Annotated in this window: 54 protein-coding genes, 1 pseudogene and 1 CRISPR repeat array (2 of these 56 only partly in view); of the genes and pseudogenes, 33 read left to right on the forward strand and 22 right to left on the reverse strand. The window is 63.8% G+C overall.

Annotated features, from left to right (window positions below; all coding sequences use genetic code 11):
• From cas3g to ACP8LP_RS01520, 9 genes and pseudogenes are all read left to right on the forward strand, one after another.
• A protein-coding gene (gene cas3g, locus ACP8LP_RS01480; protein ID WP_434285262.1) for a type I-G CRISPR-associated helicase/endonuclease Cas3g crosses the window boundary here: on the forward strand, positions 1-1,765 show its 3' portion. It extends 872 nt beyond the left edge of the window; 1,765 of the gene's 2,637 nt are visible here — the last part of the coding sequence; the start codon falls outside the window, past its left edge; the stop codon is at positions 1,763-1,765.
• Between the two features lie 1,023 nt (positions 1,766-2,788).
• Positions 2,789-3,331, forward strand: a pseudogene (gene cas4, locus ACP8LP_RS01485) (CRISPR-associated protein Cas4); the annotation flags it as partial.
• Between the two features lie 72 nt (positions 3,332-3,403).
• Positions 3,404-4,387, forward strand: a complete 984-nt coding sequence (gene cas1, locus ACP8LP_RS01490; RefSeq protein WP_434285449.1) for a CRISPR-associated endonuclease Cas1 — start codon at positions 3,404-3,406, stop codon at positions 4,385-4,387.
• Complete coding sequence (cas2, locus tag ACP8LP_RS01495; RefSeq protein WP_143483455.1) at positions 4,384-4,686, forward strand: CRISPR-associated endonuclease Cas2; 303 nt, start codon at positions 4,384-4,386, stop codon at positions 4,684-4,686. The genes cas1 and cas2 overlap by 4 nt, the downstream gene beginning before the upstream one ends.
• Before the next feature lie 179 nt (positions 4,687-4,865).
• A CRISPR array of direct repeats spans positions 4,866-6,743; the repeat unit is 36 nt; unit sequence GCCTCGGCTTAACTGCCGAGGCAACTTCGTTGAGGC.
• A gap of 155 nt (positions 6,744-6,898) precedes the next feature.
• The gene (folP, locus tag ACP8LP_RS01500; RefSeq protein WP_016666892.1) at positions 6,899-7,747 is read left to right on the forward strand and encodes a dihydropteroate synthase; all 849 of its coding nucleotides are present in this window, start codon (positions 6,899-6,901) and stop codon (positions 7,745-7,747) included.
• A gap of 87 nt (positions 7,748-7,834) precedes the next feature.
• Positions 7,835-8,197, forward strand: a complete 363-nt coding sequence (gene folB / locus ACP8LP_RS01505) for a dihydroneopterin aldolase (protein WP_016666893.1) — start codon at positions 7,835-7,837, stop codon at positions 8,195-8,197.
• Positions 8,194-8,751 carry a 2-amino-4-hydroxy-6-hydroxymethyldihydropteridine diphosphokinase gene (folK, locus tag ACP8LP_RS01510; RefSeq protein ID WP_016666894.1) on the forward strand — a complete coding sequence of 186 codons (558 nt, stop codon included), beginning with the start codon at positions 8,194-8,196 and terminating at the stop codon, positions 8,749-8,751. Before folB ends, folK begins: the two co-directional genes overlap by 4 nt.
• On the forward strand, positions 8,748-9,287 hold the full coding sequence (locus tag ACP8LP_RS01515; protein WP_016666895.1) for a DUF3180 domain-containing protein: 540 nt from the start codon (positions 8,748-8,750) through the stop codon (positions 9,285-9,287). The genes folK and ACP8LP_RS01515 overlap by 4 nt, the downstream gene beginning before the upstream one ends.
• 84 nt (positions 9,288-9,371) lie before the next feature.
• Positions 9,372-10,049: a hypothetical protein gene (locus ACP8LP_RS01520; protein ID WP_016666896.1), complete on the forward strand. Its 678-nt coding sequence runs from the start codon at positions 9,372-9,374 to the stop codon at positions 10,047-10,049.
• Positions 10,050-10,143: 94 nt separating this feature from the next.
• Here the strand turns inward: ACP8LP_RS01520 and ACP8LP_RS01525 are convergent, their stop codons facing one another.
• Positions 10,144-11,262, reverse strand: coding sequence for an NADH-quinone oxidoreductase subunit D-related protein (locus tag ACP8LP_RS01525; protein WP_252906070.1), 1,119 nt, complete (start codon positions 11,260-11,262; stop codon positions 10,144-10,146).
• Positions 11,263-11,462: 200 nt separating this feature from the next.
• Here ACP8LP_RS01525 and ACP8LP_RS01530 point away from each other — a divergent pair, with 200 nt between their 5' ends.
• Together ACP8LP_RS01530 and ACP8LP_RS01535 are read left to right on the forward strand one after the other, a co-directional pair.
• Positions 11,463-11,780: a histone-like nucleoid-structuring protein Lsr2 gene (locus ACP8LP_RS01530; RefSeq protein WP_004810449.1), complete on the forward strand. Its 318-nt coding sequence runs from the start codon at positions 11,463-11,465 to the stop codon at positions 11,778-11,780.
• Between the two features lie 260 nt (positions 11,781-12,040).
• Complete coding sequence (locus tag ACP8LP_RS01535) at positions 12,041-14,575, forward strand: ATP-dependent Clp protease ATP-binding subunit (RefSeq protein ID WP_016666899.1); 2,535 nt, start codon at positions 12,041-12,043, stop codon at positions 14,573-14,575.
• 66 nt (positions 14,576-14,641) lie between these two features.
• Here the strand turns inward: ACP8LP_RS01535 and ACP8LP_RS01540 are convergent, their stop codons facing one another.
• From ACP8LP_RS01540 to ACP8LP_RS01550, 3 genes are read right to left on the reverse strand one after another with little or no spacing between them, the layout of a single operon-like run.
• On the reverse strand, positions 14,642-15,670 hold the full coding sequence (locus tag ACP8LP_RS01540) for a DUF2891 family protein (RefSeq protein WP_016666900.1): 1,029 nt from the start codon (positions 15,668-15,670) through the stop codon (positions 14,642-14,644).
• Entirely contained in the window at positions 15,667-16,653 is a 987-nt protein-coding gene (locus ACP8LP_RS01545) for a DUF979 domain-containing protein (RefSeq protein ID WP_016666901.1), read from the reverse strand. The genes ACP8LP_RS01540 and ACP8LP_RS01545 overlap by 4 nt, the downstream gene beginning before the upstream one ends.
• A complete protein-coding gene (locus ACP8LP_RS01550) occupies positions 16,653-17,414 on the reverse strand; it encodes a DUF969 domain-containing protein (protein ID WP_462581661.1) in 762 nt (253 codons plus the stop codon). The genes ACP8LP_RS01545 and ACP8LP_RS01550 overlap by 1 nt, the downstream gene beginning before the upstream one ends.
• A 128-nt stretch (positions 17,415-17,542) precedes the next feature.
• Here ACP8LP_RS01550 and ACP8LP_RS01555 point away from each other — a divergent pair, with 128 nt between their 5' ends.
• From ACP8LP_RS01555 to ACP8LP_RS01580, 6 genes are all read left to right on the forward strand, one after another.
• Positions 17,543-18,313, forward strand: a complete 771-nt coding sequence (locus ACP8LP_RS01555) for a LamB/YcsF family protein (protein WP_063279239.1) — start codon at positions 17,543-17,545, stop codon at positions 18,311-18,313.
• A complete protein-coding gene (locus ACP8LP_RS01560) occupies positions 18,310-18,930 on the forward strand; it encodes a 5-oxoprolinase subunit B family protein (RefSeq protein ID WP_252908273.1) in 621 nt (206 codons plus the stop codon). Before ACP8LP_RS01555 ends, ACP8LP_RS01560 begins: the two co-directional genes overlap by 4 nt.
• Positions 18,927-19,799 carry a 5-oxoprolinase subunit C family protein gene (locus tag ACP8LP_RS01565; RefSeq protein ID WP_016666905.1) on the forward strand — a complete coding sequence of 291 codons (873 nt, stop codon included), beginning with the start codon at positions 18,927-18,929 and terminating at the stop codon, positions 19,797-19,799. The genes ACP8LP_RS01560 and ACP8LP_RS01565 overlap by 4 nt, the downstream gene beginning before the upstream one ends.
• A gap of 71 nt (positions 19,800-19,870) precedes the next feature.
• A complete protein-coding gene (locus ACP8LP_RS01570; RefSeq protein WP_484483232.1) occupies positions 19,871-21,358 on the forward strand; it encodes a DHA2 family efflux MFS transporter permease subunit in 1,488 nt (495 codons plus the stop codon).
• Between the two features lie 67 nt (positions 21,359-21,425).
• Positions 21,426-22,325 carry a TIGR01777 family oxidoreductase gene (locus ACP8LP_RS01575; RefSeq protein ID WP_202711770.1) on the forward strand — a complete coding sequence of 300 codons (900 nt, stop codon included), beginning with the start codon at positions 21,426-21,428 and terminating at the stop codon, positions 22,323-22,325.
• Positions 22,322-23,224, forward strand: coding sequence for a rhomboid family intramembrane serine protease (locus ACP8LP_RS01580; protein WP_420484765.1), 903 nt, complete (start codon positions 22,322-22,324; stop codon positions 23,222-23,224). The genes ACP8LP_RS01575 and ACP8LP_RS01580 overlap by 4 nt, the downstream gene beginning before the upstream one ends.
• A 1-nt stretch (position 23,225) precedes the next feature.
• Here the strand turns inward: ACP8LP_RS01580 and ACP8LP_RS01585 are convergent, their stop codons facing one another.
• Positions 23,226-23,879 (reverse strand): response regulator, encoded by a 654-nt coding sequence (locus tag ACP8LP_RS01585; RefSeq protein ID WP_016666909.1) that lies wholly within the window; start codon positions 23,877-23,879, stop codon positions 23,226-23,228.
• A gap of 45 nt (positions 23,880-23,924) precedes the next feature.
• Complete coding sequence (locus tag ACP8LP_RS01590; protein WP_484483233.1) at positions 23,925-25,157, reverse strand: sensor histidine kinase; 1,233 nt, start codon at positions 25,155-25,157, stop codon at positions 23,925-23,927.
• Positions 25,158-25,317: 160 nt separating this feature from the next.
• Here ACP8LP_RS01590 and ACP8LP_RS01595 point away from each other — a divergent pair, with 160 nt between their 5' ends.
• On the forward strand, positions 25,318-25,845 hold the full coding sequence (locus tag ACP8LP_RS01595) for an FxLYD domain-containing protein (protein ID WP_016666911.1): 528 nt from the start codon (positions 25,318-25,320) through the stop codon (positions 25,843-25,845).
• Positions 25,846-25,932: 87 nt separating this feature from the next.
• Here ACP8LP_RS01595 and ACP8LP_RS01600 read toward each other — a convergent pair whose 3' ends face one another.
• The 12 genes from ACP8LP_RS01600 to hemE form a co-directional block, all read right to left on the reverse strand.
• Positions 25,933-26,826, reverse strand: a complete 894-nt coding sequence (locus tag ACP8LP_RS01600) for a PRD domain-containing protein (protein WP_484483234.1) — start codon at positions 26,824-26,826, stop codon at positions 25,933-25,935.
• Positions 26,827-26,830: 4 nt separating this feature from the next.
• The gene (locus tag ACP8LP_RS01605) at positions 26,831-27,304 is read right to left on the reverse strand and encodes a PTS sugar transporter subunit IIA (RefSeq protein WP_484483235.1); all 474 of its coding nucleotides are present in this window, start codon (positions 27,302-27,304) and stop codon (positions 26,831-26,833) included.
• An 11-nt stretch (positions 27,305-27,315) separates the two neighbouring features.
• Positions 27,316-28,854, reverse strand: coding sequence for a PTS transporter subunit EIIC (locus tag ACP8LP_RS01610; RefSeq protein ID WP_484483236.1), 1,539 nt, complete (start codon positions 28,852-28,854; stop codon positions 27,316-27,318).
• A 1-nt stretch (position 28,855) separates the two neighbouring features.
• Positions 28,856-29,572 (reverse strand): N-acetylmannosamine-6-phosphate 2-epimerase, encoded by a 717-nt coding sequence (locus ACP8LP_RS01615; protein WP_484483237.1) that lies wholly within the window; start codon positions 29,570-29,572, stop codon positions 28,856-28,858.
• Positions 29,573-29,720: 148 nt separating this feature from the next.
• On the reverse strand, positions 29,721-30,248 hold the full coding sequence (locus tag ACP8LP_RS01620; RefSeq protein WP_484483350.1) for a nucleoside/nucleotide kinase family protein: 528 nt from the start codon (positions 30,246-30,248) through the stop codon (positions 29,721-29,723).
• Between the two features lie 5 nt (positions 30,249-30,253).
• Positions 30,254-31,129 carry an HhH-GPD family protein gene (locus tag ACP8LP_RS01625; protein ID WP_484483238.1) on the reverse strand — a complete coding sequence of 292 codons (876 nt, stop codon included), beginning with the start codon at positions 31,127-31,129 and terminating at the stop codon, positions 30,254-30,256.
• Positions 31,130-31,142: 13 nt separating this feature from the next.
• Positions 31,143-32,450: a glutamate-1-semialdehyde 2,1-aminomutase gene (hemL, locus tag ACP8LP_RS01630; RefSeq protein WP_484483239.1), complete on the reverse strand. Its 1,308-nt coding sequence runs from the start codon at positions 32,448-32,450 to the stop codon at positions 31,143-31,145.
• 48 nt (positions 32,451-32,498) lie between these two features.
• Positions 32,499-33,545 (reverse strand): porphobilinogen synthase, encoded by a 1,047-nt coding sequence (gene hemB, locus ACP8LP_RS01635; RefSeq protein WP_484483240.1) that lies wholly within the window; start codon positions 33,543-33,545, stop codon positions 32,499-32,501.
• Positions 33,546-33,575: 30 nt separating this feature from the next.
• Positions 33,576-34,301 carry a uroporphyrinogen-III synthase gene (locus ACP8LP_RS01640; RefSeq protein ID WP_484483241.1) on the reverse strand — a complete coding sequence of 242 codons (726 nt, stop codon included), beginning with the start codon at positions 34,299-34,301 and terminating at the stop codon, positions 33,576-33,578.
• Positions 34,298-35,302, reverse strand: coding sequence for a hydroxymethylbilane synthase (gene hemC / locus ACP8LP_RS01645; protein ID WP_171048612.1), 1,005 nt, complete (start codon positions 35,300-35,302; stop codon positions 34,298-34,300). The genes ACP8LP_RS01640 and hemC overlap by 4 nt, the downstream gene beginning before the upstream one ends.
• A gap of 44 nt (positions 35,303-35,346) precedes the next feature.
• Positions 35,347-36,777 (reverse strand): protoporphyrinogen/coproporphyrinogen oxidase, encoded by a 1,431-nt coding sequence (locus tag ACP8LP_RS01650; protein ID WP_484483242.1) that lies wholly within the window; start codon positions 36,775-36,777, stop codon positions 35,347-35,349.
• 23 nt (positions 36,778-36,800) lie between these two features.
• Positions 36,801-37,862: a uroporphyrinogen decarboxylase gene (hemE, locus tag ACP8LP_RS01655; protein WP_484483243.1), complete on the reverse strand. Its 1,062-nt coding sequence runs from the start codon at positions 37,860-37,862 to the stop codon at positions 36,801-36,803.
• 129 nt (positions 37,863-37,991) lie between these two features.
• Between hemE and ACP8LP_RS01660 the strand changes: the two genes are divergently transcribed.
• The 3 genes from ACP8LP_RS01660 (at position 37,992) to ACP8LP_RS01670 (ending at position 42,144) form a co-directional block, all read left to right on the forward strand.
• Complete coding sequence (locus tag ACP8LP_RS01660; protein WP_221267714.1) at positions 37,992-39,326, forward strand: glutamyl-tRNA reductase; 1,335 nt, start codon at positions 37,992-37,994, stop codon at positions 39,324-39,326.
• A gap of 50 nt (positions 39,327-39,376) precedes the next feature.
• Positions 39,377-41,428 carry a hydrogen peroxide-dependent heme synthase gene (gene hemQ / locus ACP8LP_RS01665; protein WP_484483351.1) on the forward strand — a complete coding sequence of 684 codons (2,052 nt, stop codon included), beginning with the start codon at positions 39,377-39,379 and terminating at the stop codon, positions 41,426-41,428.
• A 353-nt stretch (positions 41,429-41,781) separates the two neighbouring features.
• Positions 41,782-42,144: a hypothetical protein gene (locus ACP8LP_RS01670; RefSeq protein ID WP_187117062.1), complete on the forward strand. Its 363-nt coding sequence runs from the start codon at positions 41,782-41,784 to the stop codon at positions 42,142-42,144.
• Between the two features lie 72 nt (positions 42,145-42,216).
• Here the strand turns inward: ACP8LP_RS01670 and disA are convergent, their stop codons facing one another.
• From disA to ACP8LP_RS01690, 4 genes are all read right to left on the reverse strand, one after another.
• On the reverse strand, positions 42,217-43,320 hold the full coding sequence (gene disA / locus ACP8LP_RS01675; protein ID WP_016666926.1) for a DNA integrity scanning diadenylate cyclase DisA: 1,104 nt from the start codon (positions 43,318-43,320) through the stop codon (positions 42,217-42,219).
• Between the two features lie 49 nt (positions 43,321-43,369).
• The gene (radA, locus tag ACP8LP_RS01680) at positions 43,370-44,770 is read right to left on the reverse strand and encodes a DNA repair protein RadA (protein WP_484483244.1); all 1,401 of its coding nucleotides are present in this window, start codon (positions 44,768-44,770) and stop codon (positions 43,370-43,372) included.
• Between the two features lie 64 nt (positions 44,771-44,834).
• Positions 44,835-46,481: an NAD-dependent malic enzyme gene (locus ACP8LP_RS01685; protein WP_484483245.1), complete on the reverse strand. Its 1,647-nt coding sequence runs from the start codon at positions 46,479-46,481 to the stop codon at positions 44,835-44,837.
• Positions 46,482-46,544: 63 nt separating this feature from the next.
• On the reverse strand, positions 46,545-47,183 hold the full coding sequence (locus ACP8LP_RS01690; protein WP_016666929.1) for a VOC family protein: 639 nt from the start codon (positions 47,181-47,183) through the stop codon (positions 46,545-46,547).
• A 215-nt stretch (positions 47,184-47,398) separates the two neighbouring features.
• Between ACP8LP_RS01690 and ACP8LP_RS01695 the strand changes: the two genes are divergently transcribed.
• The 12 genes from ACP8LP_RS01695 to resB all read left to right on the forward strand — a co-directional run.
• On the forward strand, positions 47,399-48,229 hold the full coding sequence (locus tag ACP8LP_RS01695) for a sugar phosphate isomerase/epimerase family protein (protein ID WP_334338506.1): 831 nt from the start codon (positions 47,399-47,401) through the stop codon (positions 48,227-48,229).
• Positions 48,230-48,288: 59 nt separating this feature from the next.
• Positions 48,289-49,185, forward strand: coding sequence for a proline dehydrogenase family protein (locus ACP8LP_RS01700; protein WP_334338507.1), 897 nt, complete (start codon positions 48,289-48,291; stop codon positions 49,183-49,185).
• 65 nt (positions 49,186-49,250) lie between these two features.
• Positions 49,251-50,021: a CPBP family intramembrane glutamic endopeptidase gene (locus ACP8LP_RS01705; RefSeq protein ID WP_334338508.1), complete on the forward strand. Its 771-nt coding sequence runs from the start codon at positions 49,251-49,253 to the stop codon at positions 50,019-50,021.
• Between the two features lie 44 nt (positions 50,022-50,065).
• Positions 50,066-51,097 carry an aspartate-semialdehyde dehydrogenase gene (locus ACP8LP_RS01710; RefSeq protein ID WP_016666933.1) on the forward strand — a complete coding sequence of 344 codons (1,032 nt, stop codon included), beginning with the start codon at positions 50,066-50,068 and terminating at the stop codon, positions 51,095-51,097.
• Positions 51,094-51,885, forward strand: coding sequence for a pyrroline-5-carboxylate reductase (proC, locus tag ACP8LP_RS01715; protein ID WP_016666934.1), 792 nt, complete (start codon positions 51,094-51,096; stop codon positions 51,883-51,885). The genes ACP8LP_RS01710 and proC overlap by 4 nt, the downstream gene beginning before the upstream one ends.
• A gap of 134 nt (positions 51,886-52,019) precedes the next feature.
• The gene (locus ACP8LP_RS01720) at positions 52,020-52,121 is read left to right on the forward strand and encodes a 30S ribosomal protein bS22 (protein WP_002550589.1); all 102 of its coding nucleotides are present in this window, start codon (positions 52,020-52,022) and stop codon (positions 52,119-52,121) included.
• 18 nt (positions 52,122-52,139) lie between these two features.
• Positions 52,140-52,484, forward strand: a complete 345-nt coding sequence (locus tag ACP8LP_RS01725; RefSeq protein WP_016666935.1) for a glutaredoxin family protein — start codon at positions 52,140-52,142, stop codon at positions 52,482-52,484.
• A gap of 123 nt (positions 52,485-52,607) precedes the next feature.
• Complete coding sequence (locus ACP8LP_RS01730; RefSeq protein ID WP_016666936.1) at positions 52,608-54,323, forward strand: bifunctional uroporphyrinogen-III C-methyltransferase/uroporphyrinogen-III synthase; 1,716 nt, start codon at positions 52,608-52,610, stop codon at positions 54,321-54,323.
• 77 nt (positions 54,324-54,400) lie between these two features.
• Positions 54,401-55,069, forward strand: coding sequence for a histidine phosphatase family protein (locus ACP8LP_RS01735; RefSeq protein WP_252908281.1), 669 nt, complete (start codon positions 54,401-54,403; stop codon positions 55,067-55,069).
• Positions 55,066-55,635, forward strand: a complete 570-nt coding sequence (locus tag ACP8LP_RS01740) for a TlpA family protein disulfide reductase (protein ID WP_063279226.1) — start codon at positions 55,066-55,068, stop codon at positions 55,633-55,635. The genes ACP8LP_RS01735 and ACP8LP_RS01740 overlap by 4 nt, the downstream gene beginning before the upstream one ends.
• 47 nt (positions 55,636-55,682) lie before the next feature.
• On the forward strand, positions 55,683-56,393 hold the full coding sequence (locus ACP8LP_RS01745) for a cytochrome c biogenesis CcdA family protein (RefSeq protein WP_484483352.1): 711 nt from the start codon (positions 55,683-55,685) through the stop codon (positions 56,391-56,393).
• Positions 56,393-57,671, forward strand: the 5' portion of a protein-coding gene (resB, locus tag ACP8LP_RS01750) for a cytochrome c biogenesis protein ResB (RefSeq protein ID WP_252908282.1). The gene runs 323 nt beyond the window's last position; 1,279 of the gene's 1,602 nt are visible here — the first part of the coding sequence; its start codon is at positions 56,393-56,395; its stop codon lies off the right edge, out of view. The genes ACP8LP_RS01745 and resB overlap by 1 nt, the downstream gene beginning before the upstream one ends.

A 57,671-nucleotide genomic window follows, 5' to 3' on the forward strand; every position in this document is an offset into this window, starting at 1 on the left:
GCAGCTGCACGACGGAACGGTTGGATGCATCGTCAACCGTGTCGACACCGCCATCCAGGTGGCTGACAAGCTCAGTAAGCACTACCACGACGGGGTTGGTTGCTGGGTCGGTCCCATGCGACCGGTGGACGTTCGTGACCTGCAGGAGAAAACCCCCGAACTGCTCGATTCCTCTGAACCCCCGAGGCTGGATGCCCTTGTCGCAACCCAGACAGTGGAGGTGGGCGTCGATCTTGACCTTGCCGGGCTAGTGACGGAACTGGCATCCGGGGATGCCATCGCTCAGCGCGTCGGCCGCGTCAATCGACGCGGAAATCGTGCGGAGGGTCCTGTCACAGTTATCGTCCCGGCCGACGAGAAGGTCAAGGATTACCTGCCGTACCTCGGTGACGACCTTGTCGCCGCCCGGTTATGGTTGCAGACATTGGCCGAGGAATCGGAAGGCCTGTCACCGTGGCAGCTGGTGACTCATCAACCACCGCGAGCCCAAACGCGTCGTCCCATCCCCATGAGGCTGGAGTGGCATGACGTAGAGCGGTTCTCCCACACCTCGGAGATTCCATTCGCTCAGGAAGATCTTGATCTCTGGATTTCCGAGGACCTCGAGGAGAACGAGCCGGAGTGCGGTCTTGCCGTGCGAGATCTCCCTGAATTCGCAGACGATGGAGCCGGTGATGGGATCGCCCTGTCGCTGCTCCAGGCCACGCCACCGCATACTGATGAGGTCTTCCCCACGAAGCTCTCTGTGCTGCGGGCCCACGTGGTGAAGATTCTGAAGGGCTCGTCCCGTACTTCTCGGGTCTTCGTGTGGCGAAGTGACGCTCGACAGGCAGAAGCCGTGTGGACATCGCTGGCGGGGCCCGATGACCTGAGACCAGGCGACATCATCTGCGTGGACAAAGACCACGCTCTGACATGGGAACTCGTGGTAGTGCCGCCCGAGTATGCCAAACGGGAGAGTTTCCCTACAGCATGGGGAGCCGTCGGAGACGTCAAGGTGTTCGCATCGCGTGACCGTGTTGAGGATGTCAGAGTGGCCGACTTGGACCCCGACGATCTTCAAGCTGCGCAGAACCTACTCGGTTGCGGCGGGGAGTGGGACATCACGTTGTCTCCCTCTGACGAAAAGGGCCGCACATCCTGGATCGTTCTAACCCGGGCTGCCAGAGTCCTTGATGATGAAGCGTCACGACAGACGTGGTCACCGTCCGATCGGGTGGCACTGACTCTCCATTCGGAGGCTGTCTCGGATCGCGCCAGGCTCTTTGCCGAAAAGATTGGGCTGTCTGAGGAGATGTGCGAGACCTTGAGCCAGGCTGGGTTGTGGCATGACGCGGGGAAGGCTGATCCGCGGTTCCAGCAGTTGCTGGGAAACGACGGTTCGATGGAACCCGTTGCCAAGAGCACTGGATTGAACTGGCAGAGAACCCGGCAACGACTTGCAGCGTCCCCGTTGCCACGAGGATGGAGACACGAACACAAATCGGCAGCGATGGCGCTGGCCGGCGGTCAGTCGAAGCTCGTCGCGCGCCTTGCCGGCACCACCCATGGAGAAGGCCGGACCTTGCCTGTGTTCGACCTGACACAGGTGTGTACAAACGCGGACCCCGAGGATCTCCAACGCATGTGTGCGGCCCTTTTTGAGGAAGGCGGATGGGACGAGTTGATCGAATCCACGCAGGCTGACGTCGGAGTCTGGACGACCTGTTTTCTGGAGGGCATTCTTCGTGCGGCCGATTGCCAGGTTTCCAAGGAGGGATCATGATTCGCCTAGTCGGAGACATCACTGACGCATCCACTCATTTCGCCCAGGTCGGTTTGGCATCGATTCTCGAGGACGCTGGAGTGGAGAAGGTTCGGTTCTTCTGGGAAGACGGGCCCTCAGCTCGGGCAGTGGTCATGTGGGACGGTGATGCTGATGTCGGTCAGATCGTCAAGGACCACGCGACCAGATGTTGCCAGGAGGATTCCTGGGTCTCGCAGTCCGTGCCAGTACAGGGGGCGAAGAAAGTTACCGGGCTGGGGCTGTTCAGCCCTCGAATCACTCCGCGCAAAACCCAGGAGGAGTCGGCTGACTGGGCGGAGCGGCGCCGGATCGCTCTGGACACGTTGCCTCTGACGCGTGTGGATCGGTCCATGATTGGCGCCTTGGGAGAACCTGCTTATTGGCACAGGACCCTGGTGAGTGGTGACAAGGATCTTGAGCCAGATCGTGGGGCGTCACGGTGGGACATGATGGCAAGAAACCGTGGTGACAACTTTGTTCCTCACGGATTACGCAAGTATGCCGCCGTCGTGGCGGATCGTACGCCGCAGGCCATCGTCGATGGTTTGACGGGTGATGCCTTGGTCGACGAGTCGGACAAAGGCAAACATATGACGCCATTGGGATTCAGGAACCGAAGCCCGATGGACACAGCTACCGCGTGGTGCATGTTGTGGGGTATCTCCGCGACGACTCTCGTGCCCCGGCCAGCTTCAGATACGGCTTCGAAGGGGATGTCGCAGACCTCGGGAGCAGATAACCGGAGCAAGGTGCACCCAACTCGTCTAACTCTTCCAGTATTCCGAACGCCCACATCGATAAGCCGATGGTCCGGCGTGCTGCGGAGCCGAGCGTGGGATTCAGTCGTTGGGATGGACAACATGTCTGCGCTCTCGCCCGTGGTCCTCGCCCAACTCAACGGAATGGGAGTTTTCCATGCCATCCAGTTCGAGACGGAGGTAGCTGTTAGCGCGAGCACACCAGAGCGTTGCCTGAAGGGCGGAGTAGTTGTTGGGATCTCCCATGATTGGTGATGGCCCCCTCCCTATCAGTTTGGTCACGCACAGCGTCTTCTGCCCCAGGAGGACGTGGCTGGAGGCGTCCGGGGAGGTGACAGATACCTACCAGATGCAGTCTGGACTCGACGCCCATCGCGGTGTTGATGATGCTGCGACATCGAGAGATGACGAGCACCGTTCAGTGTCGGTGCATTCGGAAACCCTGGGGGTCATAGGCAGGTGCGATTGCATCCGTGACCTGCCCGACGGAACGCTTAAGGTGATCGAATACAAAGCCAGTCCAGTGCGCCAGACCGCAACTGTCACACCGGCGCAGCGAATTCAATTGGCGTTGCAAGCTATGTGCTTGGAGGAATCGGGATGTTCGGTCTCCGGAGCGTCCGTGTGGTTCACCAATCACCATACGGAAGTGCCGGTTCCAATAAGTCCGGAGCTCCGCGACCAAGCAGCGTGCTGGGTCCGCATCACCCGTCAGATCATTGCGAGCTCGAGACCACCTGACCCGTTGTGCAATGACGTCAGATGCAATCGGTGCTCTCACGCCAGTGTGTGCCTTCCCGACGAGGTCCGAAACACGGCTCCTGCTCGCCGCATTTCAGTGACCAGGAATCGCGGGGTCATGATCCATGCGGCGACTCCGGGCTCGCGAGTGCAGATTCGCCGTTCCCGGGTCGAGGTTGTTCGCTCCGGGGAGGTGCTCGCTGAGCTTCCTCTTGAGAAGGCCGACGGGCTAGTTCTCCACGGCAACGTTGATGTCTCGAGTGCGCTCATGCGGGAGCTTCTGTGGCGCCGACGAACCGTCGTGTGGTGCAGCGCCCGTGGACGAGTGATGGGTTGGGCTTCCACGGCTCAGGCTGTCAACGGTCTTGGACGCCTGCACCAGCACGAGATGTCGTCTCAGGGGTCGTTGCCACTTGCGAAAGGCATGATTCGTGCCAAGATCGCCAACCAGGCGACCATGGTGAGGCGTTGGTACAGAGCTGGTGATGAAGCCAGCTTCTTGAGATCTCTGCAGCGCAGTGTGGACGACTGCGCTTCGCTGCCGGAGGTGTTTGCCATTGAGGGCCGCGCTGCGTCGGTGTACTTCGGTTTGTTCCCGGCGTTTCTTAAGGACGACAAGAGGCCAGAGTGGGCTGAGTGTTGGCCGGGACGGCGAGGACGTGGAGCGGTCGATCCTCTCAACCTCTGCCTGAACTACGCATATGGGTTGCTACTGACCGAGTGCATCCGCGGCCTAGTCGCGTGTGGGCTGGATCCGCATGCCGGAATTCTCCATTCGGCCAACCGGAACAAGCCAGCGATGGCCCTTGATCTCATGGAGGAGTTTCGTCCAGTGACCGCGGATTCCGTGGTCGTTTCCGCTATCAACAACGGACAGTTGAAGCCGGCATACATCTCGTCCAGTGTGGGTGATGCCACGTTGGATCAGCGGGCCAAGAAGGCGTTGATCGCGGCCCACGAGGCACGGATGGCGACGGAGATCACTCATCCACAGTTTGGTTACAAGGCTTCGTGGCGTCGGGTGATCGAAGTTCAGGCTCGTCTTGTGTTGGAGTCGGTATCAGGATCTGATGTGGCCTACCGCGGGGTGACGGTCAGATGAGTCGTCAACCCGACGAGATGGCGTATGTCATCGCATATGACGTAGCGGACGATCGCCGCCGCGACGCAGTCGCAAAGGTGCTGGGAGGCTATGGGAACCGTGTGCAGTACAGCGTGTTCATTGTGGTGTGCACCAAGGCGGCACTTCTTCGGTTGCGTCGGAAGCTGACTGGGGCCATAGATCGTGAGGAGGACGCGATACTTGTGGCGCTCCTGGGCAGCGATGGCCCATCGGGTCTTCCAGTGGATTGGATAGGTCGAACGCGAAAAGTGTTCGACGATGCGCCCGTCATCGTTTGACGCGAGAGGGTCACGGATCATGAAACCGTGCTGACCGCTCGCACACACGAAGCTAGTTCTCAGAGACGGTTTCAGCGAGATACCGCGGTGTGATTCTTGATAACTACATATTCCCGAAGCGGGACCTCTCGCGAAGGGTCGATATTCTTCCTCGTGAGAGGCGCCTAGATTGCCACGCAGCCTCGGCTTAACTGCCGAGGCAACTTCGTTGAGGCTTACCCCGGGAACGTGTCATCGCCACGGCTGCGATGACGCCTCGGCTTAACTGCCGAGGCAACTTCGTTGAGGCGAAGCGGAGCGTAGCACGACTCTTCTGTGTTCAAATAGGCCTCGGCTTAACTGCCGAGGCAACTTCGTTGAGGCAGCCGCAATCTCACTGTCGTCGTCGGCCGCCCCGCTGGCCTCGGCTTAACTGCCGAGGCAACTTCGTTGAGGCGCTGGTTGTGTCGTTCATGCCGTTTCTCTCTTCGCGCTGGGCCTCGGCTTAACTGCCGAGGCAACTTCGTTGAGGCAAGCGACGACAACGTTGCTGAAGAAAGGCCATCAATGGCCTCGGCTTAACTGCCGAGGCAACTTCGTTGAGGCCCAGACTCGTTGAACGTGTTGAACCAATGCCCAAACAGCCTCGGCTTAACTGCCGAGGCAACTTCGTTGAGGCATCGTCGCCCTCGCCATGACGGAGCGCGAGGAGCGCAAGGCCTCGGCTTAACTGCCGAGGCAACTTCGTTGAGGCATTCAACAGCGCCAGCTTTTGACACAATTTTTCGTTCAATGCCTCGGCTTAACTGCCGAGGCAACTTCGTTGAGGCCGGCTCTGACGACCGCCCTCGGTGCCCTCATCGGCGGCCTCGGCTTAACTGCCGAGGCAACTTCGTTGAGGCTGACTGCATTCCGGCTTGGTTGCTGACATCGTGACAGGGCCTCGGCTTAACTGCCGAGGCAACTTCGTTGAGGCTCAAAGTCGGCAATGGATGGGAGGCCCTCGTAGTCGTGGGGCCTCGGCTTAACTGCCGAGGCAACTTCGTTGAGGCTATCAAGATCCGGATGAGAAAGGTCCCGGCTGCGGTTGCCTCGGCTTAACTGCCGAGGCAACTTCGTTGAGGCCCGGCTGGTACGGCACCTTGGACGAGATCAACAACGACGGCCTCGGCTTAACTGCCGAGGCAACTTCGTTGAGGCCCCCAGCGGCGTGATCGCCGCCACGACCCGGCCCTGTTGCCTCGGCTTAACTGCCGAGGCAACTTCGTTGAGGCACGGTCGACGGGAGCGCGGCTGGGGTAAGCGCACCCAGCCTCGGCTTAACTGCCGAGGCAACTTCGTTGAGGCGCCGGGCTGCCGTCACTGTGGACAACCTACCTGGACGGCCTCGGCTTAACTGCCGAGGCAACTTCGTTGAGGCCTCAAGGGGGAGGGGGACAAGCCCCTCCCCCTTCTGCCTCGGCTTAACTGCCGAGGCAACTTCGTTGAGGCTCACAAAGTCGACCGTCCTCCAGGGAAGCCTCCCAAAGCCTCGGCTTAACTGCCGAGGCAACTTCGTTGAGGCAACGCAACCCACGAGTGGCTGGCGGCTCACGGCTGGAGCCTCGGCTTAACTGCCGAGGCAACTTCGTTGAGGCATCAGGGTGACCTTGTGATGATTGCGGGCCGCCCGGGGGCCTCGGCTTAACTGCCGAGGCAACTTCGTTGAGGCGCCCAGGGACAAGCTGAAACGCTGCCAGATCCCGGTGCCTCGGCTTAACTGCCGAGGCAACTTCGTTGAGGCTGAGACTTACGAGCGTTCCGAAGGTTGGCCGGTAGGGCCTCGGCTTAACTGCCGAGGCAACTTCGTTGAGGCCGGGGGATCATCCACACGGGACAGTCCGTCATCACCGGCCTCGGCTTAACTGCCGAGGCAACTTCGTTGAGGCAGGGATGCTCCAGTGAGGTCCGCTCCGTGGAGGTCGGCAGCCTCGGCTTAACTGCCGAGGCAACTTCGTTGAGGCGGGTATGTGGTGGCCCGGGCTATCAGGGCTGTCGCGGATGCCTCGGCTTAACTGCCGAGGCAACTTCGTTGAGGCATAGCCAATTGCCATGAGCTAAAGACCCATCACCCAGCGCCCCGGCCTGACCGCCGGGGCAACTTCGTTGGCCGAGGTCCTACTCCCTGTCTTTCCCCGTGAAGATGGGGAAACCTCCACATTCCCGACCCACCCAACCCCCCTACACTTCCACCATGATCTCCGTGGACCCCACGAACACCAATCCGCACCCCGCCCGCACCCTCGTCATGGGAGTCGTCAACGTCACCCCCAACTCCTTCTCCGATGGAGGCATGTGGGCCGATCCCGAGGTGGCCATCCGGCACGCCCGCGACCTCGTCGCCCACGGGGCTGACATCATTGATGTCGGCGGCGAGTCCACTCGCCCTGGCACCGAGCGCACCCCCGAGGACGAGGAACTGCGTCGCGTGCTGTCTGTCGTCGAAGCCCTGGTAGCCGACGGGGCCACTGTCTCCGTCGACACCATGCGCGCCTCAGTGGCGGAAGCCGTTGTCGAGGCCGGAGCCACCATCGTCAACGACGTCTCCGGGGGCAAGGCCGACCCGGCCATCCTCGACGTCGTCGCCGACGCCGGAGTCGACTACGTGCTCATGCACTGGCGTGGCCAGTCGGCCACCATGCAGGATCTCATCCACTACGACAACGTCGTCGCCGACGTCATCAGCGAAACCTCCCAGCAGGTCGACGCCGCCATCGCCGCCGGAATCGCTCGCGAGCGCATCATCGTCGACCCGGGCATCGGATTCTCCAAGACCCCGGAGCAGAATTGGCAGCTCGTTGAGGCCGTCGACGCCTTCCAGGACGGCTTTGAAGATCTTCGCGTCCTGTGGGGAGTCAGCCGCAAACGCTTCCTCGGCGAACTACTTGCTGACAACGGCCAAGACCGTCCCGCCCTGGAACGTGACGCCAGCACCATGGCCCTGTCGACCTACCTCGCCCTCCATCGTGCCTGGTGTGTGCGCACCCACGAGGTCCGTGCCAACCGCGACGCCATGGAGACCGTCGCCCGCCTCCTCGCCTGAGCCTGCGCTTCTTGCTGATTGACGCTGTGCCTCTCCTCGCAGACGTCGTCGACAAGCCCAATTGCGGTGTACAGGTAACCTTCCGATATGACCGATGGACAGATCACCCTGACGGGCATCCGCGCCCACGCGAATCACGGCGTCCTCGCCAGCGAGCGTGAGCTCGGCCAGCCCTTCAGCGCTGACGTCACCCTCGACGTCGACATGGACACCGACTCTGACGACATCACCAAAGCCGTCAATTATGCGACAGTCGCACAGCAGGTGCTCAACGTTCTCGCAGGGGAACCGGTGAATCTCATCGAAACCTTGGCTGGCAGGATTGCCGACACCGTTCTCGCGATCAGCCCGCGAGTACGTCATGTCCAGGTGACCGTCCACAAGCCGCACGCCCCGGTAGGAGTAGCCCTCGACGACGTGGCCGTCACGTGCCGAAAGGATGCCGAGTGAAAGCTGTATTCAGCCTGGGTTCCAACATGGGAAACCCCTTTGCTCATCTGCGAGACGCCGTCCGCCTCATCTCCGAAACCCCCGGCCTTCACGACGTCGTCGTCTCGCCCGTCTACGTCACTGCCCCTGTTGGGGGAGTGCAGCAGGACGACTTCCTCAATCTGGTCGTCGTCGCAACCAGTGACCTTCCACCATCAGTCTTGTTGGAGCGTGCTCACGTCATCGAAGACGCCCACGGGCGTGAGCGCACCACCCCAAATGGTCCTCGTACCCTCGACGTTGACCTCATTTGCGTCGGCGATGAAACCGTCACTACTGACGAATTGACGCTTCCGCACCCCCGAGCACATGAGCGCGCATTCGTCCTCGTGCCGTGGTCCGACGCCGACCCTGAGGCCGAATTGCCCGGGTACGGACGGGTTGTCGATCTGCTGGCCCGCTTCGACGCCGACGACGTAGCCAAAGCCGTCAAGCCGTATTCACGCCAGATTGACGTGGCTGGTGTCACCGTTGCGAGAGGATGGGACGAGAGGCGCGACGAGGAGGATCTATGACACGGAGCCTGCCACCGGACTGGGATGACGATCGACGCCCCGACGGCGGCGATGATCCCCACGGCAATCTCGCTCCGACCGACTGGAAGGTCGTCATCGTGGCAGCTCTGTGTGGAGCTGCCCTGGGATGGTTCACGCTGAGCATCTACAAGGTCAGTGACAACACCGTTCCGATCCTGCCCTGGTCGCTCCCGGTGGTCATCCTTGTCGTCGCCGTCGCGACATGGGGATATGCCAGGGCCTTTCGCGCCAAGGTCGTCGACCCCAAGCGAGAGGTCGAGGCGAACCAAGGCCTCGTGTCACTGGCACTGGGAAAGGCCATCACCTTGTCGGGTGCTGCTCTCGTCGGGGCGTGCATCGTGTACGTCCTCACCTACGTCTGGCACCTCAACATCCCCTACCCCCGGCAGCGGACCATCGTCGGGGCGGTGACAGCCATCACCTGCGCGGTCATGGCATGGGCCGGGTGGTTCCTCGAGAACGCCTGCAAGGTGCCGAAGGGCCCGGAGGATCCGGACGAGCGCTCCAAGAGGTGACAGCGACCACAAGATCGCGACTCGCCAGCGTTCAGTGCTTGACGCGAGGCCCAACGGACTGTACTTGAGGACGCCTCACGCGATATGATTGATTGCGTGAGCGGCGTGCATGATCTCAAACGGGTTGAAAAGGACACTGGCGAGCGCAAGGGTGTGCTCGTCATTCTCATCGCGGCAACGGTTGTTGCCATTGCGTGTGGACTGATTCCCTCCATCTGGGCGGTCCGGGCTGGCGTGCTCGTAGCCCTCGTCGGAGCGTGGGTCTCGGTCTTCATGGCGTGGCGTCAGGTCGATGCCATTCGCCAGATGCATTACGACACCATCAAGGAACTTCGTCACGCTGCATCCGAGCAGGAGAAGCGTCACCATGCTGAGTCCATGGAGATGATCGACACCTTCTCGCGTCGTGTCGGCTCCATCTCGAAGACCCTCGCCGACACTCGCGCCAAGCTGGATCACGCCGAGAGCGAGTTGTCGACCCTCCGTGGCGACAAGGCTGCTTTGCAGTACAAGGTCACGGTCGGTAATAAGAAGGTCGCTTCGCTCGAGATGCGTATCACCGAGCTGGAGACTGAGCTTGACGCCCTGCTGGCTGACGGTCGTTCGGGACGCCTGGGAACCCTGCGCACCGTCACCGACGCGGGCGTCCCCACCGCTGACGAGATCTGGGAGCGCGGCAACGACGCGACCATCGCTGATCTTTCTCGCGTCGCCTTCCCTCGTCTGTCTGACGAGACTAGCGTGGCTCGCCGCCAGGCCTGACACTCAGCCGCCGAAGACCTCATGTGGGGCCCAGCCATGTGGCTGGGCCCCATGCTTGTTCGCCTGAGGGGGCTGTGGGCGGGTGCCCCCGTCCTCACTTGTCCAGATCTCCCAAGGTCCATCCCAGGGATGCTATGGCGGCCTCGACATCGTCCGTCCGAGTACCGGGCAGAATGGCTTCCAGGGCCTGGACGTTGGCAAAGGTGGGAGTGCGCAGCGCCATTCTCCACGGCGTCGTGCCGCCGCGAGATTCCAGCAGGTACCCGGCTCGTCCCCAAGGGGCCTCCATGGCCGTCCAGGTGCGTCCACGGGGAACCTTGATGGCCGTCGGCAGGCGCGTCGCCAGCGGCCCGTCGAGAGTCGGCAGCCGATCCAGGACCTGACGGCACAGGCTTGACGACACCGTCACGTCGTCGCACAGGGCTGTCAGCCGGGAGTAGGCGTCTCCCAGGGGCTCTGCAGCCGTCTCAGGCCAGCTCAGCTCGTCGTAAACCGGCAAACCCTTGCGAATGTCCATGTCGACGCCGCTCGTCCGTGAGACGGGCCCGGAGAGGCCGTAGGCGTCGACCATCTCTGTGGGAATGACGGCGACCTCGCGAATCCCCTCGGCGGCCTCGAGGTCGGCACGCAGCCGGGGGAGGAGGGTGTCTGCCTCGTCGAGCCATTCCCGTAATCCGGGGCACCACTCCTGCTCCGGATGGATCTCGAGCCCTCCGATCCGCGTGATCATGGGATGAATGCGATTTCCTGAACACGACTGCCAGATCCTTCGTGATCTTTCAATCGTGGAAGCAATCTCATTCTCGAGGTCTGGGTCATCACAGTGATGACCCACCCATGACAAAAATGTGAGGTGTGAGGTGATTCTGCTGAACTCTGCGAGCAACGTTCGTATCCATGTCACCCGAATCGGCACAGTAATACCCATCGCCTCTTCGACGACATGTGCTGCACCAGTCTCACCGATGAAAGGTGACGTCCAGTCATGGCGTGATGCAAGCATGGGAATCTGTCGGTAATCACGGACCTCGAAGAGTTTTTCATCCCCGCGATGAAGGTTGCCGACATTTACCTGTGCCGAGGTGATGAGATCGTCCTCGACAGTTGTGGCGATATGGACCAGGCCTGGCCTCGTCGGGTGCAGCCGCCCGAGATCAAGCCGGATCACCTCATATTCGCCATCTGGAGTTACTGCAGGGGTTGCCAACATCATCGCTCCGACGACGAACAAGATCTTTCGCGTGGAACTGAACACACCTCAAGGATGCCTCATTACGCGCCCAGATGCACCTTCAAGACAACCTTTCGATGAAAGAGGAACAGAAGTTGCCTTGTGTTTTTCTGTGTCATCAACATAAACTGTCAGTTGAAAAGCCGAAGTTGTATCTACGGCGCAAGTCTGAAAGGAATACCATGGCACAGCGTGTGCGTGTTGATCTTGTCGACGATGTGGACGGAAGCCCTGCCGAGGAATCCGTCAATTTCGCTCTTGATGGTGTCAGCTATGTGATTGACCTGTCCGCGGAGAACGCCTCTAAGCTGCGCGATGATCTGTCCAGGTGGACCGCCAATGCTCGTCGCACCGGTGGTCGCCGTACCCGTGGTCGTCGGCCCACCGGAGGCCCGACCGCTAACGAGGTTCGTCAGTGGGCCAAGGAGCAGGGTTACGAGGTCTCGGAGCGCGGACGCGTCGCCAACGAGATTCGTGAGGCCTACGATCGCGCTCACTGATCCCAGTCATGTGATCCTTGACAGGGCGTGTCGGTGGCGACGCCGGAGCAGGAAGGCTCCGGCGTCGCGCTGTTCCACCCGGGTTGTGCCAGCGGCGTAAGTGGGTGTCTCAGATCTGTCGTCAGCGGTTATTAGACTGACTACACAGGCCGGCGGTCCAGCGCTGTCGGTTGGTTGCATGAAAGTTTCACGCGACCGCGAGTGGATTCGTACACCGGTGTTTTTCGGTAGTTGATCTGCTCCACATACGAGGAGAGTTCATGTTCGAACGGTTCACCGATCGGGCCCGCCGGGTCGTCGTCCTGGCCCAGGATGAGGCCAAGGCCCTGAACCACAATTACATCGGTACCGAGCACCTGCTGCTCGGGCTCATCAGTGAGGGCGAGGGCGTTGCCGCCAAGGCCCTCGAGTCCCTTGACATTTCCCTGGAGGCAGTCCGCGCCCAGGTGGAGGAGATCATAGGTCACGGCACCTCGACACCGACTGGCCACATCCCCTTCACCCCGCGCGCCAAGAAGGTCCTCGAGCTGAGTTTGCGCGAGGCCCTCCAGATGAATCACTCCTACATCGGTACCGAGCACATCCTGCTCGGCCTCATCCGTGAGGGAGAAGGCATCGCCGCGCAGGTGCTGATCCGCCTTGGCGCTGACCTCAACACAGTGCGCAACAGCGTCCTGCAATTGCTGCAGGGCTACCAGGGTGACGAGCGTCAGGCTGCCACCTCGGGCGCGCCTGAGGCTGGCCCGCAGCAGTCCTCGGCGACGATCCTCGATCAGTTCGGTCGTAACCTCACCGACGCCGCCCGTGACGGCGAGCTCGACCCGGTCATCGGGCGTGAGAAGGAGATCGAGCGGGTCATGGTGGTGTTGAGCCGCCGTACCAAGAACAACCCGGTTCTCATTGGTGAGCCTGGCGTCGGCAAGTCCGCCTGCGTGGAGGGTCTGGCCCAGGCCATTGTGCGTGGAGATGTCCCCGAGACCCTGCGCGACAAGAAGATCTACTCTCTGGACCTCGGCTCCATGGTCGCCGGATCGCGTTACCGCGGCGATTTCGAGGAGAGGATGAAGAAGGTCCTCAAGGAGATCAAGAACCGCGGCGACATCATCCTGTTCATCGACGAGATCCACACCCTCGTCGGTGCCGGCGCTGCCGAAGGCGCCATCGACGCCGCCAGCATGCTGAAGCCGATGCTGGCCCGCGGCGAGTTGCAGACCATCGGTGCGACGACCCTCGACGAGTACCGCAAGTACATCGAAAAGGATGCCGCCCTGGAGCGTCGTTTCCAGCCGATCCAGGTGGCTGAGCCGTCGATCCCGCTGGCCATCGAGATCCTCAAGGGCCTGCGCGACCGCTACGAGGCTCACCACAAGATCACCATCACGGACGAGGCCATCACCTCGGCGGCCAACCTTGCGGCCCGTTACATCCAGGACCGCTTCCTGCCTGATAAGGCGATTGATCTCATCGACGAGGCTGGCGCCCGGATGAACATCCGCCGTATGACGGCCCCGCCGGACCTGCGCGAGTTCGACGAGCGGATTGCCCACGTGCGCGTGGAGAAGGAAGCCGCCATCGACGCCCAGGACTTTGAACGTGCTGCCGGGCTGCGCGACGACGAGAAGAAGCTACTCGCCGAGCGTGAGGCCAAGGAGGAGGAGTGGAAGCAGGGAGACGAGTCGGTTCCGGCCGTCGTCGGTCCTGACGAGATCGCCGAGGTGCTCTCCGGAGCCACCGGCATCCCGGTCTTCAAGCTCACCGAGGAGGAGTCCCAGCGACTGCTTCACATGGAGGACGAGATCGGCAAGCGTTACGTCGGACAGGAGGATGCTGTCAAGGCGCTGTGCCGCTCCATCCGTCGTACCCGCGCCGGCCTCAAGGATCCGAAGCGTCCGGCTGGTTCGTTCATTTTCGCCGGCCCGTCCGGTGTCGGCAAGACCGAGCTCACCAAGGCGCTCACCGAGTTCCTCTTCGGTGACGAGGATGCCCTCATCACCCTGGACATGAGCGAGTACTCCGAGAAGCACACCGCATCCCGGATGTTCGGTTCCCCGCCGGGATTCGTCGGTTATGAGGAGGGCGGCCAGCTCACCGAGAAGGTGCGCCGCAAGCCATTCAGCGTCATCCTCTTCGACGAGATCGAAAAGGCCCACCCCGACATCTTCAACTCCCTGTTGCAGATCCTCGACGAGGGACGTCTCACCGACGCCCAGGGTCGTGTGGTGGACTTCAAGAACACCGTCATCGTGCTGACGACCAACCTCGGTACCCGTGACATCTCCAAGTCGGTCAACCTTGGCTTCTCCAAGGCCAACGACGCCGAGTCCAGTTACGAGAAGATGAAGGCCAAGGTCACCGAGGAGCTCAAGGGACACTTCCGCCCCGAGTTCCTCAACCGTCTCGACGAGATCATCGTCTTCCACCAGCTCACCCAGTCCGACATCCTACGGATCGTCGACCTCATGGTGGACCAGTTGGAGGAGCGTCTGGGCGACAAGGACATGGGCATCGAGGTCACCCCGGCCGCCAAGGAGCTGCTGTCCAAACGTGGCTTCGATCCGCTGCTGGGTGCCCGTCCACTGCGTCGCACCATCCAGCGCGACATTGAGGACGTCCTGGCCGAGAAGATCCTCTTCGGCGAGGTTAAGCCCGGTCAGATCGTGGTTGTCGATGCCGCTCCGGAGGGTTCCGAGGAGCCGTTCGTGTTCAAGGGCACGGAGCGCTCCGAGCTTCCGGATGAGGTCCCTGAGGAGCTCACCTCGTCGGCAGGGGACAACAACAACGGTCAGCAGGACTGATCATTTGATCACAACACTGCGGCCCGGCGCTCGATGCGCCGGGCCGCAGTGTTGTGTGTGTGGGTCTCAGAGCTTGGCGAGTACCGCCTGGAGGGCGAAGGACACCAGCCAGTGGGTGGACATGAAATCGCCGTCAGTGATTTGGGAGGCCACCTCGCTGATCTGACGATTAGTGGCCACCTCGATGCGGCGACGAGCGTCGTCGTCGAGCCATGGTGTCAGCACCCGCAGCTGCCAGGCCCGCGACAGGCTCAGCCCATACAGGTGGGCGAGCTTGCCGTCGGTGCCGTCGGTCACCTCGGCGACGTCCAACAGGTTGTCGTCAGCCTGTCCCAGATGCGGTAGGAAGGCATGCAGCCAGGTGCCAAACTCATCGGAGCGACCTTCGGCCCGGTAGACCCGCGCCATGAGGTGGGCTTCGCTCAACGCCGCCGACAAGAAGTCATTGCCGCTGGGCTCCCAGGACGACGGGTAGTCGGTGTCGGCGTCGAAGAAACGGTGGGAGTGCTTGACAATGGCATCAACGACGTCGCTACGTCCCAGGGCCTGGGCGGCATCGAGGCACAGGCCAATACCGAAAGCGGTGTTGTCGTGGGTTCCGGTGCGGACGGGGAAGGTCATCGTCGGCAGCCATGCCAGCAGGTTGTCGAAGATCTGGCGTCCGACGATCCGAGTCGCGGACGCCCACTCCGGCGAATTGCTCGTCATGGTGGCCAGCGCTGAACACTTGGCGGACAACAGTGCCGCCCATCCCCAGCCGTAGGGACGCTCGTACCCGCGATGAACCCGCAGGTACTCCGCCTCCACCTGGGCATTCTCATTGGTCAGACGCGTATTGAGAAGGCCAACCAGCTCGTCAATGGTTGCGCAATCGATCGTCTGGTTTGCGTGCTCGAGCAAGGTGAGGGCCGACCACTGCATGTGTGCCGAGGAATGCCAGTCCAGACACCCATGAAAACACGGATGGAGACGCCATGGCGTGACGTCGACGTCGTCCGGCCCCTGGGACTGGTGGGCTGAACCCCATGGGAAGGGCCGATTCAGGCCGTCAATGATCGTCGTGGCCCATCCTTGGGCGTAATCGTCAACGCTCACAGCAAACCTCCTGGGAAGCAGCACAGATACATGATGAGAATGTTGCAGAACAGCAGTGGAACAGCGGTGGGGATCTGCGCCTTGATAGGACCATAACTGTCATCAAGCTCAAGCAAAGCTGCCGGGACCAGATTGAAGTTCGCGGCCATCGGGGTGCACAAGGTGCCGCAGAATCCGGCCAACATACCCATCGCGAAGATGGCAGCCATATTGCCTTCGAAGTGCTGGATGAGTAGCGGCCACCCGACGGCAGCCGTCATCACCGGGAAGGCCGCGAAGGCGTTGCCCATGACGAGGGTGAACAAGGCCATGCCGATGCAGTAAACACAGACCGCTGCGAAGAGACTTCCGGACGGCAGGATCCACGACGTGATGCGTCCCACTGCGTCACCGACGCCGGCATTATTGAACAGGGTGCCCAGGGTCGCCAGGAACTGGGGCAGGATCGCCGCCCAACCGATGTGGCCGAGCAGCCGGTCGCCTTCCTTGAAGGGCACCATGGGGGAGCGCACCTTGAACATGATCATGGCGACGACGAGGGAGATCAGCGAAGCAGCTCCTAGACCGATGATGGTCGCCATGCCGGTTTCCAACACCGGATTTCCGCCGAAGGACAGGTCACGCATGCCGGCCACCGCGAAGATCGCGGCGACGATCGGAATGATGAGGGCGGGCACGAACAGTTTGTTGCCGAACTTCTCGGAGAGCTCCTCCCGCTCGGCGTCAGTAGTGGTCTCGTTGGAGCCGCGGTCCGGGAAGCCGCATGTCGCCAGTACGACCAGGAGGAGGACAGCGACGCCCTCCACGAGTGCCGGTGCCGTCTTGTCGACGACGAAGGTGCCGTAGCCGAAGCAGAAGGCCAGGATCGCCCAGAAGGCTGCTGATCCGAACCGCTTCCTGTCATCGCGATCGCGCATCCGGATGACGGCGATGATGAGGAAGAGAATTCCGCACAGCCAGTAGAACCATTCCACCTTGATCATTAGCGGACCCCCTGCTCAGGATTGCCGCCCGAAGGCAGACTGACGGTGTGGCCAGGCTCAGGAGTGGTGTCGACGCCGACGTCGTCCCCTCCCTCGGCGGCCATCTTGGCGAGCTTGCGATCCAGCAGCCACATCCGTGGGGCATGGATGAGGAAGGCGCAGATAGCTGTCGGGATGGCCCACAGGGCGATCTGGAGGGCTTCGAGCTTGAGGTTGTAGGTGGCATCGACGAAGCCGGTGATGAGCAGGATCGACCCGATGGCGATGAAGACGTCCTCACCGAAGAACAGTCCAATGGTGTCCGCCGAGGAGGCATAGGAGCGCAGTTTCTCCCGCATCTTGCGGGTGTAGCGAGGGTGACTGCGTCGGGCGGCAGCCTCAGCCATCGGCACGGCGAGGGGACGCACCGCCTGGGCGGGTCCGCCGATGGATGACAACCCCAGTGCAGCGGTGATCTGGCGAATGGCGAGGTAGACGGTGAGGAGCTTCCCAGCCGTCATGGACTTCATCTTCGACATCAGGTGGCCGGCCTGCTGCATGAGGCCGTGGCGCTCGAGCAATCCGATGACGGGCAGGACGACGATGAAGACCGTCACGGATCGAGAACTGGCAAATCCGGTGCCGAAGGTCTCGATGATCTTGACCGGCGTCATACCGGCAATGAGGCCGGCAGCGACACCGGCGACTGCGACCACGAGCATGGCGTTGAGCCGCAGCGCGAAGCCGACGACGACGATCGCCACGGAAAGCAGAACCCACATGGTTCGCTCCTCTCCTGGGTGTTTCTGGGGATTTGGTCGCGTCACTCTAGAGAGCGTGTCGGGAGTACTTCACGTCTCCGTTGCCGGATCTGTCACGACGACCAGGCAGATTGCGGCAATCTTGGGTCATGGCAACTGTTGATCTCAATGCAGACATGGGGGAGTCCTTCGGGTCGTGGAAGATGGGTGACGACGAGTCTCTGCTGGGAATCGTCACCTCGGCGAATGTGGCATGCGGGTTCCATGCCGGCGATGCCGTCGTCATGGGACGCACCTGCAAGGCCGCCGCAGAACGCGGGGTGTGCGTGGGGGCCCATGTCGCCTACCGGGACCTCGCCGGGTTCGGTCGCAACTTCGTCGACGTAGACCCCGGACGACTGCGTGACGAGGTCATCTACCAGTTGTCGGCGCTGCGCGGGGTTGCCGCGGTTCACGGCGCGTCGGTGCGCTACGTCAAGCCTCATGGCGCCTTGTACAACACGATCGTCCACCACGAGGCGCAGGCCAGAGCTGTCGTCGAGGCGATCGTCGCCGTCAATTCCGCCACGGATTCTGACGTGGCCATCCTCGGTCTACCCGGCGCCCTCGTCCTCGACCTTGCCGAGCAGCAGGGAGTGCGAACCCTGCGTGAGGCCTTTGCTGATCGCGCCTACAATCCGGACGGCACCCTGGTGTCGCGTAGCCAGGAGGGATCGGTGTTGCACGACCCCGACGAGGTCGCCGAGCGGGTCGTCAAGCTCGTGACCCAGGGAGCGGTGACCGCCATCGATGGCACCGAGGTGAGTATCCAGGCCGATTCGGTGTGCGTCCACGGTGACACCCCGGGGGCTGTCGCGATGGCCACGGCGGTGCGCGATTGTCTTGCTGCTGCCGGTGTCGAGCTGCGGGCTGTCGCATGAGACTGCTGCCGGCCGGGCGGACGGCGGTTCTCGTCGAACTGGACGACGCCGGTCAGCGGCGGCGTCTGCATCGCGCCCTGAGCGACCACCCGGCTGAAGGGACGGTGGATCTCGTACCGGCCCAGACGACGGTGCTCGTCCAGGTGGAGTCCGCTGACCTGTTGCCGGGAGCCGTCGCCCATGTCCAAGACCTGCTCGCCGGGGGATTGGACGCTGTCGAGGAGGGATCGCGGGAGCCCCTCCCAGTGCCCGTGCGTTACGACGGACTCGATATGTCGGACGTGGCAGATCTGCTCGACATGACGACCGACGAGCTGGTGAAGCATCACAGCGACCAGCTGTGGACGGTGGAGTTCGCGGGATTCATGCCTGGGTTCGGGTACATGTCCGGGGTGGACTGGCCCTACCGGATTCCACGTCGCTCCAGCCCCCGAACCCGGATCCCACCGGGCAGTATCGCCCTGGCCGACGGATTCACCGGGGCTTATCCGCAAGCGTCACCGGGCGGTTGGCAGATCATCGGGACGACGGAGATGACGCTGTGGGACGAGAACGCTGACCCGCCGGCCCTGCTATTGCCGGGTGCCGTCATCAAGTTCGAGGCAGTGACCTCATGACTCACTTCGTCGTGGAGATGGCCGGGCCCAGAACCCTCGTCGAGGATGCTGGACGTCGAGGATGGGCCGATCTGGGGATCAGTGGCTGCGGGGCGTGGGATCGTCGCGCCTATCGGGAGGGAGCTCGTCTCGTCGGTAACGCAGCCGGTCTCGGGTGCCTGGAAGTTCTGCTCGGTCCAGTGCGTCTGACGTGCATCGGAGAGCCTGTTCTTGTTGCTGCGACAGGGGCAGACGTCGAGATTGATCTGGATGGATCACCACGTCCCAACGGCCGTGGATTCCTCGTCGCCGATGGTCAGACGCTGACGGTCGGTGCGCCGGAAACGGGATTACGGAGTTATCTGTCCGTCACCGGAGGCATCAGTGCGACGCCGACCTTCGCCAGCGTCTCGGCCGACCCGACCCGAGGGATGGGACCAGCCCCGCTCAAGACGGGAGACGTCGTCACCGTTGGGGATGGGCCAGCCGGCGTCATCACTACGAAGCCTGTCAACGTCGGTCCCGCGCCACAAGAACTCATCCTCCACGGCGTATGGGGCCCGCGCGACGACTGGTTCACTGACGCTGGCCGACGCGCGCTCGAGGAGACGACATGGCGGGTCGGAGAGGCGAGCGACCGCGTCGGGACGCGGCTGGAAGGGCCGTCCCTGGAGCGAGCAGTGACGGGGGAGTTGACGAGTGAGCCGGTGGTGCGAGGAGCGATCCAGGTGCCCACCTCGGGTGTGCCCCTGGTCTTCGGCCCGGATCATCCGACGACCGGTGGGTACCCAGTCATCGGGGTTGTCGACCCCGACGACGCAGACCGTCTTGCCCAGGCTCGAGCCGGGGTCGTCGTGAGGTTTCGGATGTCATCGCAGCCGTGGCGATGACACGTTCCCGGGGTAATCCGCCGGGGTATCATCGGCCCTTGCCCTAACCTCTTCGCCCCCTAGGAGACCTCTTGTCGTCCGAGCAATCGCCAGTCGTGGACGTCGATCGCCTTGCCCGGGACCGAGATGGAAATGTCGTCACCGAGAAGCAGGCATGGAGCGCTCTGTGGGCCCTCCTCGTGGGCTTCTTCATGATCCTCGTTGACACGTCGATCGTCACGACCGCACTGCCAGCGACCATCCGCGCCCTCAACGCCAATCTCAACCACGGCGTGTGGATCACCAGTGTCTATCTGCTCACCTACGCCGTCCCGCTGCTGATCACCGGACGTATGGGCGACCGGTGGGGCCCGCGTCGCATGTACCTCATTGGCATGCTCGTCTTCGGAGTTTCCTCGCTGGCTTGTGGTCTCTCCCCGACGATCGAGGCTCTCATCGCCGCTCGTGCGGTTCAGGGAATCGGTGCTGCCCTCATGACCCCGCAGTCCCTGTCGATGATCACCCGACTCTTCCCACCGGAAAAGCGCGGCGCCGCCATGGGCCTGTGGGGAGCCACGGCAGGTGTGGCCAGCTTCGTCGGCCCGGTCCTCGGCGGCATTCTCGTCGACACCCTGGGATGGGAGTGGATCTTCTTCGTCAACGTCCCGGTCACCATCATCGGGCTGTGGCTGGCCATCCGGAACGTCCCCGCCCTGGAGACTCATGGTCACGCCTTCGACTGGTTGGGCGTCATCCTGTCGGGTATCGGCATGACCCTGCTCGTCTTCGGTATTCAGGAGGGTGAGCAGTACAACTGGGGGACGATTACCGGCATCATTTCCGTACCCTTGCTCGTCATCCTCGGCGTGGTTTTCATGGTGCTCTTCGTGGTCTCCCAGACCGAATGGGCGCAGGCCCATCTGCATGCTCACGCCAGCGACTTCGAACCACTGGTTCCGCTGCGTCTGTTCACCAAGCGCAACTTCACCCTCGCCAATATCGCGATCTTCCTGGTCGGCATGCTCGTGACTGCCTACTTCATGCCGACCACTGTGTACCTGCAGAACGTGCGTGGCAAGTCCCCGACGATCGCCGCCCTGCTGCTCATCCCCACCGCCGTCTTCTCCGGTGCGCTGTCTCCGGTGGTTGGACGGGTGCTCCAGCGCCGCTCGTCGGGGCGAATGGCCACCATCGGCGTGGCTCTCTACGTGATTGCCTCGATCGGATGGTGGCTGTTCATGGTGCCGTCAACTGGGGTATGGGTCTTCCTGCTGCTGTCGGTCGTCACCGGTATCGGTTCGGCCATGATGTGGAGCCCGATCTCGCTGGTGGGCACTGACGATCTCGGTCAGGCTGACGCCGGAGCCGGTTCAGGAGTCTTCAATACGACTCGTCAGGTCGGTTCGGCCCTTGGCTCGGCCCTCATTGCCATGATGATGGACGCCCGAATCATGGCTCGCCATGACCTGGGGCGAGGGCTCGGCGAGTCGATGTTCATCACCATCGTCGCCGGCACGATCTGCGTCATCGTCTGTGCCTTCTTCGCGAACTTCCAGCGTTCATCTCAGCACAATTCCTGACGACAATCCTCTGTGAGGCAGGTGGACGTCGCCGGGGTGCCTTTCGCCCGCCCCGTAGGATGACCACATGAAGATTGCCATCGGAGGGTTTGCCGGTCTCATCGGCACAGCGCTGGTTCAGCGGCTGCGCAAGGAGGGGCATGACGTCGTCACACTGACACGTCATGAAGCCATCCAATCCTCTGACCGCAGGTGGGATCTCGACACCTTGTCCATCGCCCCGCCATTCCTCGACGACGTCGACGCTGTGGTGAATCTGGCTGGAGCTCCCATCGCCGGGGGACGCTGGACCGATGAACGCAAGACCCGCATCTTGGCATCTCGCATCGACTCCACTCGTCTCATCGTGCGAGCCCTGGCATCCTCGCCACGCTGCCGGATTTTCATCAACGGATCAGCCGTAGGCTATTACGGCCCTCGTGGCGATGAATGGCTCGACGAGAATGACCCCGCTGGCGAAGGGTTCCTGGCCGAGGTCTGCCAGCGGTGGGAAGCAGCCGCGTGCGCCGCTCCCGAGGGAGTGCGCGTGGCAACCCTGCGTACCGGTCACGTCATGAGCTCGTTCGGCGGCATCCTCGGCAAGGAGCGCCCACTCTTCCGGCTCGGATTGGGCGGCAAGATCGGTGACGGCAGCCAGTACATGTCGTGGATCAGCCTTCATGACCATGTGTCGGCCATGGTGCGGATCCTCACTGACGATTCCATCAGTGGACCGGTCAACCTCGTCGGACCGAATCCATGCACCAACGCCGAGTTCACGAAAACCCTGGCCAAGGCGATGCACCGGCCGTCAGTGCTGCCTTTCCCGACCCCGGCGGCGAAGATGATCTTCGGGTCCCAGCTCGTCGATGAGGCGCTGTGCTCCGGACAGAGGGTCAAGCCCGCCAAACTCCTTGATCACGGATTCGAGTTCCGCGACACCTCCATCACCGAGTCAATCACCTCAGCACTTGCAGGACGCCGATGAGCCAGAATAACCAACGTCCCGACAATTTTTCCCGCCCAGACGAGTGGGGTTCATGGGCGGACGAGCCGAAACATGACGAGTCCTCCTGGGCACCTTCGCAGCCAGATTCCGGGCAGGCAGAAAGGACGTCGAGACCGGAGTCCGAGCCATATCGCTCGGGGGAGGTCGATCCCTCGTGGGAAGCGCCCTCGGCGTCGTACCAGCAGGCAGCTCCCAGACCTGTTGCCCGCGTGAAACGACGCAGTGACCTCCCGGTGGTGACGTGGACCCTCATCGGTATCTGTTTCCTGGTGTGGGCCGGGGAGTGGGTCAGCCCTCAGATCCGCGACGCCGTCGTCCTGGCGCCCATCCAGGGGTTCCACGAGCCCTGGCGATTCGTCACATCGATGTTCGGGCACGCGCTGAGCATCCTCCACATCGGCTTCAACATGTACGCCCTGTGGGCCTTGGGGCGGTCGCTGGAGCCCTTCCTGGGACGAGCCCGGTTTCTCGCCGCCTACCTGATGTCCGGTCTGGGCGGGGGAGTGTTGTTCTGCCTGATGGCCTCCCCACATGGTGACGGGAGGTTCCTGCCGAACATGAATGACGGCGTCGTCGGCGCATCCGGCGCGATTTTCGGCCTGTTCGGAGTGCTGCTCATCGTGCAGCGCAGGCTCGGGGCGTCGACCCGAGACCTGTGGATCGTGCTGGCCATCAACGCGGCACTGCTGTTGTTCATCTCCGGGATCGCATGGCAGGCCCACCTGGGCGGATTCGTCGTCGGGCTGGCGTGCGGAGTCATCTTCTTCGAGGACCCCAAGCGCATTCAGGCCGGTAAGTCCCCGCAGACGTGGCCGAGGATGGCGATGCTTCTGGGTGTGCTCGTCATCCTGGTACTGCTGAAGTACTACGTGTTTTGAGCTAATCGAGTAGGCCGGCTCGCTCTACGAGGACGGCTATTTGGACCCTGTTCGACATGTCAAGTTTGGTTTGGATGTTTGCCAAGTGGGACTTGACGGTGCCTGCAGCCAGATAGAGGCGTTCGCCGATCTCAGCGTTCGACAACCCTCTGGCCGCTTCAATGGCGATGTCGCGCTCCCGGTCGGTCAGTTGGGAGAGCTGTTTGGCGGCCGCACGACGCCGGCGACGGGACGGATCGGTGCGCACGGTGTCGAGAAGTTGCTTGGTGCTGCGCGCTGACAGCACAGCGTCTCCCGCGGCAGCAGCCTTGATGGCCGTGGTGATCTCCTGTGGAGAGGCGGACTTGAGAAGGAATCCTGAGGCTCCGGCATTGATCGACGACATGACGGCATTGTCGACATCCCAGGTCGTCAGGACAACAATCTGAGGAGGCTGCGGATCGGCGCGGAGTGTTGCCGTGGCCGTCACGCCGTCCATTCCGGGCATACGCAGATCCATGAGGACGACATCTGGTCGTAATTCACGTGCCATGCGGATGGCGTCCCGACCGTCTCCCGCTTGCCCCAGGATCGTGATGGCGTCGTCATGGCCGACGATTGTCGACACAGCACTGCGTGCCAACGGATCGTCATCGGCGAGGAGAACGGTAACCACTCAATGCATGGTATTGCAGGAACTCCCACGTCAGGCGTCGCAGGGTCAAGAAGCGTTGCGCCACGGGATCGTAACGGTGACTGAGAACATCCCGTTTTCCTCAGTTCGACACACGGTGCCGTCGAGCAACTTGACCCGTTCACTGATGCCAGAGAGTCCACGTCCAGAGCCTTCGCCGCGCCCGCCTTCTACGATCGGGTTCGAGCATTCGATGCGGACTCCGTCGGCCGGTGAAGCGTGCACCTTGAGAGCGGCAGTTGTTCCTGGCGCGTGGTTGGCGGTGTTTGTCAGCAGCTCCTGGACGGTCCGGTACACAGCCCGAGAGAGGGCAGGATCAGCAGAGTCTCCCTCGGAAACGTAAATTGATGCCGTGATCGGCTGACCGGCGCCAAAAGTGTCCTCGACGACCTCGGCGAGTTTTGACAACGGAAGATCCGGCGCCGGCGTCATGGGCTCTGAGAGCAAGGAGAGCAAGGACCTCAGCTCAGACATCGCCTTGCCCGCCGATTCGCGCAGCGTCTTGGCGCTCTCCACGTGGTCAGTGCCGTCAAGCCTGGTCTCCAAAGATGCGGCCTGCAGTGAGATGAGGGACAGCGAATGCCCCAGTGAGTCGTGAACTTCTTGGGCAATCTTTTCCCGCTCTTGACGGCGTGAAACCTCATCATCGAGCCGGGCCACGCGTTGGTGAGCTGCAGACAAGTCCCGGCCCGTGACGATGGCTTCACGACGCGAACGGCGGATGAGACCAGCACCTATCCCGATGATGAGAAACGTCGCTGCACCAAGAAGGGCCGTCAGGATAGAAGTTGTGTTGCGGGCCTCCAGTGAGTTGTTCGCCTGAAATATCGACGCCGTCACCGACGCCCCGCTGGGTTGGGCTCGACCATCAAGGATGGCGTCGACGACGGTTATCACGGCGACCAGAGCGGTGCACCACCATGTCGCAGGACCACGCCGTCGGCCGAGCAGGGCTGCCAGGGCAATGAGAGCAGGTACCGTCCCAATGGGCAGGATCACGGCGCCGAGCGCAGCAGCGATCGTCAATCCGAAGGGGATGCGGTGACGCCAGACCAAGGCCGTTGCCAGGGCGATGTCCAGGATCAGCGCAACGATGACCACTGCGGCGTCAATGTCGGTTCCCGCCGGAGTCCCAGCCCGAAACCCTGCCGGTGAGAACACGATGCAGATCAGGCCACCAAAGGCACTGATCAGGGCCAGAAGGATGGTCCGCCATACCGCTGGACGGCTGTCGCGGCCGACCTTCTGGAATTTGAACACGGCAGCTATGTTACGGAGTTGAGCTCTACTCGTGGCACCGCCGTTCGGGAGAGGCGATGGGGCCGATCGACAGAGGCGGTCCTGGCCGTCCGGGTGATGTGGGGACGGGGCCTGCGGCGGTGGACTTGGTACACCAAGCGAAAACACCTCAGGAGTGATCGTGACCGACACCAATTGGCCGAACCAGTCTCAACCCCAGCCACCGCAGGCCCCACAGCCCAAGCCGAAGAAGCCGATCTACAAGCGCGTGTGGTTCTGGCTGCTCGTCATCGTCGCTCTCTTGCTCGCCTTTGGCGCGATGGGCGGCGGTGACGACGGTTCCGATGCCAAGACGGATACCGCCGCGTCCAGTGAAGCCAAGTCGACCGACAAGGCAGCGAAGAAGGCGGACGAGAAGAAGGCCGAGGATGCGAAGCCGACCGAACGTCTCGTCCTGGAGAAGGGCTACAAGTTCACGACTGATGACTTCTCCCCAATGGTGAAGGGCACAGTTACGAACAATTCCGACAAGCCTGTGAAGGTCGCCGTGATGATTACCTTCAACGCCTATGACGACTCGGGGGCCAACGTCGGAACCTGCACGGATTCGACGGAGAGTATCGACGCCAACGGAAAGTGGAAGTTCAAGGCCTTGTGCGACACCGACGACGTCGCAAAGGTCAAGTTCAAGGACCTGTCGGGATTCTGATCCCGTCCTCGTGGTGCTGGTGGCGGCCTCTCGCAAGAGAGGCCGCCACCGCCATTCCGCCAGATCCACAACGACACTGGCCAGAGGTCAACCATCCACAACCGTCACCTCGCCGTAAAGGCGTGTGGTGTGCAGTGCGATGTAGTTGACCTCGGCTTTCGTCAGGTCGTCGCCGATCGCCGTCGAGATGCGCTCGGCCACCGTAAGAGCCGCCGAGGTGGCCTCCGGGTAGCGATCCGACATGAGACCCATGATGTCCAGGTCGATGTGGGAGAGCTGCTTGTTGTCTGCGGCTCGCGCGAATAGGTAACGAAGATGCGTGACGAACCGTGATGCGCTCATGGAGGACCGGTCAATCTGGACCTGCCAGAGATTCTCGAGTTCGGTGAAGACCTCGGAGATCGCTTGAGTCATCGTCACGGTGCGCGACACAGTCGTGCCATCCCACTGGTGGTTGATGAAGTGCAGCGCGAACGCCGCCCATTCCTCGGGTTGCAGATGGATGCCGAGAGCACCGTCGACGATCTCGACGGCCCGGTGACCCAGGCGCGCCTCGTCGGGGTACAGCTGCTGAACCTCCCAAGTCAGGGGGAAGTCGATGACGCTTCCCTGCTCTGCTCGGTGTGCCGCCGCGACGAGGTGATCGAGCACCGGCAGCATCATGCGTTGGGCGTTCGGGATCCCCAGTTCCTCCTGAGCCAGCTCGACGATCGCCTGTGCCACCCGCACCTGGGTGTGAGTGGCGTTGGAAAGGAGTGAGGCGATCGCGGCCGTCCGGTAGGTGCCCTCCGCCAGGTACCGCTGGGCCGATGAGGCGTCGACGATCTCCCCGCGGTGTCGGCCGAAACCGATTCCGCGGGCATTGATGACCATCTCCGTGCCGGAGCGGTCGACGCCTAGAAGGACATTGTTGTTGTAAACCTTCTTGACGACGACCTGCTCGGGGCCGAGCTCGGTCAGGGGGTGCTCCGGAGGAAGCACTGCGTCATCCTGTGGTGATGGTCAGCACCGCAGCCGGATCGTCGCTGCACTCGGAGACGGTGAAGTCGGACCCATTCGTGATGACCACCGGAGAGACCATTGACGGCACCCGCGGCGTGACGGCGTCGAGGTCGACGGTCAGGAGCGGGTCGTCAACGCTGACGGTGTCGCCCTCATGGACATGGACGGTGAACCCCTCGCCCTTGAGCTCGACGGTGTCGATGCCGATGTGGACGAGGACCTCGGCGCCATTGTCGGCTTTGAGACCGACGGCGTGCAGGGTCGGGGCCACCAGCGTGACCTCGCCGTCGATGGGAGAGGTGAACTCTCCCGAGGTCGGGTCAACCGCGAACCCGGGGCCCATGTGCTGGCCGGCGAAGACTGGGTCTGGAACGTCCGTGATGTCCAGAATGGTTCCCGAGACGGGCACTGCGACCTTCAGGGTTTCGTCCTTGTGGCGCTTGTGGAAGAGGGACATGTTGATGCCTTTCAGTCGTCGATTCCGAGCTGGGCGTTGATGGCGTTCTTGTAAAGGATGGCCTTCGCACCATAGACAGCTTGGACGCCTCCGCCGACCTCGAAGACCTCGGTCGCTCCCAAATTCTTGAGTTTAGCCTTGTCGACCTGATCAGCCGCCTTCACCGAGACGCGCAGACGGGTGATGCATGCATCGACATCCTCGATATTCTCAGGGCCACCCAGGGCGGCGATGACCTGCGTCGCCCCCTCCTCAATACCGTCATTTCGTCTCTCGGACTTCTCGGCGGGCTCGTCGGTCGACTTGCCGCCGGTCGGTGCCGCGGCCGCCATGGTGTCCTCGAGGTGTCCCGGGGTCGCGATCTTGAACTTCTTGATGAAGAACATGAACGAGAAATAGTAGAGGGCGAACCAAGCAGCGCCGATTGGCAGGACGTACAACCAGTGGGTCTTGGATTCGCCCTGCAGGACGCCGAAGAGCAGATAGTCGATTGCGCCACCGGAGAAGGTGTTGCCGATGCGGATGTTCACGAGGTCGGCGACGAGAAAGGAGATCCCGTCCAGGAAAGAGTGGAACACGTAGAGCAGAGGAGCCACGAAGAGGAACATGTACTCGATCGGCTCCGTGATTCCCGTCAGGAAGGAGGTGAAGGCCACCGAGGCGAACAGGCCGGTGTACTTGGCGCGGCGCCCCTTCGGCACGCACTGCCACATCGCCAGGCAGGCGCCCGGCAGGCCGAACATCATGGTGGCGAAGCGGCCGGCGAAATACTTGGTCGAGTGGGTGAACAGTCCGACGTGGTTCGGGTCAGCAAGCTGAGCGAAGAAGATCTTCTGCGCGCCAACGGCAGTCTGCCCGGCGACGACCTCAGAACCACCCAGAGGGGTGTACCAGAACATCGGGTAAATCATGTGGTGCAGACCAACGGCGCCTGCCAGACGCATCAGGAAGCCGTAGAAGAAGGTGCCGATGACTCCCCATCCGGCGATCGCGGTGCCGGCCGACACCATTCCGGCCTGGACCGGCGGCCATACCAGGAAGAAAAATGCGCCAATGATGATTCCGGCGAAGGCTGTGACGATCGGGACGAAGCGTGAGCCGCCGAAGAAGCCGAGGAAGGCTGGCAGCTCGATGTTGTGGTAGCGGTTGTGAAGCCACACGGCGACGGCACCGATGACGAGTGAACCGATGACGCCGGTGTCAATCGTCCGGTCGGGGTTGCTCGAGAGGGAGACGAGCGCTTTGGTGGTGGCTGTCATGACGAGGAAGCCAGTGATACCGGCGAGGGCTGCGGTTCCCTTGTCTCGTTTCGCCAAGCCGATACACAAGCCGATCGACAGCAGCAGAGCGAGGTTCTCGAAGATGACACTTCCAGCAGCGCTCATCACCTGGAAGATGTCTTGGAGGATCGGATTGCCGAGAGCGGGGTAGCTCTTGACGGTCGTGGGGTTGGACAACGCACCACCAATACCCAGCAACAGGCCAGCCGCTGGGAGGATGGCGATCGGCAGCATGAAGGCCTTGCCGATCTTCTGCAGGGTCTTGAACATGTCAGTTCTCCGTGGGTGTGTGGGCGACGCGGGCACGGATCGCGTCGACGAAGCGGGCACAGATTTGGGCGGGACGGGTGATCGCGCCGCCGACGACGACGGCGTGGGCTCCGCAGTTGAGGGCGTCGACCGCCAGGTCAGGGGTTGAGATGTTGCCCTCCGCGATGACGGGGATGGACAGGTCCGCAGCGAGACGACGTACCAGCTCGAGGTTGGGTACTGGTGAGTTCGCAGAGGCGGCGGTGTAACCGGAGAGGGTGGTTCCGACCAAGTCGACTCCGCACTTTGCGGCCGTGATTGCTTCGTCATAGGTGGAGATGTCGGCCATCAGGACGGCGGTGGGATGGGCCTCGCGAATCTGAGCGATGAGGTCGGGCGTGGAGACATCATTTGGATGGACGCGGTCGGTGGCGTCGAAGGCGATGATGTCGGCTCCGGCGGACAGGACCGCCTCGACGTCGTCAAGGGTCGGGGTGATGTAGGGCTCGTAACCGTCGTATTCCCTCTTGAGGAGGCCGATCACCGGCAATGGGACGGCTGCCCGGATCTCCTTGATGTCGCGAACCGAGTTGGCGCGAATGCCGATGGCCCCGCTCTGCGCAGCCGCAGTCGCGAACAGAGGCATGACGCCACCGTTCTCGGAATACATGGGTTCGCCAGGTAATGCCTGGCAGGAGACGACGAGTCCCTTTTCCAGGGACTGCACCAATGGATTCATGAGCACCTCCGGCAACGTGTAATACCGGCGTGGACACACTCGTGCCCGCCGGTGGACCAGGTATTGCCGAAAGTTACAAGCCTGAGATCCATGAAATGTTGCTGGAACCCTAACACAGCCCTGGTGGAGCGCTGCGGGGTGGGGTGAGTCACTGGGCGACGGCTGTCAGATCCACCACGACGCCAGCGAGCTGCTCGGGGTGGTGACGGACTTGATGCAGCCTCTCCTGGACGGCCCACATCGCCCACGAGTCGACGAAGAACTCGTCACGTCCCAGGGCACGATCGCGGCGTGCGTCGTAGGGGCAGGAACACCACACGGCCATCGAGGCATGCTTGGCATTCGTCGCGGTGAGAACCCCACAACCTTCGATCACGAGGGGACGATAAGCGTCGAGGGTGACCTCCTCGGTAAAGTGATCCTGGTACCAGTCCCAGCGTTGGTAGCGGTTCCTGACGACGAGCTCGCTCAAGTCCCACACCGCTGACAACCCGGCCCAGCCGGAGTAGAGGTCGTCGCCATGGACGAGCTGGGCATCCGGGCTCAACTCGGCGACACGGTCGGCAAGGGTCGTCTTCCCCGACCCCGAACCCCCATCGATGAGAACAACTGGCCGCTCTGACGTGGTGCCGATGTGTTCGGCAATGACCTGGGCAGCGGCAACGCTTCCTGCGATCGTCTTCACAGCGTCACCAGCTCTCCACGGCGATGCACCAGACCGTCATGAAGCAAGGACTCGAGGCACCTCGATGCCTGATCGGGTTCGGGCCAGGCAGAAAGAGCCAACCGAACCTCTACTCCGTGCGGGCTGTTGCGAACGACGTCCATGATCACCCCCCGACACTGACGATCCGTGCCTTTCCAGGGCTGTCCGCGACGGGCCGGGGCGTTGTCGGGTTTGCCGTCAGCCACCCACCGGCACCGGGCACTGATGGGGCAGACCTCGCACTGTGGTGAACGAGCCGTGCACACCAGCGCTCCCAGCTCCATGGCGGACACCGCCCACTTCGCGGCTTCGGCCTCCTCCTCGGGAACCAGAGCGTCGGCGACGACCCGTTCGGCCTTCGTCACCGAGGCCGGACAGTTCGCGATCCCGGACTCCGCCCGCGCGATGACGCGACGCACATTGGTGTCCAGCACCGTTGCGCGTCCTCCAAAGGCGAAGGACACCACCGCGGCAGCGGTGTAGTCGCCGATCCCGGGCAGGGCGATGAGCTCGTCGTAGCTGCTGGGTACGACCCCGTCGTGCTCGGTGGCGATGGCGACCGCGCAGGCATGCAGACGCAGTGCACGGCGCGGATATCCCAAACGTCCCCACGCGGCGACGGCGACCCCCGACTCCTCCTCGGCCAGATCGTCCGGCGTCGGCCACCGATTCATCCACTCATGCCACGGACCGACGACACGCGTCACCGGGGTCTGCTGGCTCATCACCTCGCTGACGAGCACCCCCCACGGGGAGGTCTCCGGTCGACGCCACGGCAAGTCCCGTCCCTGCACGTCGAACCAGTCGCAGATCGTCTCGACGGCCCGCGGAGTCAGCCCGGTTTCAGGCACGGATCAGCCGATCTCAGCCGATGACCTTGGCTGCGGCCTCGGCAGCCTTCGGCAGGGCCTTGCAAAAGACCTCGAAGGCCTCGTCGTCATGGGCGTCGGAGAGGAACCAAGCCTCGAAGCAGGACGGCGGCAGGTTGACCCCGGCGTTCAACATGGCGTGGAAGAAGGCGGTGTAGGCATCGGCGTTCTGGGACTTGGAATCCTCGTAGTCGCGTACCGGTTCCTCGACCCCGAGGAACACGCTGAAGAGGTTCCCGGCGGTCTGCAGACGGCAGGAGACGCCAGCCGCGTCGAGGGCAGCAGCCAGCTCGCCTCGCCACTGCTCGGAGCGCGCATCGAGACGCTGGTACACCCCGGCGTCAGCCAGTTGGAGGGTCTTGACGCCGGCGACGGTGGCCAGCGGGTTACCCGACAGGGTCCCGGCCTGGTAGACGGGGCCGGTCGGCGCCAGCAGGTCCATGATCTCGGCGCGCCCGCCCAAGGCAGCCAGCGGCATCCCGCCGCCGACAACCTTGCCGAAGGTGAAGATGTCGGGGGCGAAGTTCTCGCCGGACTGCTGCTGCAAACCCCAGAATCCCGACGCGCTGCACCGGAATCCGGTGAGCACCTCGTCGACGATCATGAGGGCGCCGTGATCCTTGGTGAGGCGACGGATCGTCGCATTGAAGCCGGGCTCGGGCGGGACGACGCCCATGTTGGCCGGGCAGGACTCGACGATCACCGCAGCGATCTGGTCGCCACGCTCGGAGAACACGTCCTCAAGGGCTTTGACGTCGTTGTAGCTCACCACGATGGTGTCGGCAGTCGAGGCGGCCGGAACACCCGCCGAACCGGGCAGACCGGCCGTCGCCACCCCCGAACCCGCTGCGGCGAGCAGGGCGTCGGAGTGACCGTGGTAGTTGCCGGCGAACTTGATGATGACGTCGCGGCCGGTGGCACCACGGGCCAGTCGAACCGCAGTCATCGTCGCTTCAGTACCTGTCGAGACGAAGCGCACCTTCTCCACCGGGGCCATCCGCTCGATGATCGCATCGGCCAGTTCGGTCTCGGTACGGGTTGGCGCGCCGAAGGACAGTCCCTTCGACGCGGCCTCCTGGACGGCAGAGACGACCTCGGGACGGGCATGCCCCAACAGGGCCGGACCCCAGGTGCACACCAGATCGAGGTACCGGGTGCCCTCGGCGTCCCAGATCCACGGCCCCTGGGCCTTCTCGATGAAGCGGGGAACCCCGCCCACCGATCCGTAGGCCCGCACCGGGGAATCCACCCCGCCGGGAATGACAGCCTGAGCGGCGGAGAACAGTTCGGCGTTGGAGGTCATTTCTTCCTTCCGGTGTTTTGGGCTCGTGGTGGGCATGATCATCAAGGATCAGAAGTCTTCGCGGAACATCTGAGCGGCCTCAATGGCCCAGTAGGTCAAGACGAGATCGGCGCCCGCGCGCACGATCGAGGTCAGGGACTCGTTGATGCAGCGACGACGGTCGATCCATCCGTGGGCGGCAGCGGCCTCGAGCATCGCGTACTCGCCGGACACCTGGTAGGCGGCCACCGGCACCTGGGAGACTTCGGCGACGTCGGCCAGCACGTCCAGGTAGTGAGAGGCGGGTTTGACCATGACGAGATCGGCACCCTCGGCCAGGTCGAGCAGGGCCTCGCGCATGCCCTCACGACGGTTCGACGGATCCTGCTGGTAGGACTTGCGATCACCCTGGAGGGAGCAGTCGACGGCGTCGCGGAAAGGCCCGAAGAAGACGGACGCATACTTCGCCGAGTAGGCCATGATCGGCACGTCGGTGAATCCCTCGCGGTTCAGGGCGTCACGGATGACGGCGATCTGGCCGTCCATCATTCCCGACGGGGACACCATGTGCGCTCCGGCGCGGGCCTGGGACACCGCCATCGCGGCGTAGAGCGGCAGGGTGGAGTCGTTGTCGACGCGGCCGTCAGGAGTCAGCGCACCACAATGGCCATGATCGGTGAACTCATCCAGACAGGTGTCGGCACAGATGACGAGGTCGTCACCAACAGCCTCGCGCACCGCAGAGATACCGGCATTGAGGATTCCGTTGGGATCCCAGGCCTGGGAACCGATCTCGTCCTTGTACTCGGGAATACCGAACAGGTCGATACCGCCGATGCCGGCCTCGGCGGCCTTGGTGGCGAGTTCCTTGATGGACTCGATGGAGTGCTGGTACTGGCCAGGCAGACTTGTGATCTCGACAGGGGAGTCGATGCCCTCCTTGACGAAGACCGGCAGCATGAGCTGGGCCGGGGCGACCCGGGTCTCCGCGACCATGCGTCGCATCGCAGGGGTGGTGCGCAGCCGGCGCGGACGCGACACCGGACGAAGCCCCTCGGGCAGCGGTTTGACGCCGGCCATGCGCGGATCGCTGGAATCAGGCAGGTACAGGTTCATGATCATCTTCCTTCTTAAACAGGTCGTCGATCAGGCGACCAGGGACTCGACCGCCTCGAGGACGGCCTCCGGGGTGGGGGAGGAGGCCACCGCGTCTGCCGGGTGGCCGAGTTCCTCGAGTGTCTTTGCGGTGGGCTTGCCCAGCGCGATGAGCTTCTGACGGCGCCATCCCAACGGTTCGACGAGGTCGATCAGGGCACGTCCCACCGAGGATGCAGTGACGACGACGAACCCGACCGACGGCCAGGACTGGGCGATCACCTGGGGCAGTTCCTCAACGGCAGCGGTGGTGTACACCTCGAGCCGGTTGACGGTGCAACCGGCCCTCGTCAGTCCTTCGGGGACGGTGTCGGCGGCCAGCTTCGAGACCGGGAGTAGGACGTTCGTGGCACCACCCGGCCATTCGGCGACCAGACCGGCTCCGCTGTGGTCCTCCGGCACGAAGTCGACGCCAGTACTGCGCTTCTCCAGGGCCCTCGCAGTAGCTGCGCCCACGGCTGCCACCTTGATATCAGGGTTCGGCAGTGGATCGGGCAGCAGCCCGACGGTGGTCTTCGAGGTGACGACCAGCCAGTCGGCCTGCCACAGGTCGGTCTCGGAGAGCCTGTCGGCGTCCGGGAGCTCGACGGTCCGGGTCAGCGCCTTGTGGATGACCCCGTAACCGGCCTGCTTCAAGGTCGTCACGAATTTGTCGTGGGAGTCGTCACGGGGGACGACGACTGGGGGTTTGATGAGATCAGCAGGGTTCGTGGTCATCGAGTGCTTCCTGAGGCCTTGAGGTCTGCGACATCGGCGGCGCCGTCGTCCAGCAGCTCCTCGGCGGCCGTCACTCCCAGGGTATGCGCCGCGGCCAGTGCCGGCTCGACCTCCTCAGGCAATTCGACGCTCACCTGTTCCCGAATGGTGCGCGACCCGTTGACCGCAGCCACAACGACGTCCAGGGTCAACACGTCTGGGGACCTCCCGGGGGTCGGCGTGAGATGGGCCAACGCGCCGATCGGGGCGGCGCACCCGGCCCCCAGATGGGACAGCACGGCTCGCTCGGCGGTGGCCGACAGTCGCGTGCCGTGGTCGTCGATTCTGGCGAGGGCCTTGGCGAGCTTGCCGTGATGCACATCGGCGGTCCGACACTCGACGGCCAGGGCTCCCTGGGCCGGAGCCGGCAGCACGACCGACGGGTCGAGAAGCTCGGTGATGACGTCACTGTGACCCAGACGAGCAAGCCCTGAGGCAGCCAGCACGACGGCGTCGAGGTCCTCCTTGCCGCTGTCCTTGGCGTAGTGACCCAGACCCTTGACCCGGCCCAGACGGGTATCGACGTTGCCGCGGATGTCGACGATCGTCAGATCCGGTCGCACCGCCAACAGCTGGGCCACTCGCCGCGGCGAACCGGTTCCGACGCTGGCCCGCTGCGGCAACTCGCCGAGGGTGAGACCGTCACGAGCCACCAGGGCGTCGCGCGGATCCTCGCGAACAGGGACGGCACCAATCGCCAGTCCGAGCGGGCGTCCGGTCGGCAGGTCCTTGAAGGAGTGGACGGCGATGTCGGCTGAGCCCTCCAGCAGGGCAGTGCGGATCGCCGAGGCGAACACCCCGATGCCACCCATCGACGCCAGGGAGGCCGTCGAGGTGTCACCGTGGGTAGTGATCGTCGCCAGATCGACGTCGAGCCCCTGTGATCTCAGCAGCTCTGCGACCATCTCGGATTGAGTGGTTGCCAGGGTGCTGGCACGGGTTCCCAGACGGATTGAAGACATGTCCTCCATTGTGGCACTCGGTTCCGACGCTTTTTCCCTTGCTCTCAGACCAGTTGACGGGCCGTGTGGCGGGCTTGAGGCACCAGAGCTGCGATGCCGGAACCCGACGCCCATGCCCCGACCAGACCGATGCGGCCTCGTCCGGACTGGTTCAACTCCTCGAGCTGGCGGTGCAGACCGTCACGCCACGCCCTGGTCTCCGGAGTCGTCGGGGCCAGCGACCCCGTCCAGTGGATGATCTGGGAGTCCACCACCTGATTGGACGACAATTCCACACCGAGCAGGATCGAGGCATCTTCCAGCGCCCGCTCGACGCTGAGCGCGACATCCGTCTCCCCGGATCGCCCGTAGGAGACCCGTAGCAAGTGCAGTCCGTCGGGGCAGGACTGCCCCAGGCTCGGCCACTTGGCAGACATGTGCGTCAGGGCCTTCGCCTTGACGCTCGTCGTCCCGGGAGCCACCAGCATGCCGTTTCCACGCGGGCTGTCGTCCAGCTCCGGAGCCTGCAGAGCCAGATTGACGTGGCCAATGGGCGCACCGGGAACCATCTCGGGTCCGGAGACGTCGATGACACTGCGCAGCAGGTCGGTGGCAGGACCGGCAGAGCAGGCGACGACGACCCGCGGGGTCAGGAAGGTGCGCACCTCGCCGTCAGGGACAGGAGGCAAGGACGGATTCGGGTTGCGCGAGGTGCCGGCGGTCTCGACGAGCCACTGGTCACCATGGCGGGTCAACTTTCGAGCCCCCACCCGGGTCATGATCCTTGCACCGGCCTCCTCGGCCTGACGACGCAGCTCGGCCGGCATGGTGAACATGCCGCCAGCCACCGAGGCGACGACCGGCCCCTCCGGCATCCGGGAACGGCACAGGGCCACGCCGGCAGCCAAGGACCCGGTGGACTGGGCGGCAGCCCGCAGACCGGGGGAGACGACGTCGGCCGAGAGCAGGTGCGGATCGGCGGCATGGATACCACCGGCGATCGGGGTGACGAGTCGCCTCAGCACCTCCGGTCCCATCCGTGACTCCACCAGGGTTCTCAGATCCCGTGGGAGTTCGTCGGGCATCGGGGCGCGGTCGAGTGCGGCGGCGCGGGCGGCCTCCTGGGCTCCCAGCGCAATGACGACCGCCGGGTCCGACAGATCGGCAGGAATGCCCAGGATGGCATTGCCGGGCATCGCGAAGCAGGCGTCGTCGAAGTACACCCAGGACGGAGCGGTCCTCGGCTTCTCGACGGTCACTCCCAGTTCCTCGGCCAGCTCGGCGGTGTCGGGAAGACGAATGGCCCACCCCTCGGCGCCGATGTCATAGCTGATCCCCGCCAACGTGGACCCGGCCACCAGGCCTCCGGTGTACCCGCGGGACTCCACCAGCACGGGGTGCAGCCCTTCCTGGGCGAGCTGCCAGGCCGCAACGAGCCCGGCCATGCCACCGCCGATGACGACGGCGTCCACGGTGTGCGGATCAGGGGTGTTCATCGTCACATCCTCGGAATTGTGGTTCACAGTGAGTGCGCCAGCTCCACCAGTCGCGTCAGCACATCGGGGTCGGTGTCGGCGGGCACACCATGGCCCAGATTGACGACGTGGCCGGGGGCCTGACGTCCAGCCGCGACGACTTCGCGGGTGGCGCTCTCTAGCGGTTCCCAACCGGCGAGGAGCAGGGCCGGGTCGATGTTGCCCTGGACCGGCATGTCCATCCCGGAGACCATGAGGGTGGCGCAGGCCTCGTCGAGGCTGATGCGGTGGTCGACGCCGAGGACCGGGTAGCGGGACGCCGTCGCGGCCACCTGGGCCAGCTCGGAGAGCAGATGGCTGGCATTGACGCCGAAGTGCACCACAGGGGTGTTCGGGTCGAGCTCGGCGAGAGCACGCTGGGAGAAAGGGGCAACGCTGGCGCGGTAGTCGACGGCGCTCAGCGACCCGGCCCAGGAGTCGAAGAGCTGGACGGCACGAGCTCCACCGCGCAACTGGGCGGCCAGGAATGCGGCGTCCAGGTCGGCCACCCACTCCATGAGCCTGGCCCAGGCTTGCGGATCCGAGTGCATCATCGCGCGGGCGGCCAGGTGGTCACGAGAGGGCCCGCCCTGCACCAGGTAGGCGGCAATCGTGAACGGGGCGCCGGCGAAACCAATCAGTGGCGTGGTGTCACCGAGTTCTTCCGTCACCAGGCGGGCAGCCTCTTCGATGGCAGAGGCATCGCCGGGCTCGCGCTGGGTGATCCGGTCGACGTCGTCCTCGGTGCGAACAGGCTCGTCGAGAACTGGTCCGACTCCCGGCTCGATCCGCACCCCGATCTCGGCCATGGCCAACGGCACCATGATGTCGGAGTAGAGGACGGCCCCATCGACATGGTGACGTCGCACCGGCTGGCAGGTGATCTCAGCTGCCAGCTGAGGGTTGAGGCAGGAGTCGAGCATCGTCGTGCCCTCGCGGGCCTTGCGGTACTCCGGGAGCGAACGGCCCGCCTGACGCATGAACCAAACCGGGGTGACGGCAGGGCGATGCCCGGTCATGGCCTGCAGAAGCGGTGAGTCGGCTGTGGAAGTGGTGGTTTCAGTCATCACCTCGATTGTGCCTCACTTCGTCGAGAGGCCGTTCATGGGGCAGTTGTCGACTGCGGCGAAAGGCTCGCGGCTACTGGGGACCGTCGGAACCACATGGTTCAATAACATCTCGTGGGATTGTGTGTCTTGACCGTGGATCATGCCGAGCAAGGACTCGGCGTCGTTTCCGAGGCTGCCGCGCAGGTCGATGGGCTCGGCCTGGCGCTGACTGACCATCCCCAGATCCGTGGCGCTCTCGTGTTGTCAACGTGCAACCGAGTGTGCCTGATCGTGGAGACTTCTCCCGACTCTGCCGCTCAAGGATTCGGCGAGACCGCGCTGCGCGCCTGTCTCGCCGACCAGGGGGCGACGGTGTTGGCTGACTCGGCCCAGATCTTCTGTGAGAACGACGCCGTCTGGCGTGTGTTCCGGGTGGCTGCTGGCCTGGAGTCGATGGTCGTCGGTGAGCGCGAGGTCGCCGGACAGATGAAGCGTGCTTTGAATGAGGCGCGCAAGGAACAGACGGTTTCGTACATCATCGGCCACGTCGTTGAGGAGGCGCTCAAGACCTCCCGCCATGTCGCCACTGAGACGGCACTGGCTGCCGAAGGGCGCACCGTGGTGGCCGTCGGACTGGACCTCGTTTCCCAGCGGATGGACCTCGACGGGGTTCGTGTTCTCGTCATGGGAACTGGTTCCTACGCCGGCGCGTCGTGCGCCCAGCTGAACTCCCGCGGGGTGACCGACATTCAGGTTCATTCCGCTTCCGGACGTGCCGCCGGCTTCGCACGCCGTCACCGTGTGGCCGAGGCCGTCGATCTGGACGCCGCGTTGGCACAGGCTGACCTCGTCGTCACCTGCCGTGGATCGGGCGTGCCCGCCCTCTCCGCACAGGCCGCCCGACGCGCAGTGGATGCTCGCGCCGGACGAGACCTGCTGGTCCTTGATCTGGCCGTCAGCGGTGACGTCGAGGATCCGGTGCCCGCTGGGGTTGAGGTCATCGACCTGGAGACCATTCGTCATGCCGTTCCCGCCTCTGCCGAGGCCGAACGCGCCGCCGCCGAGCACATCGTCGCTGTCGGGGTCCGGCACCTTGCCATCGACCTCGAGCGTCGTCGGATGGCTCCGGCCGTCGTCGCCCTGCGCGACGTCATCTCAGATCTCGTCACCGCCGAGCTTGAGCGCCTGCCCGAAGAGGGATCGGTGCCGGTCGACGAGGTGGCAGCTTCTTTGCGTCGGCTTGCTGCGTCCATGGCGCACATCCCGTCGGCGCGAGCCAGGATGGCCTCTGAGAAGGGCCTGGGGGATCGCTGGCTCAACTCGTTGTCGGACGTGTTGGGGATCGACGTCGAGATCGCCGCGCCCGTCATCGACATGTCAACCTTCACGAACGCTGACTGCATGGCCTGCCCGGTGACCGGCCTGCGGGTGGAGGACCTTGCCGCGGATGCGGCGCCCCGAGGTGAGGAGAAGAATTCGTGACCGCCAACCCGTATGCAGCCCCCAAGGATCCGTTGGCTCCCTATGACGCGGTGCTCGTCGCATCTTTCGGTGGGCCGCGGTCCCCGGAGGAGGTCATGCCCTTCCTGAGGAGGGTTTCCAACGGTCGCATTCCGGATGAGCGATTGGTCGAGGTCGCTCACCACTATGACCGGTTTGGTGGGGTGAGCCCCATCAACGCGGCGACGGACGCCTTCGTCAACGCCTTGAAGAATGAGCTTCACCAGTACGGAGTCCGAGTCCCGATCCTGCTGGGGAACCGCAACGGCTCACCGTTCCTTGATGACGTCCTGCCCGAGATGCACCAGCACGGTGTGCGTCGAGTGCTTGCCGTCGTCACCTCCGCATATGCCTGCTACTCCGGTTGCCGTCAGTACCGCGAGGAGATTGCTGCGGCCCTCGACCAGGCCGGCATCACGGACATGCAGATCGACAAGGTGCCTCCCTTCAACGAGGCCCCCGGTTTCATTCGCGCCAATGCGGAAGCCCTCATGCAGTCCTTCATGCGCATCCCGCCGACTCCGCTCGAGGCCACCCGAGTCGTTTTCGTCACCCACTCCATCCCTGGCCCCATGCAGGAGGCGTCGGGGGCTGGGCAGCCAGGGACTGACTACATCTCCCAGCACAAGGCGGTGTGCGAGAAGATTGCTGACCAGGTGCGTCATGCCTTCGGCAACATGCCGCAGTGGGATCTGGCCTACTGCTCGCGGTCGGGACGCCCTACTGACCCCTGGCTGGAGCCTGACATCAGTGACCACCTGCGCACCCTTCCGGAGCAGGGGATCAAGTCCGTCGTGGTTGCGCCGATCGGTTTCGTCGCTGATCACATGGAGGTCGTCAATGACCTCGATCACGAGGCAGCTGAGACGGCGGCTGAAATCGGGCTGGCCTTTGCCCGTGTTGCGACCGCTGGCGCTCATCCGGCCTTCGTCGCTGACATGGCGGGCCTGATCATGACCCGGGCAGCGGCTGCCCGAGGAGAGGGTGGAAATCTGACCTCCTGGCCCACCCCCTGTGCTCCCGGATGCTGCCGACGCTGCCCGGACGCCAAGGATATTCCGGCCATCTCCGGGAGTGACGTCGTCGCGCCTGACGGGACACAGGCCTCCGAGCCGGTGGCCGCAGCCGTGGCATCGACTGGTACGGCAACGGCAGCGGAGGCCGCGCACCCAGAACCTGAGGTCCTGTCCGGTCCCAGACCTGCTACCGTTCCTGGACCTGACGCCATTCCTGAGGCCGTCGGACCGGAGCCAGAAGCTCCTTCCCCCTACGACCTTCTGACCAAGGAGATCCCCATGACTGACCATTCGAGCAGCAATACAGTGATTGAGGGACCTCGCGACGACGAGGCCCCCGCCGGTTCCTACACCGCACCGACTGATCCGCGTGATCATGCCGTCGTCCCGGAGGAGGTCAATGCCTCCAGCAAGTGGGCAATGTACTCGGTATTCAGCGTTGCCACTCCGCTTCCCGCCGACGATGTGGCGCGCCGTCAGCTCATCGAGGGCTCCGACGAGTGGGTCGGACAGTCCGGCGTCGAGACCCGTGGCTGGTATGACCTGTCGGGTCTGCGCGCGGACGCCGACCTGCTGGTGTGGTGGCTGAGCGACAATCCGACGGCCCTGCAGGACGCCTACCATCGGTTCCGCGGATCCGGTCTGGGACGCCATCTCCATCCGGTGTGGTCGAATGTGGGCGTTCACCGTCCGGCAGAGTTCAACAAGTCTCACCTGCCCTCCTGCTTCGCCGGAGTCGCCCCGCGGCGCTGGGCTGCCTTCTACCCCTTCGTCCGTTCCAAGGGGTGGTACCTGCTCCCGGCTGCTGACCGTTCCCGCATGCTGCGCGAGCACGGCATGGTCGGTGCTGCCAGCTCTGACGTCAAGGCGTCCACCTTGGCCGCATTCGCCCTGGGAGACTACGAGTGGATTCTCGCCCTGGAGGGTGACGACCTCGCTCGCGTCGTCGACGTCATGAAGGACCTGCGCTACGTCGAGGCTCGTCGTCATGTTGACGTTGACACCCCCTTCTTCACTGGCGAGCGCGTCTCCCCGGTGACCTGGGCCGACCGCCAGATGAGAGCTTGATGGCGCCCTTGCGTGGCCTGACCGACCCGGTGGGACCGGAATCGCCGCAGACCTACTGGGTGCGGCGTCTGGTCCTGCTCATCGCAGTGGTGATTGTCGTTGCCCTGGTGGTCACGGGTGTTTCCAAGCTCATGGGCGGTTCGAAGAAGTCGGCGGCGCCGGCGGCGTCGTCCTTCACCCCGAACCCGTCATGGACTGACACCGCCTGGGGCCCGGAGACTCCGACTCCCCCGGGTTCGGCCAGTTCCGGCAAGTCCGCTTCCTCCTCGAAATCCCCGTCGGCGACGTCGTCCGCATCAGCGTCGTCATCTCCATCCGCATCGACCGCTGGCGAACTCTGCGAAGGGTCCCAGCTGACGGTCAAGATCACGGGAGACAGCAAGAAGCCCAAGGTGGGTGACACCGAGACCTTCACCGTGGAGGTGAAGAGCTCGTCTGACTGTCGCTGGGACACCCAGAAGGTGAAGCAGACCCTCACCGTCACCTCCGGATCAGACCGCATCTGGTCGACCGAGGACTGCGGCTCTTGGGGGCCAAAGGGCATCCGTGAGATCAGGTCTAAGGATCCTTGGACCTATAAGGTCTCATGGCCGACCAAACGGTCCACCGACAAGTGCAAGCTGTCGAAGGAAACCCTGGGGAGTGGCTACTACATCGCCACCGTCAACATTGATGGCGGTTCGAGCGATCGGTTCATCATGCAGATGAGTGAGTGACCCTCCATCCACACCCCCTGCCCCATGACATGTTTCGGCTCCCAGCTCTCGAGCTGGGAGCCGAAATCGTTGTCAGTGGAAGTGATGGGTGCGCTGGTCGTTCTCGAAGATTGACTCCAAACCCTGCCGGATCTCGCGGGCCCGCTTCAGCCCCACTCCCTTGACGTCGCCAAGTTCTGACGTGGAGGCCGACACCAAGGTCTGCAGGTTCGAGAAGTGATCGATGATCGCTTGAATCGCCCGGGACGACAAATCGGTGATCGATGCCAGCTGACGGTGTCCACGTGGCTGCATGGGAGCGTCGAGGGGGTGCTCGACAGGATCGAGATCGATGGCCCCAGCCACTTTGGCGACGTCGAGAAGGTCCTCCCAGGGAAGCGTCTGCAGACCGGACAGGGAGAACTCGCCCGGGGCGACGGAGTCCGGCCGGTAATCCTCGGTGAGCAGACGTCCCAGGTCCTCCACCCCGAGGGACAGCTCGTTGCGCTGCAACTGGACCAGACGACCCTCGACACCAAGCGCGGAGACATAGCCGCGGACCTCGGCGTCGATCCGACGCCACATCTCGACGCGCTGGGCGACGGCTGCGACGTCACGGACCTGGACCTGATCGCGGACCTCCAGCATGGTGAGGTTGTCAGCTTCCTCAACCAGACGAGCACGGTAACTCGACAGGGTCGCCAGTGCCTGGTTGGCGCGAGCCAGTAGCTGCTCCGGCCTCTCAATCGGGTAACGGCGGCCATTGAGGAACAGGGACATCACTGACATCGACGCCGAGACGACGACCACCGGTGCGCCAGTTTGTTGGGAGAGGCGGTCACCGGTGCGGTGACGGGTACCGGTCTCCATCGTCGGCAGGTTGCCATCCGGGACGAAGTGGACCGCAGCCGCGGTGATTCGCTCGTGGTCGCTCGAGACGACTAGCCCACCGTCCATCTTCGACAGCTCGCGAAGAGCCTGTGGAGTGAGCCGGACGTCGAGTGGAAAACCGCCGGAACACACCTCATCGATCTCCGGGCCATTACCGAGCACGATGAGGCCACCGGTACGTCCATTGATGATCCGGTTGAGTCCTTCCCGGATAGGTGTGCCGGGGGCGAGCAGGGCCATCAGGTGACGGACCCGTGCGGCCTCCGTCTCCCGATCGTTCTCGGGGGTCGGCTGGGCGTCGGTCATGAGACGACTCTAGTTCTACCCATCGAAGTTCTCACCTGGGATGTGCTCATCATGACTGGTCCGCCTTGCGCTGCCGACGCAGGTTGAGCACCGACAGTGCCTCGGCCACACTGCCGACTTCGATGACATGAAGGCCGTGCATGGACGGGACCTTGGTGTGCGCCTCGCGGGAATTGCGTGGCACGACGGCGAGGTCAAAGCCGAGGCGTGCTGCCTCTCCCACGCGTCTCTCCAAACCAGGGACACGTCGCAGATCACCAGCGAGTCCGACCTCTCCCAGGGCCACGACTCGCGTCGGGAAGTTGGCGTCGAGAACAGCCGAGGCTGCCGCCACTGCGATCGCCAGATCGGCCGACGGGTCCGACACCCTGGCCCCACCCACCGTCGAGACGTAGACATCCCGGTTGCTCAGTGGCATGCCTGCCTTGCGTTCCAGGACGGCCAGAATCATGGCGACCCTGCTGCCCTCGACCCCATGGGTGGTGCGCCGCGGGTACTTCTCGGATGCTGATGGGGCCACCAGCGCCTGCACCTCCGAGAGCAGGGGACGGCGGCCCTCCATCGTCACCGTCACGCAGGTGCCCGGTTGGGGATCGGCATTGTCCGAGGTGAACAGTCCCGACGGATCGGGTACCTCCATGATTCCGCTGTCGGTCATCTCGAAGCAGCCCACCTCGTCGGCCGGGCCGTAACGGTTCTTGGCGGCGCGAACCATGCGGAATCCGGAGTGACGGTCACCCTCGAAGTTGAGGACGACGTCGACCAGGTGCTCCATGGTGCGCGGACCGGCGATCGACCCCTCCTTGGTGACGTGACCGACGATGATGACGGCCATGCCACGCCGCTTGGCCACCCGTACCAGCGCACCGGTGACCTCCCTCACCTGGGAGACCCCGCCGGGGGAGCCGTCAGCCTGACTCGTCCCCACCGTCTGAACCGAGTCCAGCACCATGAGGGAAGGCTCGGTCTGCTCGATGTGTCCCAGTACCGTCCCCAGGTCGGTCTCGGAGGCCAGATAGAGTTCGTCAGCAAGTGAATTCGTACGACCCGCCCGCAGTCTCACCTGTGCCGCCGACTCCTCACCCGTGACGTAGAGGGTGCGTCGTCCGGCCTTGGCCCATTTGGCAGCGACGTCGAGGAGCAGGGTCGATTTTCCGACTCCTGGTTCTCCGGCGAGCAGCACGACGGCCCCGGGCACCAGACCACCTCCGAGCACCCGGTCCAACTCGCTGATCCCGGTGAGGTGACGGTTGGCGGCCTGCTCACTCACCTCGCCGATGGGCACCGCCTTGGAGGTGGGTGTCGACGAGGCAACCGCAGTGAGCTTCGGTGCTCCCCTCTCGACCACCGAACCCCAGGTCTGGCACTCCCCGCAGCGACCGACCCACTTGGACGTCGTCCAGCCGCACTCGGTGCACACCCATGTCGGAGCCTGCGTCTTCTTCGCCATGGCTCATACCCTGTCAGCAGGGGCCGACAGGTTCGACGATGGTGGTGTTCCGGTGGTGTCCTCCTCAGGCCAGCGGCGGGTAGTGCGGCCACCACATGGCGTCCTGAACTGCCTGCACGACGTTGTCGGGATGTTTCGTGGCGATTCCCTCCTCGATGGCGGCCTGGACGACCGCCACTGCGACCGTCGCCGAGGAAGCCCGCAGATTCTCCACGGCGGGGAGAAGGGATGCTCCCGCCGGACGCGGGTCCACCTGGGAGGCGACGGCCTCGGCCGCGGCGAGGATCATGCCGGCGCTCACTCGCTCGGCTCCCGAGACAATGACCCCCAGCCCCAGGCCCGGGTAGAGGAGGGCGTTGTTGCCCTGTCCGATCTCATAGCGCACACCGTCATACTCAAAGGGCTCAATCGGGATGCCGGTGGAGACCAGGGCCTTTCCCCTCGACCATGAGATGACGTCTGCCGGCACCGCCTCGATCTTCTCGGTGGGGTTCGACAACGGCAGGATGATGGGACGCTCGACCCCCTTGCACATCTCCTCGACGACCTGCTGGGTGAAGGCGTCGTGGTCGGTGGAGGTGCCGATGAGGATCGTCGGGTGAACCTGCCGGACCGTCTCCACCAGACCGATATGCCCGTTTGAATGAGCCCAACGACGCGTCTTAGCGGCTGGCTTGGCGTAAGGCTCCTGGTAATCGGGCAAATTCTCCATGTCGTCGGTGACCAGCCCATTGCGGTCGATGAGCCAGATTCGATCAATAGCCTCCTGCTGACCCAGGCCATCACTGATCATGGCCTCTCGGATCTGGTCGGCAATTCCGGTACCGGCGGTACCTGCCCCGTACACCAGCAGACGCTGACTGGCGAAGGTCTGTCGGGTGACCTTGAGACCGGAGATAACGGCGGCCAGGACGATGGCTGCCGTACCCTGCATGTCGTCATTGAAGATGCGATGGCTCCCGGCATTCTGCACCAGAATCCGACGGGCATTGGAGGCCCCGAAGTCCTCGAAGTGCAGCAGGGCATGCGGGTACAGCTCGCTGGCGACCTTGAGGTATTCGTGGATGAGTTCGTCATAGCGTTCCCCGCGCACTCGGGCATGACGATTGCCGAGGTACGACGGGTCGTTGAGCAGGTATGCGTTGTCGGTGCCGACGTCGAGGTTGACGGCGATGGTCCGCTCCGGACGGATGCCCGCGGCTGCCGTGTAGAGAGCGAGCTTGCCTATGGAGATGTCGGTCCCGTTGACTCCCCAGCCCCCAATTCCGAGTATCTGCTCGGAATCGGAGACAACGAGGAGGTCGACGTCGTCAGGCCCCAACTCGAGGGTCTCGAAGGAGGGACGGACATCCTCGATGTGGTCGACGGACAGGTAGACCGCGCGGGAGCGTCGGTAGGCGTGACTCCACTTCTTGATGGCCTCGCCGACGGTGGGGTCGTAGATCACCGGCAGCAATTCGACGAGGTGATCGACCAGCAGCTTGTAGTAAAGGGTCTCGTTACGGTTCTGCAGTTCTTCCAGGAATACGTAACGGTCAATGTTGCGGTCGAATTCCTGGAGCTGGCGGTAGCAGCGCTGGGCCTGCTGCTCGAGAGTCTCGACGGCTGCCGGAAGCCGTCCGATCATCCCGTGCTCCAGCCGTTCGGCGCGAGTGAAAGCCGTTCCCCGATTCGTGATCGGGTTCGTCATGGGTTCGGGTTTCCTGGACACGACGACCTCCCGGTAATGACTTCGTTTCTTACACGACCGGGAGGTTCTGTCAGTTTTTTAACGTCAGATGCGAACTCGTCCGTGGGACGGGGTGTCGAAGGTCACGGCGTCAATGCCGGGGTGGCCATTCGGGCTAGTGAAGTCGAAGGTGATGCCCTCGACCTCGTCGGGAATGGTTTCTCCCAGCCAGTTCTCGACGCGCTGACGCGATCCGGACACCTCGACCGAGGCGAGGGTGACGTTGCCGCTCAGGCTGGAGGGCAGCAGCTCGGCCGGGGAGGTCCACTTGATGAAGAAAGGAAGCTGCGGGTCAGCCATCAGGCCCTTGATACCGATCTGGCGCCACTCGAGGTGACGACCATCGGGGAAGGTACGGTTACCGGGCACCGACTCACGCTCGAGGCGCTTCTCGTAGGGGGCGAGATCGTCGACGGAGACGGCCCACCCCATCCATCCGCCGCCCTGTTCCTGACGTGCGCGCACGGCCTGGCCGAAGACGGCCTTCTCGGCTGCGGGGTGGTCCAGCACCTCCACAACCTCGATGTAACGCGGCCCGACCAGCGGCAGAATGCGGTTGCGGGTTCCAAAGCTCGGATGGACTCCGCCGTTGATGAATGAGGTCCCCAGGATTTCGCCGAGGCGAGCGGCATCCTCATCGAGACCTGCAGGGCCAGCGGCGAACATGAGATGGTCGACGTGCATGGCAGTATTGTCCCCTTTGTGCTTTCCATGATGAAATCCGACCCCCGGTTGGCTGCAATGGAGCGGGTCCGAGCGAGGTCTTGAGGGGATGTGGACGGGGCGCGCATTCCTTGGCTCGTGGCACGCCGTCGACCCCGACAAGGTAGGTTGAGCATGTGCCTGACAGTGCCGGACCTGACAAACCCTCGACCACGGCTGCTTCCAGTGCCCCCCGCGTGACGTTGTCGACGACCTCGGTCTATCCCGAGTCGACCGCCGACGCCTTCACTCGTGCCAAGGCCATTGGTTATGACGGCGTGGAACTCATGGTCGGCATCGACCCGGTTGCCGCTGATGTCGACCGAGTCGTCGAGTTGTCGGCAGAGCACGACGTCAAGGTGTGGTCGATTCACGCTCCATGCCTGCTCGTCACTCCGAATGTGTGGGGAGGCGACTCCTGGGGCAAGCTGGACAAGGCCGCCGAGGCTGCAGGACGACTTGGCTCCGAGCTCATCGTTGTCCATCCGCCCTTCCGCTGGCAGCGCGACTATGCGAGCCAGTTCGAGGAAGGCATCGCCGAGCTCAACGAGAAATACGCCCCACTGGTTTTTGCCGTGGAGAACATGTACCCGTGGCGTACCCCGGCGGGCCGTTTCGCCGCATACCTGCCCGGATTCGACCCCACCAAACTCAGCTACGACCACCTCGTCCTGGACCTCTCCCACGCCGCCACGGCCCAGATGGACTCGCGAGAGCTCGTGGACCTGTGGGGGCCGCGACTGCGTCACATCCACCTCACCGACGGTTCGGGCACCTTCAAGGACGAGCATCTTCTGCCCGGCCGGGGGAACCAGCATGCCTGGGAGGTCGTCGAGCGTGCCGTGGCTGGCGGGTTCAACGGTGACATCGTCCTCGAGGTCAACACTCGTAAGCTCTCCGGGCAGGGAGCTGGGCAAGGTGCCCGGTTCGAGGCGCTCTCCGAAGTCCTGATGCAGACCCGTATGGCCGTTGACCGTGGCATCTTCGCGCGTCGTGACATCGAGGCGCGGCAGGAGGCCCATCAGTGACCGAGAATCGACACGATTTCCGTGGCGGGGCTCTGCTTGCATCGGGTCGACGTCTAGCGATGCAACTGGCGATGGATCCGACCATTGCCGACGAGGTTTCCCAGTCACGTTTGGCCCGTGAGATCGCCGCGACCTATGTCGCTGGTGAGGACGTCGGGACAGCCATCGAAAAGGCTGCCGACCAGGTGTTCAAGGGTCTGGACGTCAGCCTGCATCCCCTCGACCCCGCCGCCGTCGACGTCGCCCAGGCTCGCCGGGCGACAGTCGGGCTGTGCGGAGTGATCGAGAGGCTCGGTGCCGATCCGGCGTTTGGTGGCCACAGCGAGGTCTCCATCAGCCTCGCGGCTCTTGGACTGCGAGTTGACGACGAGCTCGCCCGGGAAAACGCCAGGCAGATCTGCGATATCGCTCGCGACAACCACGTCGCCGTGACGGTGGACGACGAGGGCCCGGACATCCATGATCGTTCCCACCGCATCGGCATGGACCTGCTGGAGGACTACGAGAACACCGGCATCGTCATCCAGGCGGCCCGCCACGATTCCCTCACCCAGGTGAGGGAACTGGCCGCTCCGGGGCGACGCATCAGGCTGTGCAAGGGCTCCTACACCGGTCCTCGTTCGGTCACCCTGATCCATCCCCATGACGTCGATCTGAGGATGGCGGCATGCCTGCGTGCCCTCATGACCGGCCCCTCGACGGTGATGCTGGCCAGCCATGATCCGGTCTTCGTCGCCCTCGGCGAGCAGCTCATGGCTAGTTTGGATCGACCCCTGGAGTTTCAGATGCTGCAAGGAATTCGTCCCCTCGAGCAGCGCAGGCTGGTGGACATTGGCCACCGGGTGAGGGTTTATCTGCCCTATGGACATGATTGGTACCGGTACTGCACTCGACGGATCGTCGAGAGACCGGGCAATATTTGGCTGTTCGGAAGGTCGCTGGTGGAGAGGCGTTGACGATGTGGAATGGCACGAGCACCGTCTCCCCTCGCCGGTGCCTGGACGAGACCCCTCGCCGGGGAATCATAGGGGACCGCTGGGCGGATCGGTGCCTGCTGTGGGAGACGATTTTCCTCCTGGCCGTCAGCCTGGGGCAGTCCGCGTGGTACTCGATTCTGCGAATGATCGAGAGACTCACCCGCGGTGTGCCGATGGATCAACAGACCGCGAAGCTCAACTCATCGGTGACCCCCGGGCGTCCCTGGCTTGATCTGCTCTACCAGTTATCTGACATTGTCTTCGGTGTCGCACCGGCCCTGCTGGCTCTGCTCCTGCTCGCCCAGGTCAAGCCCCCTCGCAAGGGTGTTCGTCACGCCCTCGGTCTGCAAGGGCCGGGGTGGGGGCAGGATGTCGGCGCCGGAGCGATTCTGGCCGTCATCATTGGCATTCCCGGGCTTGGTTTCTACCTCGCCGCTCGCGCACTGGGGCTAAACACGACGGTTCAGGCCTCCCAACTGCAGCATGTGTGGTGGATGGTCCCGGTACTCATCGGTCTGGCCCTCATGAATGCGGTCCTGGAGGAGACCGTCATGGTCGGCTACCTGTTCACGCGGTGGCGTCAAATCGGGTGGTCGACGACGATGGTCATCGTCGTCTCGGCCGTCATTCGCGGCACCTATCACCTGTACCAGGGCTGGGGCGGTTTCCTCGGCAACATCATCATGGGTCTTTTCCTGGGATGGGTCTTCTCCAAGAGACGTCGACTCCTGCCCCTCATCGTGGCCCACGTCTTCCTCGACATCGTCTCCTTCATCGGATACGCCTATCTGGCCGGTCACGTCAGCTGGTTGTGAGTCCATTCGGACACTGCGCGGACCTGTCGTGGCATGCCCCTACCATGGGCGGCATGAAGCTTGGAGTCTTCGGAGCCACTGGACAGGTCGGTCGGGTCATGCGCACCTTGCTGGCGGAGCGTCATTTCCCAGCTGACGACGTGAGGTTCTTCGCCTCTGCCCGTTCGGTCGGCCAGAAGTTGCCATGGGAAGACGGTGAGGTCCTCGTCGAGGACACTGCGACGGCTGATTTCTCAGGCCTTGATATCGCGATCTTCTCCGCGGGTGGCGGTACCTCTCGCGAGTTCGCCCCTAAGGTGGCTGCTGCCGGGGCCGTCGTCATCGACAACTCCTCGGCCTGGCGACGCGACCCTGACGTCCCGTTGGTCGTCAGCGAGGTCAACCCTGAGGACATCGCCAAGCGTCCGAAGGGGATCATCGCCAACCCGAACTGCACGACGATGGCGGCCATGCCGGTGCTCAAGCCGCTTCATGACGCTGCCGGACTGACCCGTCTCGTCGTGGCCACCTATCAGGCGGTCTCCGGATCGGGCGTCGCCGGAGTGCGCGCCCTCACCGAGCAGACCGCAGCCATCGACGGCCCCTCGGCCCTGGCCCTGGACGGACGGGGAGTACCGGTCGATGATTTCGGGCCCTACGTCGCGCCGATCGCCTTCAACGCCGTCCCGGTCGCTGGCAACTTCGTTGATGACGGGACCGGCGAGACCGACGAGGAGCAGAAGCTGCGCAATGAGTCGCGCAAGATCCTCCATATCCCGGATCTGCTGGTCGCCGGAACCTGCGTGCGGGTGCCGGTGTACAGCGGCCACGGGCTGGTGGTGCACGCGGAATTCCGTGACGATCTGAGCCCCGAGAAGGCTACCGAGCTGTTGGTGAAGGCTCCGGGTGTCAAGGTCGTCGACGTCCCGGATCCTCGCTCTGCCGCCGGAACCGATCCGTCCCTGGTCGGGCGTATCCGTCCTGATCAGTCCGCCCCGGCAGGCAAGGGGCTGGTGTTCTTCTGTTCCGCGGACAACCTGCGAAAAGGTGCCGCCCTCAATGCCGTGCAACTGGCCGAACTGGTGGCTGCCGAATGAGCGGGAAGGTTGCGGTTCTGGGCTGCGGGACGATGGCCGGAGCCCTCATCGGTGGGCTCATCGACGCCGACACGATCAAGGCTGACGATGTCGTTGCGACGGCGCGGTCGGAGTCCCATCGCGAGGAGATCGCCAGGGCTCTGGGCGTGAAGACGACAGCGGTCAACGCCGAGGCTGCCCGTGACGCTGACCTCGTCATTCTCGGCGTCAAGCCCTATGCGGCCGCCGGAGTGCTGGAGGAGGTCGCGGATTCCCTCAAGGATGACGCGATCATCATCTCCATCGCCGCCGGTGTCACCACCGAGAAGTTGCTCGCTGCCTGGCAGGGCAATGTCGTCCGCGTCATGCCCAACACCCCCGTCCGAGTGGGCAAGGGCGCGTTTATCGTCAGCCCTGCGCCAGGTGCTGAGGAGGCCGGCGAGAAGGTCGTCGAGATCTTGGGGACGGTCGGGAGGGTCGTCGAGGTGCCCGAGAAGCTGCATGATGCGGCCACGGCCGTGTCGGGCTCCGGCCCGGCCTACGTCTTCCTGGTGGCCGAGGCAATGATTGACGCTGCCGTCGCCATGGGACTGCCGCGCGACCAGGCGAGCCAGCTCACCGTCGCCACCCTGGCCGGCTCGGCCGAGCTGTTGTCCGGAGACGAGCACCCGGCAGTGCTGCGTTCCGAGGTGACGAGCCCCGGCGGGACCACCGCGGCGGCCCTGGCTGAGTTGGAAGCTGGGGGGCTGCGCGCCACTTTCGCCGATGCGATGATGGCATGTCGAGACCGTGCGGCGGGCGTGTCCTGACGGGTCAGCGCGGCGTTTTGGCTCGATTGCAGATCACAGCGTAAAGTAATCCTTTGTCCGCCTTGTCGGTGGGCCGAGAACTTCGCACCCACCCGGGTGCACCAAACTTCCAGTTCCAACGAAAGAGGTTGACCGTGGGATCCGTGATCAAGAAGCGTCGCAAGCGCATGGCGAAGAAGAAGCACCGCAAGCTGCTCAAGAAGACGCGTATTCAGCGTCGTCGCGCCGGCAAGTGACGCTTCGGGCGGTTGTGCATGTGGCGACGACATCGGCATGACACGACTGCCCCTCGCAGCGGTGAATCACGGCCCCTCGACCCGCCGGTCGAGGGGCGCGTCGTTGTTGTCACCCGCCAGGGGTGTCATCTGTGCGATGAGGCCATCGAACTCGTTGCACAGATGAGAGAGGATCACCGCGATCTCGTGCCCGAACCGACGATCGTCGACGTCGACACCGATGAGGACCTACGCTCCCGCTGGGGCGACCACGTCCCGGTCACCTTCGTCGACGGCACCCTCATTGCCTACTGGACCCTTGACGCCGACACCTTCATGTCGGCCTTGTGTGATGGCCCCACTCTTCCGGCGGTGCTGCCCTGACAGTCGGAACGTCCAGCGGGCGGGCAGGTTTGCACGTTGCCCCGCAGACCAGCACTATTGACCTCAATGCCCAATGTTGGAGCACACCGCCCGGCATGGCGGCAGACACCGGAAGGACTCCAGATGACTGACGAGGCTCTCCAGCCGATGCCACAGTCGGCCGGTGATCTGGGCACCGCGTCGGCCCAGGCCAGGGTGCAGTTCGTGGGCACTGGCCCAGGAGATCCGAATTTGTTGACCCTGGGGGCCGTCGACGCCATCAATCGCGCCCAGGTCATCGTCATTTCGTGCCCGGGACACCGCATTCTGCTCGGCAACGACTTCCTGGAGCTCCATTCCGACGTCAGGATCGTCTCGGCTGGTAGCCCCGACGAAGAGGCAGCCGTCCTGCCCAGCCAGCCTGGAACGGGGGCACCTACCCCGGTCAAGGTCGCGGAGTACTGCGCCGACGTCACCGCCACCATCATTGATGCGGCCTCCCAGGGACTTGAGGTCGTCCGTCTCGTTAGCGGGGACCCATTCCTCGATGGCGACATCGGCGCCGAGGCCGCTGCCGTGGCCCGCGCCGACCATGATGTCGACGTCGTCCCCGGTGTCACCGGGATGACGGCAGTTCCGGAGTACGCCGGTCTGGCCCTCCATGGCCATGACGTCCAGCTCATCGGTGACGCCGCCTGTCAGCGAGACATCGCGGGCAGGGGATCGACCTGGTCGGCCAACGGACTCGTCGTCGTCAACACTTCGGCCGGCCGGATCAAGGAGGTCGTCAAGCATGCGATGGCCTCTGGTCGCAGCGAGGACGAGCCGGCAGCCCTCATCTGCCACGGCGCAACGACCCAGCAGACCACCCACACCACCACCCTCGGCGAGCTGCCGCAGACCGCCAAGTCCGCTCGGCTGACCGACGCCGAGCTGATTCACATTGCCATCGGCAAGGTCGTCGAGGCTCCGGAGCGCGAACAGCTTGACTGGTACGAGTCCAAGCCGCTGTTCGGCTGGAGGATCCTCATCCCGCGCACCCGCGACCACTCCGCGACCCTGCCCTCACGTCTGCAGAGCTACGGCGCTCACTCCCTCGACGTCCCGACGATCTCGATGGAACCTCCGCGCACCCCGCAGCAAATGGACAAGGCCATCCGCGGTCTCGTCGAGGGACGCTACGAGTGGGTTGTCTTCACCTCCGCCAATGCCGTGCGGGCCGTCTCCGAGAAGCTGGAGCAGATTGGTTTGGACGCCCGCGCTTATTCGGGTCTGCGCATCGCCGCCATCTTCGAGTCGACGATCAACGCCCTGGCCGAGTGGGGAGTGCGACCTGACTTGGTGCCGTCCGGGGAGCAGTCCACCCGCGCCCTGGCCGCAGTATTCCCGGCCTTCGACGATGCCCTTGACCCCATCAACCGGGTCTTCGTGCCGCGTGCCGACATCGCCACCGAGTCCCTGTCGGCCGACCTGTCCGAACTGGGCTGGGAGGTCGAGGATGTCGTCGGATACCGCACTGTTCGTGCCGCCCCGCCGCCAGCCGAGACACGCGAGGCCATCAAGACCGGCAAGTTCGACGCCGTCGTCTTCACCTCCTCGACGACGGTGCGCAACCTCGTCGGTATCGCCGGCAAGCCGCACAAGCACACCGTCGTCGCTGCCGTGGGCATGCGCACTGCCGAGACCTGCCGGGAGCACGGTCTGACGGTCGACGTCATCGCCCCGGAGCCGACTGCGTTGAGCCTTGCTGACGCCCTCGCCGATTTCGCCGCGAAGCGTCGTGACGACATGGTCGCCAAGGGCCTGCCGGTCGTTCGGCCTTCCCAGCGCAAGCGTCGGGGCCGTCACCCATCACGCTGACGCTGACACAGCCCTATGACGTAGGGTCATGGGCAGAGGCGGGCTCTGCGACCCGCGAGGTATCGGAAGGGGAGACGATGGGCGCCACGACGACCGTCCACCTGCTGCGCCACGGTGAGGTCGACAACCCGACCGGGGTCTTGTACGGGCGTATGCCCGGATACCACCTGTCACCACTGGGACGACGAATGGCCGCCCGCGCTGCCGAGCATTTCGCTGGTGTTGAGTTGTCCGCCCTGGTGAGCTCCCCGCTGGAGCGCGCCCGGGAGACGATGGCCCCCATCGCCGCTGTGCACCCAGAGCTCGAGGTGCGTGTCGATTCCGACGTCATCGAGGCGGCCAATGTCTTCGAGGGGCAGGTCTTCGGCAAGGGCAACAAGGCTTTGCGCAATCCTCGTAACTGGCGTCATCTGTCGAACCCGTTCACCCCAAGCTGGGGAGAGCCCTACGTCGAGATCGCCGAGCGAATGACCCGGGCGATCATGCGTGCCGCCGAGGAGATTCCTGAGGGCGGACAGGCCCTCATCGTCTCCCATCAGCTGCCGATCTGGATTGCCCGTTGCGCAGCCGAGGGGCGACATCTTCCCCACGATCCGCGTTCCCGTCAGTGCACCCTCGCCTCCGTGACGAGTTTCGGTGTGCTCAACGGTCGCATCGTGCGCGTCGATTACTGCGAACCGGCTCGCGACCTCATCCCGGCCAAGGATCGTCGGGCCAACATCTCCGCAGGTGGTGCACGGGAGTGAGGACTCGGCTCATCACCGTCCTCGCGGCGACAACCCTCATGGTGACCGGGGTCTCGGCGTGCTCGTCGACCTCAGCCAGTGACGACAAGGGATTTGCGGCCGGTGACGGATCCTGGTCGAGGGTTCCGGCCGACAAACGTGAGCCTGCCCCCGTCCTCACCGGCAAGGACCTGGACGGCAAGGAGATCAGCACCGCTGACGCCAAGGGCAAGGTCATCGTCCTCAATGTGTGGGGATCATGGTGCGCCCCTTGCCGTCACGAGGCCCCAGCCCTGGTGAAGGCTGCCGGTCGCACCAAGGATGTCGCCGTCTTTTACGGCATCAACACCCGAGACCTGGATCCAGGTCCGGCTCAGGCCTTCTCCCGAGCCTTCGACATCACGTACCCGAGCTTCTACGACCCGGACGGGGCGATGCTTCTCAAGTTCAGCGAGCTGCCTCCCAAGGCCATCCCGTCCACCCTCGTCATCGACCGCAAGGGCCGTTCAGCCGCTCGATTCCTGGGAGAGGTGAGCACCGCCACCCTCGTCCAGGCGATCAATGACGTTGCCAAGGAGAGCCAGTGACGCCCCTTGACCTGGGGTCCTGGGCCGCTGAAGCGCTGACGGGATCGATGGCCGGAGCGATCCCGGTGGCGGTCTTCTCCGGTGTGTTGTCCTTCTTCTCACCGTGTGTCCTGCCCCTCGTCCCTGGCTACCTCAGCTATGTGACGGGTTTGGGCGCGGCCGACGTCATCGAGGGACGGCATCGCGCCCGCACCGTGGTGGGCACGATCCTCTTCGTCATCGGTTTCACCGTTGTCTTCGTCGCGACCGGCACGGTCATCGGTACCCTCGGTCGGGCACTCATGGGTCATCGGCGAACCATTGAGATCATCGTCGGAGCTTTGACGATCCTGCTTGGCGCCATGTTCGCCGGCCTTGTACCGCTGGGACGACGCGAACTGCGGATCCATCGCCTTCCCCGAGCGGGACTGGCTGCTGCGCCGATCCTGGGAATCGTCTTCGGGCTGGGTTGGACCCCGTGCATCGGGCCGGCCCTCTCGGTGGTCTACGGACTGTCATTGACCCAAGGATCCGCTGTTCGTGGGGCAGTACTGGCCACCTGTTATTCGTTGGGGCTGGGTGTCCCGTTCATCGCTGCCGCTGCGGCTCTGGTGTGGATCGGTCGCACGGTCGACGCGGTGCGTGCCCACCAACATACCGTGCAGCGTGTCGGAGGAGTGCTCATGATGGCCATAGGCGTGCTGTTGGTCACCGGGTGGTGGGAGTCGATAATGGCGATGCTGAGAACCTGGGCGGCCAAGTTCGGGGCGGTGATCTGATGGGTGATTCCGTGAAGGACGCGAAAGTGACGGACTCGAGGAGCTCGACCTCGGCTCGTGGGAGCGGCGGACTCGGTTTCGGCGCATCCATGCGGTGGTTGTGGGGTCAGCTGACGAGCATGAGGACGGCCCTCATCCTGCTGTTCCTGCTGGCCCTGGCATCCATCCCGGGGTCGATGGTGCCGCAGACCGCAAACAGCGCGATCAAGGTCTCCGACTTTGCCGCCAACCACCCCACCCTGGATCGTATCTACCGGCCGCTGGGGATGTACCACGTCTACACCTCGGTGTGGTTCTCGGCGATCTACCTGTTGCTGTTCATCAGCCTCATCGGCTGCATCATTCCGCGCATCATCAGTCACGTGAAGGCCTTGCGCCGGCAGCCTCCTCGCGTGCCCGCCAGGCTGGACCGGTTGGCGGCCCATGCCTCGACGACCACCTCTGATTCGGCCGAGGAGGTCGACAAGCGAGCCCGGGAGTGGTTGAAGACCCGACGTTACCGGTTCGTCGTTGACGACGATGGCTCCATTCGTGCCGAGGCTGGACGCCACCGCGAGACGGGCAACCTGATCTTCCACGTCTTCCTGGTTCTCCTGCTCGTTGGTGTCGGTTGGAATACCCTGTGGGGATTCAAGGGGACCTCGGTCGTCGTCGAGGGACAGGGATTCTCCAACAACATCACCCAGTACGACGAGTTCAAGGCAGGGTCGATGGTCGACACCGACGATCTGGCCCCGTTCTCCATGAAGCTGCGCAAGTTCACAGCATCCTTCGAGACCGGCACGGTTCAGCGTGGTGCTGCTCGCAGCTTCGACGCCACCGTCGACCTCACCGTGGGCGGCACGACCGAGACTCGAGACTTGCAGGTCAATCACCCGCTGCGGATCGGCTCGACCAAGGTCCATCTGCTGGGCCATGGCTACGCCGCAGACGTTCTCGTCCGCGACGGAAATGGCAAGGTCGCCTATTCGGGTCCTGTGGTCTTCCTGCCTCAGGACGGCAACTTCAAGTCCGTCGGTGTCATCAAGGCTCCCGACGCCCGCCCGGATCGTCTGGCCTTCCAGGGATTCTTCCTACCGACGGGCACGATCACGGCTGGTGGCCCGACCTCCCTCTTCCCAGACGCCCTCAACCCGCAGCTGTACCTGACCGCCTGGTACGGCAAACCGGCAGGCGAGACGGGTGTTCCGTCGAACATCTACACCCTCGACACGACCGGCATGACCCAGGTGAAGAACGGCAAGGAGAAGTCCCGATTCGTGCTGTCGCCGGGGCAGG

The sequence above is a fragment of the Cutibacterium sp. LaCa_89 genome, from assembly GCF_058177555.1.

Coding starts and splice junctions, on each gene's coding strand:
- cas1 (WP_434285449.1), top strand. CDS start 3,404: ATGATCCATGCGGCGACTCCGGGCTCGCGAGTGCAGATTCGCCGTTCC.
- cas2 (WP_143483455.1), top strand. CDS start 4,384: ATGAGTCGTCAACCCGACGAGATGGCGTATGTCATCGCATATGACGTA.
- folP (WP_016666892.1), top strand. CDS start 6,899: ATGATCTCCGTGGACCCCACGAACACCAATCCGCACCCCGCCCGCACC.
- folB (WP_016666893.1), top strand. CDS start 7,835: ATGACCGATGGACAGATCACCCTGACGGGCATCCGCGCCCACGCGAAT.
- ACP8LP_RS01515 (WP_016666895.1), top strand. CDS start 8,748: ATGACACGGAGCCTGCCACCGGACTGGGATGACGATCGACGCCCCGAC.
- ACP8LP_RS01520 (WP_016666896.1), top strand. CDS start 9,372: ATGATTGATTGCGTGAGCGGCGTGCATGATCTCAAACGGGTTGAAAAG.
- ACP8LP_RS01525 (WP_252906070.1), bottom strand. CDS start 11,262: ATGATGTTGGCAACCCCTGCAGTAACTCCAGATGGCGAATATGAGGTG.
- ACP8LP_RS01530 (WP_004810449.1), top strand. CDS start 11,463: ATGGCACAGCGTGTGCGTGTTGATCTTGTCGACGATGTGGACGGAAGC.
- ACP8LP_RS01535 (WP_016666899.1), top strand. CDS start 12,041: ATGTTCGAACGGTTCACCGATCGGGCCCGCCGGGTCGTCGTCCTGGCC.
- ACP8LP_RS01545 (WP_016666901.1), bottom strand. CDS start 16,653: ATGATCAAGGTGGAATGGTTCTACTGGCTGTGCGGAATTCTCTTCCTC.
- ACP8LP_RS01550 (WP_462581661.1), bottom strand. CDS start 17,414: ATGTGGGTTCTGCTTTCCGTGGCGATCGTCGTCGTCGGCTTCGCGCTG.
- ACP8LP_RS01555 (WP_063279239.1), top strand. CDS start 17,543: ATGGCAACTGTTGATCTCAATGCAGACATGGGGGAGTCCTTCGGGTCG.
- ACP8LP_RS01560 (WP_252908273.1), top strand. CDS start 18,310: ATGAGACTGCTGCCGGCCGGGCGGACGGCGGTTCTCGTCGAACTGGAC.
- ACP8LP_RS01565 (WP_016666905.1), top strand. CDS start 18,927: ATGACTCACTTCGTCGTGGAGATGGCCGGGCCCAGAACCCTCGTCGAG.
- ACP8LP_RS01575 (WP_202711770.1), top strand. CDS start 21,426: ATGAAGATTGCCATCGGAGGGTTTGCCGGTCTCATCGGCACAGCGCTG.
- ACP8LP_RS01580 (WP_420484765.1), top strand. CDS start 22,322: ATGAGCCAGAATAACCAACGTCCCGACAATTTTTCCCGCCCAGACGAG.
- ACP8LP_RS01605 (WP_484483235.1), bottom strand. CDS start 27,304: ATGTCCCTCTTCCACAAGCGCCACAAGGACGAAACCCTGAAGGTCGCA.
- ACP8LP_RS01610 (WP_484483236.1), bottom strand. CDS start 28,854: ATGTTCAAGACCCTGCAGAAGATCGGCAAGGCCTTCATGCTGCCGATC.
- ACP8LP_RS01615 (WP_484483237.1), bottom strand. CDS start 29,572: ATGAATCCATTGGTGCAGTCCCTGGAAAAGGGACTCGTCGTCTCCTGC.
- hemL (WP_484483239.1), bottom strand. CDS start 32,450: ATGACCTCCAACGCCGAACTGTTCTCCGCCGCTCAGGCTGTCATTCCC.
- hemB (WP_484483240.1), bottom strand. CDS start 33,545: ATGAACCTGTACCTGCCTGATTCCAGCGATCCGCGCATGGCCGGCGTC.
- ACP8LP_RS01640 (WP_484483241.1), bottom strand. CDS start 34,301: ATGACCACGAACCCTGCTGATCTCATCAAACCCCCAGTCGTCGTCCCC.
- hemC (WP_171048612.1), bottom strand. CDS start 35,302: ATGTCTTCAATCCGTCTGGGAACCCGTGCCAGCACCCTGGCAACCACT.
- ACP8LP_RS01650 (WP_484483242.1), bottom strand. CDS start 36,777: ATGAACACCCCTGATCCGCACACCGTGGACGCCGTCGTCATCGGCGGT.
- hemE (WP_484483243.1), bottom strand. CDS start 37,862: ATGACTGAAACCACCACTTCCACAGCCGACTCACCGCTTCTGCAGGCC.
- disA (WP_016666926.1), bottom strand. CDS start 43,320: ATGACCGACGCCCAGCCGACCCCCGAGAACGATCGGGAGACGGAGGCC.
- radA (WP_484483244.1), bottom strand. CDS start 44,770: ATGGCGAAGAAGACGCAGGCTCCGACATGGGTGTGCACCGAGTGCGGC.
- ACP8LP_RS01690 (WP_016666929.1), bottom strand. CDS start 47,183: ATGCACGTCGACCATCTCATGTTCGCCGCTGGCCCTGCAGGTCTCGAT.
- ACP8LP_RS01700 (WP_334338507.1), top strand. CDS start 48,289: ATGCAACTGGCGATGGATCCGACCATTGCCGACGAGGTTTCCCAGTCA.
- ACP8LP_RS01710 (WP_016666933.1), top strand. CDS start 50,066: ATGGGCGGCATGAAGCTTGGAGTCTTCGGAGCCACTGGACAGGTCGGT.
- proC (WP_016666934.1), top strand. CDS start 51,094: ATGAGCGGGAAGGTTGCGGTTCTGGGCTGCGGGACGATGGCCGGAGCC.
- ACP8LP_RS01725 (WP_016666935.1), top strand. CDS start 52,140: ATGTGGCGACGACATCGGCATGACACGACTGCCCCTCGCAGCGGTGAA.
- ACP8LP_RS01730 (WP_016666936.1), top strand. CDS start 52,608: ATGACTGACGAGGCTCTCCAGCCGATGCCACAGTCGGCCGGTGATCTG.
- ACP8LP_RS01735 (WP_252908281.1), top strand. CDS start 54,401: ATGGGCGCCACGACGACCGTCCACCTGCTGCGCCACGGTGAGGTCGAC.
- ACP8LP_RS01745 (WP_484483352.1), top strand. CDS start 55,683: ATGGCCGGAGCGATCCCGGTGGCGGTCTTCTCCGGTGTGTTGTCCTTC.